42 protein-coding genes (1 of these 42 running past the window's edge) are annotated in these 57,671 nt (G+C 40.2%); 29 read left to right on the top strand and 13 right to left on the bottom strand.

Features of this window, described 5'->3' with window-relative positions; all coding sequences use genetic code 11:
* From H5159_RS17135 to H5159_RS17120, 4 genes are all read left to right on the top strand, one after another.
* Window positions 1-825, top strand: partial view of an AraC family transcriptional regulator gene (locus tag H5159_RS17135; RefSeq protein WP_182780722.1) — the 3' portion only. Its footprint begins 186 nt before the window's first position; only the last 825 of its 1,011 coding nucleotides appear in the window; its start codon lies beyond the left edge, outside the window; it ends in the stop codon at window positions 823-825.
* Window positions 826-862: 37 nt separating this feature from the next.
* Window positions 863-1,849: a Gfo/Idh/MocA family protein gene (locus H5159_RS17130; RefSeq protein ID WP_182780721.1), complete on the top strand. Its 987-nt coding sequence runs from the start codon at window positions 863-865 to the stop codon at window positions 1,847-1,849.
* A gap of 427 nt (window positions 1,850-2,276) precedes the next feature.
* Window positions 2,277-3,020 carry a FadR/GntR family transcriptional regulator gene (locus tag H5159_RS17125; protein ID WP_002960591.1) on the top strand — a complete coding sequence of 248 codons (744 nt, stop codon included), beginning with the start codon at window positions 2,277-2,279 and terminating at the stop codon, window positions 3,018-3,020.
* Window positions 3,021-3,252: 232 nt separating this feature from the next.
* Window positions 3,253-4,116, top strand: coding sequence for a DMT family transporter (locus tag H5159_RS17120; RefSeq protein ID WP_182694245.1), 864 nt, complete (start codon window positions 3,253-3,255; stop codon window positions 4,114-4,116).
* A gap of 82 nt (window positions 4,117-4,198) precedes the next feature.
* Here the strand turns inward: H5159_RS17120 and H5159_RS17115 are convergent, their stop codons facing one another.
* Together H5159_RS17115 and H5159_RS17110 are read right to left on the bottom strand one after the other, a co-directional pair.
* Window positions 4,199-5,395: an MFS transporter gene (locus H5159_RS17115; RefSeq protein ID WP_182780720.1), complete on the bottom strand. Its 1,197-nt coding sequence runs from the start codon at window positions 5,393-5,395 to the stop codon at window positions 4,199-4,201.
* A gap of 75 nt (window positions 5,396-5,470) precedes the next feature.
* Window positions 5,471-6,565: an NADH:flavin oxidoreductase/NADH oxidase gene (locus H5159_RS17110; RefSeq protein WP_182733328.1), complete on the bottom strand. Its 1,095-nt coding sequence runs from the start codon at window positions 6,563-6,565 to the stop codon at window positions 5,471-5,473.
* A gap of 478 nt (window positions 6,566-7,043) precedes the next feature.
* On the opposite strand from H5159_RS17110, the gene H5159_RS17105 reads away from it, so the two are divergent.
* The 4 genes from H5159_RS17105 (at window position 7,044) to H5159_RS17090 (ending at window position 13,190) form a co-directional block, all read left to right on the top strand.
* On the top strand, window positions 7,044-9,461 hold the full coding sequence (locus H5159_RS17105) for a TonB-dependent receptor (protein ID WP_182780719.1): 2,418 nt from the start codon (window positions 7,044-7,046) through the stop codon (window positions 9,459-9,461).
* An 85-nt stretch (window positions 9,462-9,546) separates the two neighbouring features.
* Window positions 9,547-11,130, top strand: a complete 1,584-nt coding sequence (locus H5159_RS17100) for a sulfotransferase (RefSeq protein WP_182780718.1) — start codon at window positions 9,547-9,549, stop codon at window positions 11,128-11,130.
* Window positions 11,131-11,454: 324 nt separating this feature from the next.
* Window positions 11,455-12,162 carry an AraC family transcriptional regulator gene (locus H5159_RS17095; protein ID WP_024597340.1) on the top strand — a complete coding sequence of 236 codons (708 nt, stop codon included), beginning with the start codon at window positions 11,455-11,457 and terminating at the stop codon, window positions 12,160-12,162.
* A gap of 101 nt (window positions 12,163-12,263) precedes the next feature.
* Window positions 12,264-13,190 (top strand): DMT family transporter, encoded by a 927-nt coding sequence (locus H5159_RS17090; protein WP_182724055.1) that lies wholly within the window; start codon window positions 12,264-12,266, stop codon window positions 13,188-13,190.
* A 419-nt stretch (window positions 13,191-13,609) separates the two neighbouring features.
* On the opposite strand, the gene H5159_RS17085 is transcribed toward H5159_RS17090, so the two are convergent.
* The gene (locus H5159_RS17085) at window positions 13,610-14,587 is read right to left on the bottom strand and encodes a helix-turn-helix domain-containing protein (protein WP_182711697.1); all 978 of its coding nucleotides are present in this window, start codon (window positions 14,585-14,587) and stop codon (window positions 13,610-13,612) included.
* 1,051 nt (window positions 14,588-15,638) lie between these two features.
* Between H5159_RS17085 and H5159_RS17080 the strand changes: the two genes are divergently transcribed.
* The 3 genes from H5159_RS17080 to H5159_RS17070 are packed head-to-tail and all read left to right on the top strand — an operon-like array spanning window position 15,639 to window position 19,346.
* Window positions 15,639-17,492, top strand: coding sequence for a CIA30 family protein (locus tag H5159_RS17080; protein ID WP_182780717.1), 1,854 nt, complete (start codon window positions 15,639-15,641; stop codon window positions 17,490-17,492).
* A 28-nt stretch (window positions 17,493-17,520) separates the two neighbouring features.
* Window positions 17,521-18,561, top strand: coding sequence for a sensor histidine kinase (locus tag H5159_RS17075; protein ID WP_182780716.1), 1,041 nt, complete (start codon window positions 17,521-17,523; stop codon window positions 18,559-18,561).
* Window positions 18,558-19,346: a LytTR family DNA-binding domain-containing protein gene (locus H5159_RS17070; protein WP_182780715.1), complete on the top strand. Its 789-nt coding sequence runs from the start codon at window positions 18,558-18,560 to the stop codon at window positions 19,344-19,346. Before H5159_RS17075 ends, H5159_RS17070 begins: the two co-directional genes overlap by 4 nt.
* 13 nt (window positions 19,347-19,359) lie before the next feature.
* On the opposite strand, the gene H5159_RS17065 is transcribed toward H5159_RS17070, so the two are convergent.
* Window positions 19,360-19,764 (bottom strand): hypothetical protein, encoded by a 405-nt coding sequence (locus H5159_RS17065; protein ID WP_182681542.1) that lies wholly within the window; start codon window positions 19,762-19,764, stop codon window positions 19,360-19,362.
* A 268-nt stretch (window positions 19,765-20,032) separates the two neighbouring features.
* Between H5159_RS17065 and uvrA the strand changes: the two genes are divergently transcribed.
* A complete protein-coding gene (uvrA, locus tag H5159_RS17060) occupies window positions 20,033-22,591 on the top strand; it encodes an excinuclease ABC subunit UvrA (protein ID WP_182780714.1) in 2,559 nt (852 codons plus the stop codon).
* A gap of 52 nt (window positions 22,592-22,643) precedes the next feature.
* On the opposite strand, the gene H5159_RS17055 is transcribed toward uvrA, so the two are convergent.
* The 3 genes from H5159_RS17055 to H5159_RS17045 form a co-directional block, all read right to left on the bottom strand.
* Window positions 22,644-23,135 carry a DUF2798 domain-containing protein gene (locus H5159_RS17055; RefSeq protein WP_182692473.1) on the bottom strand — a complete coding sequence of 164 codons (492 nt, stop codon included), beginning with the start codon at window positions 23,133-23,135 and terminating at the stop codon, window positions 22,644-22,646.
* Window positions 23,136-23,215: 80 nt separating this feature from the next.
* Complete coding sequence (locus tag H5159_RS17050) at window positions 23,216-23,833, bottom strand: LysE family translocator (protein ID WP_182780713.1); 618 nt, start codon at window positions 23,831-23,833, stop codon at window positions 23,216-23,218.
* Window positions 23,834-23,904: 71 nt separating this feature from the next.
* On the bottom strand, window positions 23,905-26,367 hold the full coding sequence (locus tag H5159_RS17045) for a prolyl oligopeptidase family serine peptidase (protein WP_182780712.1): 2,463 nt from the start codon (window positions 26,365-26,367) through the stop codon (window positions 23,905-23,907).
* Between the two features lie 166 nt (window positions 26,368-26,533).
* On the opposite strand from H5159_RS17045, the gene H5159_RS17040 reads away from it, so the two are divergent.
* The 3 genes from H5159_RS17040 (at window position 26,534) to H5159_RS17030 (ending at window position 30,098) form a co-directional block, all read left to right on the top strand.
* Window positions 26,534-27,529, top strand: a complete 996-nt coding sequence (locus H5159_RS17040; RefSeq protein WP_182780711.1) for a LacI family DNA-binding transcriptional regulator — start codon at window positions 26,534-26,536, stop codon at window positions 27,527-27,529.
* The gene (locus H5159_RS17035) at window positions 27,526-28,755 is read left to right on the top strand and encodes a glycosyltransferase (RefSeq protein ID WP_182720920.1); all 1,230 of its coding nucleotides are present in this window, start codon (window positions 27,526-27,528) and stop codon (window positions 28,753-28,755) included. Before H5159_RS17040 ends, H5159_RS17035 begins: the two co-directional genes overlap by 4 nt.
* Window positions 28,756-28,871: 116 nt before the next feature.
* Window positions 28,872-30,098, top strand: coding sequence for a threonine/serine exporter ThrE family protein (locus H5159_RS17030; protein ID WP_002960134.1), 1,227 nt, complete (start codon window positions 28,872-28,874; stop codon window positions 30,096-30,098).
* A gap of 244 nt (window positions 30,099-30,342) precedes the next feature.
* Here H5159_RS17030 and poxB read toward each other — a convergent pair whose 3' ends face one another.
* Window positions 30,343-32,067: a ubiquinone-dependent pyruvate dehydrogenase gene (poxB, locus tag H5159_RS17025; protein ID WP_182780710.1), complete on the bottom strand. Its 1,725-nt coding sequence runs from the start codon at window positions 32,065-32,067 to the stop codon at window positions 30,343-30,345.
* A gap of 321 nt (window positions 32,068-32,388) precedes the next feature.
* Here poxB and H5159_RS17020 point away from each other — a divergent pair, with 321 nt between their 5' ends.
* A complete protein-coding gene (locus H5159_RS17020) occupies window positions 32,389-34,044 on the top strand; it encodes a pseudouridine synthase (protein ID WP_182780709.1) in 1,656 nt (551 codons plus the stop codon).
* Window positions 34,045-34,223: 179 nt separating this feature from the next.
* Window positions 34,224-36,143, top strand: coding sequence for a GGDEF domain-containing protein (locus H5159_RS17015; RefSeq protein WP_182780708.1), 1,920 nt, complete (start codon window positions 34,224-34,226; stop codon window positions 36,141-36,143).
* 36 nt (window positions 36,144-36,179) lie between these two features.
* Here H5159_RS17015 and H5159_RS17010 read toward each other — a convergent pair whose 3' ends face one another.
* Genes H5159_RS17010 through H5159_RS17000 form a run of 3 tightly spaced genes read right to left on the bottom strand, consistent with a single transcriptional unit; the run spans window position 36,180 to window position 36,996 of the window.
* A complete protein-coding gene (locus H5159_RS17010; RefSeq protein WP_182780707.1) occupies window positions 36,180-36,398 on the bottom strand; it encodes a DUF6500 family protein in 219 nt (72 codons plus the stop codon).
* A 29-nt stretch (window positions 36,399-36,427) separates the two neighbouring features.
* Window positions 36,428-36,682 carry a hypothetical protein gene (locus H5159_RS17005; protein WP_182780706.1) on the bottom strand — a complete coding sequence of 85 codons (255 nt, stop codon included), beginning with the start codon at window positions 36,680-36,682 and terminating at the stop codon, window positions 36,428-36,430.
* Between the two features lie 59 nt (window positions 36,683-36,741).
* Window positions 36,742-36,996 (bottom strand): hypothetical protein, encoded by a 255-nt coding sequence (locus tag H5159_RS17000; RefSeq protein WP_076924239.1) that lies wholly within the window; start codon window positions 36,994-36,996, stop codon window positions 36,742-36,744.
* A gap of 331 nt (window positions 36,997-37,327) precedes the next feature.
* Here H5159_RS17000 and H5159_RS16995 point away from each other — a divergent pair, with 331 nt between their 5' ends.
* Window positions 37,328-37,753 (top strand): hemerythrin domain-containing protein, encoded by a 426-nt coding sequence (locus tag H5159_RS16995; protein ID WP_008134499.1) that lies wholly within the window; start codon window positions 37,328-37,330, stop codon window positions 37,751-37,753.
* Between the two features lie 93 nt (window positions 37,754-37,846).
* Here the strand turns inward: H5159_RS16995 and H5159_RS16990 are convergent, their stop codons facing one another.
* Window positions 37,847-38,260, bottom strand: a complete 414-nt coding sequence (locus tag H5159_RS16990) for a hypothetical protein (protein WP_002960120.1) — start codon at window positions 38,258-38,260, stop codon at window positions 37,847-37,849.
* Window positions 38,261-38,676: 416 nt separating this feature from the next.
* Here H5159_RS16990 and H5159_RS16985 point away from each other — a divergent pair, with 416 nt between their 5' ends.
* From H5159_RS16985 to H5159_RS16940, 10 genes are all read left to right on the top strand, one after another.
* Window positions 38,677-41,037, top strand: a complete 2,361-nt coding sequence (locus H5159_RS16985) for a TonB-dependent siderophore receptor (protein WP_182692658.1) — start codon at window positions 38,677-38,679, stop codon at window positions 41,035-41,037.
* Window positions 41,038-41,047: 10 nt separating this feature from the next.
* The gene (locus H5159_RS16980) at window positions 41,048-43,201 is read left to right on the top strand and encodes an FAD-dependent oxidoreductase (RefSeq protein ID WP_182780705.1); all 2,154 of its coding nucleotides are present in this window, start codon (window positions 41,048-41,050) and stop codon (window positions 43,199-43,201) included.
* 2 nt (window positions 43,202-43,203) lie between these two features.
* Window positions 43,204-44,022 (top strand): DUF547 domain-containing protein, encoded by an 819-nt coding sequence (locus H5159_RS16975; RefSeq protein ID WP_182780704.1) that lies wholly within the window; start codon window positions 43,204-43,206, stop codon window positions 44,020-44,022.
* Window positions 44,009-45,343 carry an ABC transporter substrate-binding protein gene (locus tag H5159_RS16970; protein ID WP_182780703.1) on the top strand — a complete coding sequence of 445 codons (1,335 nt, stop codon included), beginning with the start codon at window positions 44,009-44,011 and terminating at the stop codon, window positions 45,341-45,343. The genes H5159_RS16975 and H5159_RS16970 overlap by 14 nt, the downstream gene beginning before the upstream one ends.
* Window positions 45,340-47,094 carry an ABC transporter permease gene (locus tag H5159_RS16965; RefSeq protein ID WP_182780702.1) on the top strand — a complete coding sequence of 585 codons (1,755 nt, stop codon included), beginning with the start codon at window positions 45,340-45,342 and terminating at the stop codon, window positions 47,092-47,094. Before H5159_RS16970 ends, H5159_RS16965 begins: the two co-directional genes overlap by 4 nt.
* A gap of 55 nt (window positions 47,095-47,149) precedes the next feature.
* On the top strand, window positions 47,150-47,788 hold the full coding sequence (locus H5159_RS16960) for an ATP-binding cassette domain-containing protein (protein ID WP_008165767.1): 639 nt from the start codon (window positions 47,150-47,152) through the stop codon (window positions 47,786-47,788).
* A gap of 32 nt (window positions 47,789-47,820) precedes the next feature.
* On the top strand, window positions 47,821-48,501 hold the full coding sequence (locus H5159_RS16955) for a CDP-alcohol phosphatidyltransferase family protein (protein WP_182695379.1): 681 nt from the start codon (window positions 47,821-47,823) through the stop codon (window positions 48,499-48,501).
* Window positions 48,494-49,285, top strand: coding sequence for a sterol desaturase family protein (locus H5159_RS16950; RefSeq protein ID WP_182695378.1), 792 nt, complete (start codon window positions 48,494-48,496; stop codon window positions 49,283-49,285). Before H5159_RS16955 ends, H5159_RS16950 begins: the two co-directional genes overlap by 8 nt.
* A gap of 261 nt (window positions 49,286-49,546) precedes the next feature.
* Complete coding sequence (locus H5159_RS16945) at window positions 49,547-52,207, top strand: glycoside hydrolase family 16 protein (protein WP_182780701.1); 2,661 nt, start codon at window positions 49,547-49,549, stop codon at window positions 52,205-52,207.
* A 65-nt stretch (window positions 52,208-52,272) separates the two neighbouring features.
* The gene (locus H5159_RS16940; protein ID WP_182780700.1) at window positions 52,273-55,206 is read left to right on the top strand and encodes a TonB-dependent receptor; all 2,934 of its coding nucleotides are present in this window, start codon (window positions 52,273-52,275) and stop codon (window positions 55,204-55,206) included.
* Window positions 55,207-55,714: 508 nt separating this feature from the next.
* Here the strand turns inward: H5159_RS16940 and H5159_RS16935 are convergent.
* Window positions 55,715-56,473: an SDR family NAD(P)-dependent oxidoreductase gene (locus tag H5159_RS16935; protein ID WP_182692359.1), complete on the bottom strand. Its 759-nt coding sequence runs from the start codon at window positions 56,471-56,473 to the stop codon at window positions 55,715-55,717.
* A gap of 130 nt (window positions 56,474-56,603) precedes the next feature.
* On the opposite strand from H5159_RS16935, the gene H5159_RS16930 reads away from it, so the two are divergent.
* Window positions 56,604-57,506, top strand: coding sequence for a LysR family transcriptional regulator (locus H5159_RS16930; protein ID WP_182733352.1), 903 nt, complete (start codon window positions 56,604-56,606; stop codon window positions 57,504-57,506).
* The last annotated feature ends 165 nt before the right edge of the window (window positions 57,507-57,671 follow it).

The following is a 57,671-nucleotide window of genomic DNA, read 5'->3' as shown; positions in this document are numbered from 1 at the left end:
AATTGCTCTAGTTTTGGCCTTAAGCTCGCAAGTAGACAAAACTTTGATATTTTAGGACATATTGCAATAGCTGCCAAAAGTAGTACTAATTTAGGTGATGCACTTAATTGGGTTATTAAATACCTTCACTTACACAGCCCTGCACTTAGCTTAAATTCGCACCCTTTAGAGAATGATAAAAGCTTGTTTTTATCATTCGAAATTAATTTAAAACCATTACCGCACATAAACCAAGTCATTGAGCTAACCATTGGTTTAGCATTAGCTGTTATTAAAAAGCTGAGTAATAACCGCTGCAAACCAATTAATATATTTTTGCCAAAAAAGTTAAGTACTAATACTCGTGCCTATAACACTTACTTTGGTTGTAACGTTATAGAGCATCGCAACAGCGCTGGCATTGTAATCTCAAAAAGTGATTTAACTCTTGAGCTTGATCACCCTAAACTAAATAAAGTACAAGCAGCGCTAAACTTCTTGGCAAAAAACAAAGAACAAACACAACCGTTGCCCAACCAAGTTAGTGCGCTAATTAGGCCTATGCTTCCTATTTATCAATGTAGTAACCAAACTATTTCAGCTGCGCTGGGTATGCACCCGCGTACTCTGCATCGAGAACTTATCAAACATAATACGAGTTTTGTAAAACTAAAAGATGCCACTCGCCGCGCTTTAGCTGCACACTATTTAGCGCAAAACCAATTTACAATCTCAACCATATCTGAGCTTTTAGGATATCAGGAACAAGCAACACTAAGTGTTAATGTTAAACGCTGGTTTGGATGTTCTCCTCGAGCATATAGAACTAAAAAAATGTTAAACTAAATACTCTTATTATTTTTATTTAAGCTAAGGAGTGAGCATGAACTTTGTTATTGTTGGCACCAATTTTATTAGCGACACATTGTTAGCCGCTGCAAATACGTTAAACGATTTTAATTTATATGGGGTGTGCTCGCGCGCAGTATCTAGCGGCGAAGCATTTTTAGCCAAACACCCACAAAATGCACAAGCAAAAATTTTCACCTCAATCGAGCAAGTTTGCCAAGATCAAAATGTCGATGCTGTCTACATAGCCGCCCCTAACAGCTTACACAAACAATATGCCGTTATGTGTCTAGAAGCGGGTAAACATGTCCTTGGCGAAAAACCATCAGCTGCCAATTCTAAAGAGCTTGCAAGCATTATAGCTACAGCAAAAAAGCATCAGCGCCTTTACATGGAAGCCATGATGACCACTCACTTGCCTAACTATGAACAGCTACAACAGGCAATGGTAAAAATTGGCACACCTCGTAAATATATTGGCCAGTACAGTCAATACTCATCGCGTTACGATAGGTATAAAAATGGTGAACGCCCAAATACATTTTTACCCGAGTTTGCAAATGGCGCTTTAGTTGATTTAGGGATTTACCCGCTGTATTTATTAATTGCACTTTGGGGGGCACCAAAAAGCGTGAGTGCCAGTGGCGTATTGCTCGATACTGGTGTAGATGGTGCGGGGGATGTATTACTAAACTATGCAGATAAACAAGCCGTTATTAGTTACTCCAAAATATCGCAAGGCGACAACATAACCGAAATACAAGGCGAGCTTGGGCGCATACGTATAGAAGCCGTATCGCAACTTAAAAAAGTGGAATTTATTGCTAATAATGGTGATGTAGAGATTATATCCCAGCCGTTTGATGAGCACTTTATGAAATACGAAGTTGAGCATTTCATGTCATTAGTGAAGCAAAATATCCTTGAGTCACCTGTTAATACGCACATTTTAGCCAGTAACGTAATGAGCGTTCTTGATGAAGCGCGCAAACAGCTTGGGGTTGTGTACCCTAACGACTAATTAAATAAAATATGGGCGTTAACCAACGACAGCTAACGCCCAGAAGAAAGCTTAAATAGCTCTCGTACAACGACACATTTTACAAAACACTTTAAAATAGCGATCCCCATCCATGGGCAATCAAATACTTCTACAACAAACTTAACACTGACAACCCAACTCGGTTTATTACCAATATTTATTACTCAATAACCTTAAATCTAACCTAACACATAAAAACATTACCAATCAAGCTGGCCAATTACATTATTTTAAACTAAATTGGTAATACAAGAATGCAACCGTTGGTGTATAGTGGTTTTTAACCCTAACATCGCGTTAGAATTTTGACATAATAGTGAATTTTAAGGTAACCTCTGATATTAACAGTTGGTTTTGACTTATAGGCCCCAGAGGCCATTATTCCTTAAGGTAATGAAGGTAAAGTATGGGTAATCGTCGCTTATTTTGGCGCATAGTTGATAAAATTGAGTCTTTAATAAATCAAGGCGAATTTTCTGCTGGGAGTCGTTTACCACCTGAACGTGAACTTGCAGAAATGTTTGATGTAAGCCGCCCTACCATTAGAGAAGCTATTATCGCATTAGAAGTACGTGGCCGAGTTGAAGTTAAAACTGGCTCTGGTGTTTACGTAGTAGAACAAAAAAATGCATCTATAAAATCAAAAGAGATCAGTGCATTTGAACTTACTCAAGCTCGCGCATTAATTGAAGGCGAAATTGCCGCTCTAGCTGCTCAAAGCATTACAGAAGAAGAACTAGAGCAACTAAATAAAACATTAATTGCTATGGAAAAAGGCCTATATGTTGAGCAAGCCGATCGTGAGTTCCACGAAATTATAGCTAGAGCAACGCGTAATAAAGCACTTGAATTTGCAGTGTCTAACTTGTGGGATTTACGTTTAACAAATCCACAAATTGTTGCTGACTATGGCAGTGTGTGTAAAAACAATAACGAGTGCGTTATGGATGAACACACCGCTATTTATACAGCCCTAAAGTCGCATGATGCAAATGCAGCGCGCAGTGCAATGCACAAACATTTTAACCGCTTAATTAACGCTTTATTTGACGCTGTAGAATCGCGTGCACTTGAAGAAATTAAACGCAAAAATGATGAAAAACGAGGCCTCTACTCGCTCGATGGCTTAGTTAATAAAAGTGCCCACTAAGGCCTTTTAACCAACTGATTAAAGTTAGCAAACGCCTGTTTGCTAACTTTACCTCTTACTTTATTTACCTTCCCTATTTAATATACTTTTTATTGCGTTATTTTTGGTCGCAAACACTTACCTATAAATTTAAAAAAAGATACTATGCCGCCATTAATATCGGGTGGGTTTAGCTTTTATACTCCCTGCATTACATAACTAATTGATAGAGTTACTCAACTCAAGGATAAAAATGCAAGCATCTTCAAAAAGTTATTTACTGGCTATCGTGTGTGTATTGCTTGCCATGATGACCATTCAAACGGGCGCGTCGTTTGCAAAACAGCTTTTTCCAATTGTTGGCCCTGAGGGTACGACGGCCCTTAGGCTTGGTTTTTCTGCCTTTATACTTTGCTTAGTGTTTAAACCTTGGAAACACTTACCCACTACGGGTAATCGTATTCCTATAATTGTGTATGGTTTAAGTTTAGGCGGCATGAACATTTTGTTTTATTACGCTATTGAACGCATTCCACTAGGCATTGGTGTAGCACTTGAATTTACAGGCCCGCTTACTGTTGCCTTATTTTCATCACGCCGCAAACGTGATTTATTTTGGGTTGCCTGTGCTATTGCTGGTATTTTGCTTCTGCTTCCAGATATGAGCGGGCAAGATAGCCTTGATCCATTAGGTGTAGCGCTTGCTCTTGGTGCCGGTGCATGTTGGGCAGGTTATATATTATTTGGTAAAAAAACCGGCACACAAAGCTCTGGTGGTGCCACTGTCGCACTGGGCATGACTGTTGCCGCTATAGTGCTAGTGCCTTACGGTGGCATTATGCAAAGCGCCGCGTTTACGTGGGAAATTATCCCACTGGGTATTGGCATTGCTATTTTATCAAGCGCATTGCCTTACACACTTGAAATGGTTGCACTTCGTAACATGCCTTCACAAGGGTTTAGCGTAATGATGAGCTTAGAGCCTGCAATTGCCTCGCTCGCAGGGTTTATTATACTGGGGGAATTACTTACTTTATGGCAGTGGCTCGCTATTTTGCTTGTAATTATTGCATCTGTTGGTAGCTCTTTTTCAAACGCAAAAAAACAGGCTACTTAGTTAACTACCAAACTAACCTAAACAAGCTAAATAAAGTCACCACACAACATGGTGACTTTATTGTGTTTTATCCGGTAATTTTTTAACTCACAGCCTTACTTCGCTTTTTAGTTGTAACCAAATAGCCAATCAACGAAATAAGCGGCATGCCGGTAGCCACCAGTGCAATACCAGTCCAACCGCCTGCTTCATATAGTGGGCTGGCAATAAGCGAGCCTACTGCGCCACCTACAAATATACTAGTCATGTAAATAGCGTTTAAACGCGCACGGCTTTGTGGCTCTAGTGCGTACACTGCACGTTGACCCAATACCATATTGGCCTGCACAGAAAAATCAATAAACACACCGGTTAATGCCAATACTATAATGCCGTAAGGTAACTCAAATAAGCTTGGTAAAAAGCACACTGCTGCAATTACTTTGGCCAGTAACGATACCTGATGTGTATAGCCTTTATCTGCCAAACGCCCAACAATGGGGGCTGCTACAGCACCTGCCGCACCCACTAGTGCAAACAGTGCTATTTCTGATTGAGATAAACCATACTCACGGGCAAGCACAACCGGTACGCTCGTCCAAAATAAGCTGAACGATGCAAACATTAACGCTTGAAAAAGTGAACGTTGGCGCAGCACTGGCTGGCTTATCATTAATTGTTTAAGCGATTTTAATAACTTAAAATACGTTGTTTTATGGGTTGGTTGCCTACTTGGAATAGCAAAATAAATTACGCCAGCAATAAACACCATACACCCTGCTGCAAAGTAAAATACGGCGCGCCAACCAAAGTGATCGGCTATTAAGCTCGATATAGGTCTTGCTAGCAAAATACCTAACAACAAACCCGCCATAATATTACCAAGAACTTGTCCGCGTTTTTCGTCAGACGATAAATGCGCAGCAAGTGGAATAAGCACCTGAACAGAAACCGAACTTATACCTATCATCAAACACAAAATAAGCATTACATTAGGTGAATCAGCAAGTGCCGTACCCACTAAACTCAAAAACGACACACCAAGAGTGACCAACATAAGCTTTTTATTTTCAACTAAATCAGCTAGTGGTACTAAAAAAAACAACCCCAAAGCGTAGCCTATTTGTGTAAGCGATACGATAAGGCTAGCACTGTGCGCACTTAATCCAACTTCTGGGGCAAGTAACTCAATAATAGGTTGAGCGTAATAAATATTGGCAACAATAAGACCGCAACACAAAGCAATAATAGTAACGAGTGTATTGCTAAGGGGTTGCGCTGAAACGCCTGTTTGGGTCATGTGTGTCTCTACTTTATAAAAATAATAAAACCCAACCCGCAAACGCGGGTTGGGTTTCTACAAAAAAACTAAACTTTATTTTATTGGTGATGGCTGCCCATGTGGGCTTGAGCGTAAATACTGTTTAGGTGCAGTTACTGTAGCGCCAAGCTCTGCAGCTGCATGCCACGGCCAGTGCGGGTTATATAAAATACCACGCGCTAGTGCTACGCCATCGGCTTGCTGCTCACTAATAATATCTTCGGCTTGTTGCGCCTGTGTAATTAAACCCACCGCTATAACAGGCATTTTAACTGCTTCTTTTATGGCTGTTGCAAACGGTACCTGGAAATTAGGTTTAACTGGTATTTGTTGCTCTGGGCTTAGGCCCGCCGTACTTACATGAATAAAATCACAACCTAGTTCATCAAGCGCTTTACTAAGCACTATCGATTGATCTAAATCCCAGCCACTTTCAACCCAATCGGTTGCCGAAATACGCACACCCACTGCTTTATTACTGGGGAATACCGCTCTTACCGCTTTAAACACATCAAGTAATAAGCGCATTCTGTTTTCTAGGCTGCCACCGTAGTTGTCATCTCGCTTGTTTGAAAGTGGCGACAAAAATTGATGTAACAGGTAACCATGCGCACCATGAAGCTCGATTAAATCAAGGCCGAGTTCATCAGCGCGTTTAGCTGCACTTACAAAATCTTTAATTAGTGAATCTATGTCAGATTGGCTCATTGCTTTTGGCACTGGGCTGTTAGCGTCGTACGCAATTGCCGAAGGTGCGAGCGTTTGCCAGCCATTTACATCATCAGGTGCAATGGCATCGCCACCGTCCCATGGTTTTTCAGTCGATGCTTTGCGTCCAGCATGCGCTAACTGAATACCAATAGGCATAGGGCTGTATTGCCTTACTGCTTTTAGGCTTTTGCCTAGTGCTTGCTGGGTTTCGTTATTCCAAAGCCCTAAATCGCCGTAGCTAATACGCCCTTCTGGGTTTACTGCTGTTGCTTCTAAAATAAGTAACCCTGCACCACTTAAACTCAATTGGCCTAAATGAATAGTATGCCAATCACTAGCAGCGCCATTATTGGCTGAATACTGGCACATAGGGGCAATAATAATACGGTTATCTAACGATACTTGCCCAAGTGATAAAGGCGAAAATAGTTGGCTCATTGTTAATCCTTAAAAACACGCACAAAAAAGTGCGGACAAAATAAAAAAGAGAATACGAAGCGGCAATCAAACACGCTCACTCAATAACTTAAACTGTCACTAGTAATGGCGACTTAACACTCTTAATGGGGATCAAAATACACTTTAATAGTGCTAATAAAAGTATAAGTAATGACATTATGAAATATTAATTTTAATGTAATAATCTGTTTAACGAGCACGTCATAACACCAGCTTTAAAACATGAATGACTATTTACCTTTAAACAAGGGTGTAATTTTTAACCTAACTGTACCTAATTCCACTAAGCTATTGCTTGTATTGCCTATTAACCAAATAAAAACCCTGAAAATAAGCCATATTTATTCTATAAAAGTGAATTAAAATTCAATTTAAATATTCCCAGCTACTTCACTCCCTGATAAACTACTTAACTTAATTTACTAATGTAAAACATTTGAACTGGGGATCACTTTTTATGTTTAAACCAAGCTTGTTAACCTTGGCTATTTCGAGCGCTGTTTCTAGCGTATTTTTATTACCAAATGCCGCTCTTGCTCAAGAAGAAGTTGCCGCTAAAAACAAATCACTCGAAGTAATTGAAGTTACAGCAACAAGGCGCAGCGGCTCTGTGCAAAATGCACCGCTAAATATTACCGCTCTTGATGCAGATATTATGAAAGATCAAAATATCAATGAGCTTGCGGATGTAGCACGCTGGGTACCTGGTTTAACAATTACTGATCAAGGTGGCCGCTCAGGCTCGCCTATTATTGTTCGTGGTTTAAATACAAATTCTTCTGGTCCATCGTCAGATGGCGGCACAGTATCTACTTATATAAACGAAATTCCAGTTTCGGTAGATATGCGCCTAGTAGATATTGAGCGCGTTGAAGTATTAATTGGGCCACAAGGCACCCTTTATGGTGCAGGCACATTAGGCGGTGCAATTCGCTACATGCTTAAACAGCCTGAGCTTGATTTTACATCGCTTGAAGTATACGGCGACCTATTTCAAACAAAAGAAAGTGACTCTTTAGGTGGCGAAGGCGGCTTTATATTTAACCTTCCTATTATTGAAGATAAATTAGCAGTACGCGCAAGCTTAAACGTATATGAAGATCCTGGTTTTATCGATTACGGTTATGTAGTACGTGAGCCTGGCGTCTCGTTGCCAGATCCAGATTGGAGCGATAGCTCAGCAGTTAACAACAACCTTAAAAATGTAAAAGACGCCAACGGCGAAACCACCACTACTGGTCGTATTTCTGTTCGCTTTAAACCAAATGAATCGTTTGAAGGTACGCTTAACTACTTTTACCAAAACCAAGACAGCGAAGGCCGCTCGATTGTTCATTACAACAGCCTTAATGCAAACAACGGTTTAAGCGACGTAATAGGTAAATACGAGTCGGCTTATCGCTTTGAAGAACCTCGCGAGAAAAAAGATCAATTACTAAGCCTTGAGCTAAAAGCCGACCTAGGTTTTGCAGAGCTGGTATCGGCTACTGGTATTTCGAGCTTTGATGCCGACGGCCAACGCGACCAAACAGACTTACTTATTCGTCTTGATTACGGCTATGAAGAGTTTCCTTCGTTTTCATCTTTCACGCGTGAGATTGAAGAAGAAGACACCTTCACCCAAGAGCTGCGTTTAGTATCGCAAGGCGATAGTGACATAAACTGGATTGTTGGTGCGTTTTACAACAAAATAGAAACCGAAGCATCAAGCAGAGAGTTTACGCCTGGGTTTGACCAATTCGCTATCGATAACTTTGGTGGCGAGCAGCTAAGACCAGACTCATTAGAATACTTAGAGCTTACAAAAAGTAAAGTCACTGAGTCTGCACTATTTGGTGAAGTTGGCTACCAAGTAACCGACAAATTAGATATTACCATTGGTGCCCGTTTTTACGAATACGATGTAGAGTCGCAAGCAGCTTTTGACTTCCCACTAGCCAATACATTGTACGGTGGTGCGGGTCCTGACGACATCACAGTTGCATATGAAAAAGATGACGCTGGCGATAACGGTAACTTATTTAAATTTAATGCTAAATATCAATTTACTGATTCAGTAATGGGCTATGTAACAGTAAGTGAAGGCTTTAGAATTGGCGGTTCAAACGGTTTAGTGTCATGTGAGGAACCTATTTCTGAGGATCAACAAACAGGTTGTGGTCAACCTGACGAATTATTATTTGAAGCCGACACCACAACAAACTACGAGTTAGGCTTTAAGAGTACATGGTTTAGAAGCCAACTACACTTTAACGCCGCGTTATTTAACATCGATTGGGATGATGCACAAATTACGGGCGCTACAGATATAGGTCAATTAACGTACCTTTCAAACGCAGGCAGCGCAAATGCAAAAGGGATTGAAATTTCAACCCGTGCGATTTTATCTGACTCGTTTTCAGTTTATGCAACTTATGCCTACACAAAAGCAGAGCTAACATCAGACGCACCATTTTTGTTTAATGCCGATGGTACCGATGGCGCAGAAGACGGCGACCGTTTACCTGGCTCTCCAGAGCATCAGTTCTCAATGGGTGTAAACTATCAAACAGATGTATTTAGCGATAAAACCCTTGATATTAACTACGGTTTAACCGCGCAAAGCGACGTGCTTTCAAGAGTTGGGCTTCGTGATAACGGCGAAACACTACCAGGTTACAGCTTAAGTAATATATCAGCTAAATTAACAGCTGATGCATGGTCAACTACCCTATATGTTGATAACCTATTCAACAAATACGCGGTTACATCCGTTCGTCGTTCAGATGCCGATATAACATCAGCAAATGGTGCCGACATACAACGTAACTACGGCCATTACATTAATCGCCCGCTTACGGTAGGTGTTAAATTTAACTACAAATTTGAAATATAATTTATAGTAATTTTTAAACAATGTTTTAAGGCTCAAATTTATTTGAGCCTTTTTATTTTCTTTCACAAAATAATTACCAAAAACCATGCAGCCAAATTTAAAGCAACTTCATCAAAGCGCAATACACTCCCTAAACCAAGGTAAAATAGAGCAAGCACACAAAGCCCTAGTGGAGTTAGTTACACTCAAACCAGACTTTGCTGATGGGTATTTTTTGCTGGCAATGGTTAATTTAACTGTTGGGCAAATACACAAAGCAATAAAGCTCATCGAAAAAGCCCTCACCCTTGGCAAAAGTATTGAATATACCGCGCAACTTGCTAAATGTTACGCACTTACTGGCGAATTACAAAAAGCAAAAAACACCGCACTATCGGTGCCATTAAAGCAAATAACTAAAGCACTTGATGCCGACACACTCGGCGTTGCACTTACTCAAGCAGGTATTCACGAGCAAGCACTTAACTACTTTGAGCGCGCTATTACACTGTCTACAGCAGCTAACAAAGCTCAACCTCAGTTTTATTATAACTACGGTGTAAGTGCTAAGTTTTTAGGGCTATTTGATAAAGCCCAACACGCTTTTGAAAATGCCATAGCGCTTAACCAGCTGCACCATCAAAGTCATTTTGCATTAAGTGATTTAACTAAAGTAAGTACACAAAACAATCATATTGAACGCTTAAAAAACGTGTTTGAGCAAGTAACACACCCCGATGCAAAACTGCATATTGGCCATGCTTTAGCTAAAGAGTATCAAGATATTGGTGAGTTTTCAGACGCTTTTAACGCGTTAGAGCAAGGTAAAGTAGTAAAACGTGCTGTACAGCCGTTTGATCATAAAAGCTCAACTGAGTTATTTGAACATATTAAACGCTTAAGTGAGCAGCACACACAAGTGCTAACACAAGCTAACCCAACGGCCGAACCTATTTTTGTATTAGGCATGCCCCGCTCTGGAACCACATTGGTTGAGCGTATTTTATCGAGCCACAGCGACGTGCAATCAGCCGGTGAATTACAAGACTTTGGCCTAAGTGTTAAAAAGCTGAGCCAAGCACAAACACCCCATGTGCTCGACACTCAAACGCTCAGTAAAGCCTACGAGCTTGATTTTAATCAGCTTGGGTCAACCTATTTAAACGCAACACGCGTAATAACAGGCAGCCATAAACACTTTATTGATAAGCTCCCGTTTAACTTTTTTTATATCGATTTAATAACCAAAGCACTGCCAAACGCCAAAATAATTTGTATGCTGCGCGATCCAATGGACACCTGTATTGGCAACTATCGCCAATTATTTACCATTAATAACCCCTACTACGCGTACTCGCTCGATTTACTCGACACAGCAAAATTTTACAGCCGTTTTTACAAACTAATGCAGCACTTTAGTACCCTGCACAGCAATATAAAATTAGTAAAATACGAAGAATTAGTCGCACAGCCCGAGCAACAAATTAAAGAGTTAGTCAGCTTTTGTAACTTAGAGTGGCAGGAGCAATGTATAGATTTTCACTTAAACACCGCACCGGTCTCTACCGCCAGTAAAGTACAAGTACGCCAACCACTTAACAATAAAGCAATCGGCCGTTGGAAAGCATTTAAGCCACATACTGATAAAGCAGTGGAGTACCTTTTAAAACAAGGTATTAGTATTGAGTAAACGCTTTATTTTACCGGTGAGAGACGCCAAATAAGCGGCTTTGTGTACGTGTAGGTCGGATAAGCGAAGCGCCATCCGACACAGTAAAATACCTTGCCAATTATTATCTACATTTTATGTTGTGGAGTGGCGGAGAATGCCAACAGCAGATATTACCTTTCAAAGCCTTTAGTGGGACTGCTAAGCCATGTGAACTCACACACCATTGCAGTCATTGAGGTTTAAGTTAAAGAGCCAATAAAACTAACACTTCACTTTGTCATCCATTGCTCTACTATGTATAACCAAAATCAGGATGAAATAAGGCCATACATTTCTGTTATTATGAAAAATCTATTATCCATTCGTTCTTATAGCACAAAACCAACCCGTCACTCACATCACTTTAATCAATTGGTTTTACCTTTACGTGGTGTCATAAATATATGCGTTGGTGATTTCAATGGTAAAGTTGCGCCAAGTGAATGTGTTGTAGTTAAAGCCAATGAAGAGCACTTGTTCACTGCAGATACTGAAGCTAGATTTGTAGTTGTGGACATGAAAAACCTACCCCTAAATATTTCATCTTCTCACTGTATTGTTTTTGCAATTAACTCATCCCTTAAAAGTTACTTAACCTTTATCGAAAACCAATTAGAAAATAAAGTTAATGCTCAATTAGAACAGGCGATGTTTGAAATGTTCAGTTTACTGCTTGCAGAGCAACCTTTATTGCCAAAAGTAGATAACCGTATTGGTACAGCAATATCCTTCATAGAGCAAAATATTGCAGAGCAACTTCACATTAAACGCCTGGCTGAATCTGCTTTTCTAAGCGAAACGCAGTTTAAGAAACTATTTAAGCAACAAACAAATATGACTGTGATGAAATACGTAACCAAACTTCGTATGGAAAAAGCGCAAGCTTTACTAACACACACAGATTATCCACTATCAATCATTGGTGAAAAAGTAGGCTACAAAGAGCCGTCAGCCTTTAGCCGAAAGTTTTCACAATTCTTTGGCCTACCACCTAATAAATTCAAAAAGTAAACTTAGTCTTTATTGTCAACGATAGCGTCTTAATTGTTAAAAACTCCTTTCATCATTAGCATACAATTTCTGTATTGAAATAATAAAAAACAGGTATCACTATGCAAAGTCATCACGGAAGTTTTAAAGGTGTAATTGCTATCATTATTGCTAGTTTTTTGTGGGGAACAACAGGCACCGCAGCAAGCTATTCCCCTGATGTGAGTTCGTTTGCAATTGGTGCATTCTCTATGGGAATAGGGGGAGTGCTACTTGTTATTACAGCACGAAAAACGTTATTTATAGATTATAAGCTCATGATTTCACAGCCTAAGGTATTACTTTTAGGTGCCGCTTCTGTCGCTATCTATCCATTAGCATTTTATACTTCAATGCGTTTATCAGGTGTTGCAATTGGCACTGTAGTTTCAATTGCTACGGCACCTTTTTTTGCTGCAATCCTTGAAAGCCTAATTAGTAAAAAAAATATATCACTGGAATGGGTACTGAGTTTTGTTATTGGAGCTATAGGTATTACTTTATTAACGTTAGGTAGAGATCAGAGTAATGATCCTTCATACAGTATTAATCAACAGAGCCTGGGTATTCTTTTGGGGTGTATTGCTGGATTAACCTATGCAGGTTATTCATGGGCAGCAAGGAGTTTAATTGAAAGTGGAGTTCATTCGAAATCGTCAATGTCAGGACTGTTTGGTTGTGCTGCTTTATTGTTACTCCCTTCATTATGGTTTACAGGTGATAACTTATTTTCAAGCGCAACCAATGCATTGGTATCTTTGTATATGGCAGTAATTCCAATGTTTTTAGGATACTTATTATTTGGTTTTGGCTTGAATTATATAAATGCAAGTAAAGCGACATTAATTACCTTAATAGAACCATTAGTTGCAACTGTTTTAGCCGTTTTCGTTATTGGTGAAAGGTTTAAGATAATTGGTTGGATAGGTGTGGCTTTGGTATCACTATGCCTATTAATGCAAACCATCAAACCTCAAAAGCAATTAAGAGTACCTATTAAATCTATGTAGCTTAAGAGCATTGACAATGCTTTTAAAAGCTTACCATAGGGTATAATTCATTTATATAAAGTAAAAAACATGAACGCTCGTAACGAACGTTCATAAAATGTAATAACCAAGGAGACGAGTATTGACTTCATACATCATAATTTCTCACAGTCTGCCTCACGCTCACAGCCGAACTTCGCTAAAGTGCCATTTATAGTATTTGAATTTAGGTCTAGATTGATGATCGTAAATGCCAGCATAGCGGTTGTTCAAGTATTTATATTTAGGTCTAGATTGATGATCGTAAATGCCAGCATAGCGGTTGTTCAAGTATTTATATTTAGATGACTTATTTGTATCCCCCTAATCTCTGCCATATTAGAAAGTTACTGGTTAAGATTAGGTTTTTGTATCGCTGATAAAGATGCATATCATGTTCATCACTCTTCTTTATCCAGCAACTCCATTAATCCAACCAGTGCAGCGAAAAGTACAGCCCCTACAGGCCAAATTATCCAAGTTACGCCCCAATCCATAGTCCATAAGCTCCAACCAAGAAAGATAGCGATTAGCAAAGGCCAGTAGAATGCAGCGAGTTTTTCAGCACGTTTTACACGTCTACTCTTTACAGTATCTAGAGGCCCATCTTTTAGAATATTGTTATAAGCCTCGTATTTAGCCGCAACAGGAGACACAATGTATATCCCAGCGGCTATGATGAGCATAAGTACAATTAGCATCATTAGAGTTATACTTGGGCCTCTGAAAAGCATACTAGCAAACATAAGAGGTGCAAAACTGATAATGAACATAAATATACCCAACGATAATCTTCGATTATAGGTAGGTCTGAACTTTGTTAATTTTTCATTGAAAACACCATGTACACCATAGGCTAATTCAAATGCTTCATTATCTATTACCGCTATATCGCTTTCATATTGGTTGGCTCTGAGAAAAAAATTTATTCCCATAGAGACCATAACTACAATACACACAACTCCTATCGCTGCTGCGATATTGCCTGTCAGGTTCAATCGATTGGTTTCAGCCATTGCCAAGAAGAAAAACAAAGGTACTACTGAGCATAAACAAAGTATAACTCCTTTAGTGATTAAGGCTGACACTTCCATCTTATTTTCAATATATTTTGCTGCTTGTTCTAAACTAATTTGAATGATATCAGGCTTTTTATTTTCATCATGAGAATCAAAAGCTTCATTCTCATCTCTTAGTAGAAAGTCAGTAGATACGTCAAAAAGCTCCGCCAACATAATTATCCTATTTAAATCAGGTATGCTATTAGTGCTTTCCCACTTAGACACTGACTGCCTAGAAACATTCATCTTTTCAGCCAATTCTTCCTGCGACCAACCAACTTGTTTTCTTAATCTGACAATCTTTTCTGCTAAAATCATAAAGTTCATTCCTTCATTTGTTGTTGAGCGGTAAGCATAGAAAGTCAGGTAGTTGCAGACCAGCAAGTCAAGTTGTTAATTTGTCAACCAGCGGTTGCAATTAGGCTAAACAGCTAAATTTAAACATTTTATTTGGTGCTAGCAAGTTAGTTTTTCATTTTGAGAGACGAACCAAATTAGACATCCTAAATATAACTAAGCTGTCAATCTATGGCAAAATTTCCCCATCAGGCAGGTCTTCCAGCCCAAAAGCTTTAAAGGTGCCCGTTTGATCCAATTTTGTCACTCGCTTAGGGAAGAGTTTAGTGTTTAATTGCTAAAATCACCCATAGCATAACTAGGGCATCCATAGTTAAACCACCTCAAAAAAAGAATGTTAGTAATGGGTCAATTTTGTTGACTAACGGTTGCTCGATTTAAGTTGTTAATTTACATTATTATTAATAATTTTCAGTAATTTGACATGATTAATTCATTAGAAATCTGTGTAAAAATTAAATGCTAGCGTCTTCTATACTCACAAAGTGATCTTGAAACCGAATTCATTACTGACTGCTTTAGGCTCAAATGAGCATCAAGTGATGGAAGTTCAAAGGCAGCAACGAGCTTACACTAGCCCTCAAACATGCAGTATATATTGGTTTGAATTACCAATAATCTGTTTATTCTTTTACAAAAACTAATGTCAGCTTTCGGCTAATAGTTAGCATTAGTAAAGCAGGTTCGAACGTCAGCTATAGAGAAAAATGGATTCCAATTACAAGATGCTTGAGCGGCTGTTAATCGCTCCTAGCCGCCTTTAAAAGTCATTCAAACAAGATTAAATTTTAAAACCCTGTCTTAAAATAGGCATACCCGCCGAAGGGATCTATCGCTAATTCATAATATTTAGTTCAGTTAGTCTGAGCGCACCACTACGTTTACTTACTTTAGTGTCGGTTCAACGGCAAAAAATGTCGATTCAGATAAACATTAATGAAGCAGGTTAAAAAACTCGCTAAATTCCTTATCAACAAAACGCCAAATACCTATTTTGATAAGGAATATAGTCATGAACATTATTACAAAAACAGTTATAGCACTGAGTTTAACAAGCCACTTTAGTGCGCATGCCATTGACCTGCGAGTCGACAACATTCGTGTATACCAAAGTAATTCGCAAAGCTTTTCTGCGCCGAGTTCGCTTTATATTGACGATGGTAAAATTGTAAACGTTGCCAAAGCGACCGACCCACTACAAAACGCCGATAAAACTATTGATGCCAACAACCAATATGCAATACCTGGTTTAATTGATTTACATGTACATTTGGGTTCATCAGGCAGTAACTTTACTGAGTTTCAGTATTTGCCGGTTAAATCGCACTTTAATTCTAATTTGTATTTAGGCGTAACTAACATTGTTGATTTGTTTTCGTTTGAGCAAACTCTAAACGAAGCCGCTCAATTAGAAGAAGCCCAACTAACCCCTAACCTTTTTTATGCAGGTACATTGTTTACCAACCCTGGCGGGCATGGCACGCAGTTTGGTGGCAACGCTTACGAAATTGCCAAAAATGAAGACATAGCAGCGCTATGGAAAAAACATATAAGCACCCAACCCCATGTAACTAAAGCGGTTATTGAAACCTTTGGCGGTGTGGGTAAATCGTTGACTGATAGCCAATTAAGCGATCTTGGTAAGCGCTCTAAAGCGGCTAATTTACCGTATTTTGTGCATGTTTCTACACTAGATGATGGCAAACGCGCTATTAAGGCCGGTGCAACGGCTTTAGCCCACGGTATTAATAGCGAAGCGATAGATGATGAGTTTATTACGCTAATGAAACAGCATAATGTAACCTACATTCCTACCCTTGCGGTGTACCACAACCATAGCGATGAAAAGCATAACCATACTATTAGCTCACAAAACGAGTTACTAAAAACCATTCCCGAAAAGCTTCAAGAGTGCTTGTTTGAAAATGTGCCTGCGCCTTCAAAATGGAAAGAACACGCATGGAGTGAACGTAAAACCGCTTATGCAAATATTCAAAAGTTACATAAAGCTAATATCACTATAGGCACCGGCTCTGATGCCGGAAACCCATACACAATCCATGGAACAGGGTTACATAACGAGTTAGATGCACTTAAAAAAGCGGGCCTAACTAATGGTGAAATAATTAATGCGGCAACGGTTAACGGCGCACAAGCGATCAATAAAGCAGATAGTATTGGTAAGCTTGCTAAAGGCTTTGAGGCAAGCTTTATACTGCTTAAGCAAAACCCACTTGATGATATAAACCATATTCACACAATCTCAGAGGTTTATAAAGCAGGTATACAAGTAGACCGCCCAGCGCTTATTGCTCAAAACAAAGCCATAAAGCCACAAGGCCCCACTTGTAATGAAGTAATTAAAAGCAGCCAAGCGCAGCATGTTATTGATGATTTCACCGGTGATACACCATGGCAAGCCTTAAGCGACTCGGTAATGGGTGGTCAGTCTGTGGCAACGCTTACCACGCATAAAAATAGCTTAACTATAGATACAACTATTACAAAGCCAACAAGCTTTGGCGCGTGGGCAGGCGCTGAAATAAAATTTACATCACCGGCTGATGCTTCAGCATTTAAAGGTGTGCGCTTAACGTATAAAGGGTCTACCACGCCTTTTGCTTTGTCTGTTTATCATAGTGATGTAAAAGATTGGGATCACTTTAGTGTACTTTTAAAGCCGCGCGATGAATGGACCACGCTTGATATTCCCTTCACTACACTTAAACAATTTGGTTTTGGTAGCCCAGTTACGTGGTCGGCAACAGAATTAACTGGGGTTAACTTAATGTGGCGTAAAATGCCAGGCGCAAGCATTGAGTCATTAAAAAACACACTACAAATCAGAGAGCTAACTTACTTTTAAATGAGTAGCAGTCAAAACACAAAATCATTTGGGTTTTGACTGTTTTTTGTTATGGTTTAATCACTTACAAAAAGAAGCACCTATTATGCTCAAACATCCTTTTTATAAATACAGCTTTTTTATTCTACTTATTGTAGATATTGCTTATGCCCTTGGGCTAATAATCGCGAACTCCGCCCCCTTTACTACTGGTAGTGCACTCGCTGCAACTGTGTGGTTCGTAACTTTTTACTGGCTTCCTGTTTGGAGTGCGGCAGCAGTTATTTTTTACCTTCGCAATAAACACATTAACAAAATAGCATTTGAATGGTTAATTGCAGTTGTATTTATGGCACTTGGTAATGTGCTTACCGATATATTACTCACACAGCTTTTTGATGGGCATAAATCGATGGGAGTATTTGTTGTATTTAACGGCTTACTTTGGGGATCGTGTATTTACTTTACCAGTATTTTTATTGAAAATAAAAAACGCGCAACAGCCGAAAAACACGCACTTAAACAAGCCCAACTTGCTACATTACGATATCAACTAAACCCTCACTTTATGTTTAATAGCTTAAATACAATTTCGGCCTATATTCATACAAACCCTGATTTAGCCGATGAAGTACTGCATGAGCTTGCTGATATTTTGAGGTACTCCCTTGATACCGCCGAGCAACAGCAAATACCTTTACAGCAAGAGCTTACAATAATAGAAAAATACTTAAATATTGAAAAAGCACGCTTTGGCGATAAACTTCAGGTTAATTACCATATTCCCAATAGGCTTAAAGACATATCGCTACCACCGCTACTGATTCAGCCAATTATTGAAAACGCCATTAAACACAACGCCAACCAAACTTCGCTAATACTTAATATATCCCTGAGTGAGCTTCCAAACGGCGTTAAAATACAAATTAGCGATAATGGTAAGGGTTTTTCGAGCGATGTAATAAAGCACGGGCATGGCAATGGTGTAGGGATGAAAAACATACTCAAGCGCGTCAAACAACTTGGTAAAAGTAAGGTACTACTGAGCAATAATAATGGTGCAGTGGTTACGTTGGAGCTAGCACTATGAACAGCAAAAAACAGCAACATACTATTACTAAAATGCGCGTATTATTTGCCGATGACGAGCTTCCCGCTCGCGAAAAATTAAGCCATCAATTAAGTTTAATGGAGCATGTTGAAGTGGTGGCTATGGCTACAAATGGCAAAGAGGCTATTACATTAATCAATGAGCTGACCCCTGATGTGGTATTACTTGATATTCAAATGCCTGAAATTAACGGCCTTGAGCTTATTGATTTACTTAACTACCAGCCCATTATTATTTACACAACCGCGTATGACCAATTTGCTATTGAAGCTTTTGAGCACGCCTCAACTGACTACTTACTCAAACCTTTTCCTATTGCTAGGCTAAAAAAAGCTCTCGCCAAAGCGCAGCAGCAAATAGAGCAACAACGTGCACATACCCTAGTCAATCACGAACCCAACGAGCAAACGTTTACATTAACCAAAAACACTATAAATAAGCTCATTAGTAAAAACGGTGAGCGGATATTTTTACTCTCCCCTAGTAATATTAAATTTATTAAATCGGAGCAGGGCAATAGTTTGGCGTGGAATGGCGATACATTTCATCATTTAAGCGATACACTTGATCAGCTTGAGCATGCTTTAGCAGCACATAACTTTGTACGAATCCACCGCAGTTATTTGGTTAATATTGACCACATTAAAGAAATACAGCGCTGGTTTAATGGCAAACTTATGGTGATTGTAAATGACGATATTAAATCTGAACTAAGCACCAGCAGAGCCGGCGCAGATAAGTTAAAGCAATTGCTGCATATTTAACTTATCCTATATGCTACTGGTCGTTACTCGAATACACACTTAAAATAGGGAATTTATAATCGGCAAACGATACAGTTACCGATTGTGTTTCGTTGCCTTTAAAACCGAGTTTAAATTCCATTGGCATAAATCGGCTGCCGTCAGCAAAAAGTGCAAGTAAGTGCTCCTCGCCTAATTCTCGATTGCCTGACGATAAGTTAGTAAGTGTTATAACAGCCCAGCGTTCGCCCTCTTCATTGCTCATTAATACATAATTAACGATTTTAAAATCCCCTTTTTTAGGGGTTATGTTGCTATCGTTTGCAAACGATAAGTGCATGCTATTTGGTACTGCACGGTCAACATTTAGCGCGTTGATCGAGTCGGCTTGGGTTGCCCACGAAAGCACCAATAAAATGATCACTAAGGCTTTATTCACTGTGAGTTCCTTTTTATTACCTAGTAAAATACCTAGTAAATTACCTAATAAATTACATAACAATAACTGTTTAAATTATATTCGCATTCCATACCTATTATGTAAACAAACAATCATCGTAATTTTATCCAGCGCTTTGGCTGCGCCACTACAGACTAAGCGCTCATTCAGTGTGCTTGCGCTACTTTAAGGTAATAACGAGTGATAAGAGTAAATAATTCAAAGCTAACTTAAAGTAAAAAGCGCGATTAAACAGGAGTATAAACGTATGGCAAGCACACATAAAAACTCAACAATGGATTTATCTGATCCCAGTAATAGCATTCAAGTAAGAGGGGCACGCGTTCACAACTTAAAAAATGTAGACGTTGATTTACCTCGTAACGCATTGGTTGTTTTTACAGGAATATCGGGCTCTGGAAAGTCGTCGCTTGCGTTTGGAACGCTGTTTGCTGAGTCGCAGCACCGTTATCTTGATTCAGTATCGCCTTACGCCCGAAGGTTGATAGATCAAGTTGATGAGCCCGATGTTGATTCTATTGAAGGGCTACCGCCTGCCGTTGCTTTGCAGCAGCAACGCGGCGCACCGTCGGTTCGCTCATCCGTTGGCAGCATAACAACTATTTCTAACGCGCTACGTATGCTTTACTCACGCGCAGGTGAATACCCAAAAGACCAAGGTATACTTTATGCTGATGCGTTTTCGCCGAATACGCCACAAGGTGCGTGCCCAGAATGCTCAGGAATAGGCCGAGTGTTTGAAGTAACCGAAAAGCTACTTGTGCCAGACGATACAAAAACTATTCGCCAGCGCGCCATTGAAGCGTGGCCACCAGCATGGCAAGGTAAAAACCTAAGCCGTATTCTTACTTCCCTTGGTTATGACATAGACACACCTTGGAACAAACTTTCTAAAAAAGCACGGGATTGGATTTTATTTACCGACGAAACACCTACTGTGCCGGTATACCCAGATTACACCTATGAGCAAACACAGAATGCGATAAAAAATAACGAAGATCCAAGCTACATGGGAACTTTTTCAAGCGCTAAACGCTTTGTTTTACAGTCTTTTGCTACTACCCAAAGCCCGCGTACTAAAAAGCGCGTATCGCAGTTTATGCAAATATCGCAGTGCCCTACTTGCCAAGGTAAAAAATTAAAACAAGCATCGTTAAGTGTTAAATTTGCAGGGCTCGATATTGGCGAGCTATCTCAACTTACATTAAACGAGCTTGCTAAAAAACTAAGTAACGCCGCCAATACCAAAGTAAATAAAAATACAAAAAATCCAGAGCAAGCCATTGTTACGCAGCGCATTGCCAGCGATATACTCACCCGTATTGAAGCACTAACCATGCTTGGTTTAGGGTACTTGTCGCTTGAGCGTACAACGCCAACGCTCTCACCCGGAGAACTACAACGATTGCGACTTGCCACACAAATTCGCTCTAAATTATTTGGGGTGGTTTACGTGCTAGATGAACCTTCAGCGGGTTTACACCCTGCCGACACACAAGCACTTTTAAAAGCGCTCGACGAGTTAATAGCGGCTGGCAATTCTGTATTTGTTGTTGAGCACGATGTTAGCGTTGTTAAACATGCCGATTGGATTGTTGATGTAGGCCCTGATGCAGGTGTGCATGGTGGCAACATTATTTACAGCGGCCCTGTTGAAGGGTTAAGTAAAGTAAAAAATTCGCACACTGCCCGCCACCTTTTTGCTAAAAACGCCAGTCAAGAGTCTACTCAAAACAGCGCGCAAAAAAAGGAGCAAAGGCAGCCAAAAGCGTGGTTAAAATTAGCTGATATTGAGCGTAACAATCTTAAAAAACTCAATGCAGAATTTCCACTGGGTGTTATGACAACCGTTACTGGGGTTTCGGGCTCGGGTAAATCAAGCCTAGTAAGCCAAGCGTTAGTAGAACTTGTTTACGAAGCACTTGGGCAAAAAGTAATACCGGAAGCCCCCACCGACGAAGCCGACTTACTCGAACAAGAACTGCAAACACACACCAGCGGAAAAATCATTGAAGGAATAAATAATATAAGCCGCCTGATTACCGTAAATCAAAAAGCGATTGGCCGTACCCCTCGTTCAAACTTAGCTACCTATACGGGCTTGTTTGATCACGTGCGTAAACTATTTGCTTCAACCCAAAAAGCAAAAGAACGCCGTTATGATGCTGGTCGCTTTTCATTTAATGTTGCTAAGGGTCGCTGTAAAAACTGTGAAGGCGTTGGCTTTGTAAGTATAGAACTACTGTTTTTACCTAGCGTTTATTCACCTTGCCAAGTATGTCATGGTAAACGTTATAACGAGCAAACACTTGAGGTTACATATCGTGATAAAAACATCAGCGATATCCTCAATTTAACGGTTGAATCGGCGTATACCTTTTTTGAAAATGAACCTGCGATACTGCGAGCACTCGATGCACTTATGCAAGTAGGTCTTGGGTATTTACGTTTAGGGCAACCTGCCACTGAGCTTTCGGGCGGTGAAGCGCAGCGTATTAAATTAGCAACTGAACTACAACGTGCGCAGCGCGGTAACACCCTTTATATTCTTGATGAGCCAACGACAGGCCTGCATCCATCGGATGTATCAATGTTAATGGCGCAGTTAAATAAATTAGTTGATGCTGGCAATACCGTCATTATGGTTGAACACGATATGCAAGTAGCCCGCAATAGTGACTGGGTAATTGATGTAGGACCCGGTGCTGGTGAAGAAGGCGGCTTAATTGTAGCGCAAGGGAAACCTACAGAGGTAGCCCAATCTAAAATAAGCCTAACAGCACCTTTTTTGAATGGCGCAATTTAAAGAACAGGTAAACACTAAATAACAAAAAAGAGCCAATGGCTCTTTTTTGTTTTTAGCTTTTTAAAAAGCGTTCTATTTTAGGTTTTACCGTAACCGACATTATCAGCATTATAGTTAAACCTATTGGTAATGCGGCTAATAACCCTTCAGCCCATCCAGTTACAAATACACGCATATCTGCATAGCCAATATTATTAGTAGCGGTAACAAACGCCATAACCGACTCCATGATCAGCGCCATAAAAACACTAATCACTAAATTACGTTTTAGCTCGCTACTACTAGGCAATAACTTATTAACTAGCTTATGCATTAAGGTCATCATTACAAAACCAACAGGCGCCATAACCAATACTGCACTTATAAATGAGGTAAACCAATCTGCATAAAAATGCTCTGTAACACCCACATTCACATAAGTCATAATGCCAGTTAGAGTACCGCCAATTAAGGTAATAATACTTACCATAACCAGTATTTTATAAATTACAGGTGTTTTTTTAGGCTCAACCATTACTGGGTTTGCTGATACGGGTGTACTCATTTTTGGGCATGCCTTAAGCGTAAAATAGATGACAAAATCAACTATAACAAATTAATTGACAATATCAACCACTTTTTGAGCTAACCAAAAATAAGCCAAATTCCAACTAACCCCATTAAGCTACCAGCAATACGGTTCATCCATTTAATATTATCACCACGGCTTAAAAATAAACGTAAGCTTTTACCGCCTGTTGCGTAAGCTAACATACTTAAAAACTCGGTGGTCATTATAACGCCAAGCAATACTAAAAGCTGAGGGGCTACAGCATGCTCAACACTTATAAAGGGTGGCAGTAGTGAAATCATAAACGCCCACCCTTTAGGGTTAGCAATTGCGGTTACAAAACCTTGCGTAAATAACGATTGGCGACTTACGTCACTTGGTTTTGAGGTATCGACCGACATTTTTCCTTTGGCTCGCCACATGTTAACGCCAATATAAATTAAGTACGCACCGCCTACCCACTTTAAAATAGCGAACGCATCTGGGTAATTTAGCATTACGCTTGCAACACCTAATACCGCAGCTATGGCAACACTTGCGACACCTAACAGCTCGCCTATCATCATCCATAATGTGCGGCGCACGCCAATGCTCATACCGAGTGTCATGGCAAGGGTCATACACATACCAGGCGTTATCGACACAAAAAAGAACGTAGGAATAAAAACCGCAAGTGCTGCTACATCAATCATTAATTTACTCTCATATTAAAAGCAAAAACGCGGCTATAAGTAGCCGCGCTGTTGCTTACTCATTTTTATTACTATTGACCAGCACTTACCACGGGGTCAGTAATAACCTCTACTGGCTCTGCTGTATCATTTAACAAATACTTATCTAACCACTGTTCTTGTTCCCACAACACATGTAATAAGCTTTTACGCGCACGGTAACCATGTGCTTCATAAGGGAGCATTACTAAGCGAGCATCTTTACCTAAACCTTTAAGGGCTGCGTACATGCGCTCACTTTGCATTGGGAAGGTGCCCGAATTAGGGTCTTCTTGGCCGTGGATCATTAGCATTGGCTCGTTAATTTTTTCAGCATGGAAAAACGGCGACATATCAGCGTACACACTTTGTGCTTGCCAAAAATCACGCTCTTCTCCTTGAAAACCAAACGGTGTTAATGTGCGGTTATACGCGCCACTGCGGGCAATACCTGTTTTAAATAAATCGCTATGAGCCAATAAGTTAGCAACCATAAATGCACCATACGAGTGCCCTGCTATGGCAATTTTGTTTTTATCGGCAATGCCTTTTTTAACTAATACATCAACAGCTGCTTGCGCACTTGATGCTAACTGCTTTCTAAAGTTATCGTTTGGCTCGCTGCCATCAATACCCACTATTGGCATTTTAGGGTCGTCAAACACGGCAATCCCTTTAGCAAGGTAAGGCATTGGGCCCCAATAACCAATGTAGGTAAACGCATAAGGCGATTCGCGTACTTGCGATGCAACGGCTTTATCTTTGTATTCAAGTGGATAAGCCCACATAAGTACCGGTAACGGGCCTTGTGTTTTATCGTACCCTGGTGGTAAATAAAGCGTGCCCGAAAGCTCAACACCGTCGTCGCGTTTATAACGTAATTGCTCTTTAGTTACGCCTTTAAATGCAGGGTACGGGTGCTCAAATGTCGTTAATTGCGTTAACGTGTCGTTATCTAAATCACGTATAAAAAAGTTAGGTTGCTCAGTTTTAGATTCACGAATAGTAATAAAGCGCTCACCTTCGTCATCAAGTAGTGAACGAACACGCTCATAGTATGGCGCTTGTGATTGCCATAAACGCTTGCTGCTATTTGTTTTAACATCGTACCTATCTAAAAACGGCACATTACCTTGCTCTGAAGCACCATTACCGCGCAGGTAAATATAACGCCCGCCTACAATTTTAATTACGTTTGCGCCTAAATCATTGCGCTCGTAAATTGCATTACCTGGGTCTTTGTACGCATCGTTGTAACTACGCTCTGAAAATAGCACGCGGTTTCTGTCGGCATTTCGTGGTTGCACTATGTAAGTACGTACTTGGCGATCGCTAAAGCGCCAGTCTGTCAGCATTGCTACGTTTTCGTTGCCCCACTCCATTCCCGCATAACGGCGCTCTACTTTGGCAAATAATTTAGGCTCGCGTTTAAATGGTGCACGTAAGCTGTAAACATAATCATGATGCTCAACGTCGGTTTTCATGTCGCCGCCATCTTGCGCCTCGGCCCAAATAACTTCAGCACCTTGATCGGCTCGCCATTCAAAATTACGGCGGCCAGTGCGTACACTGTCGTAACCTTGTGGAATATTATCGGCAAGTGGCTGTTTTGCCAGCTCTGCTAATGCATAGCCGCGCATGCCCCATATTTGCCACGTGCTTGCAAAGCGGCTGTAAGGCACTTGATACGAAAACGGCTCATTAATACCGGCAACTAAAATATTGGTAGAATCAGGTGATACTGAAAACGATTTAAATAAAGAAGGGCTACCTATTGCTTGAGTATTGCCATCAAGCGTTATGTAAGCCAATTGCCCTTGGCCGTAAAACTTAAACTGTGATTCATCAAACGGGCTGGTTAATAAATTTTGGTAAGTACGTGCTGGCGCTTTTTCGCCAGTACTTTGTTGAATAACAGGCACTACATTTTGGCTGTTATTTTCAAGCCTTGGTTTACCAAAATTAACAGCAAGATTTGCAACAATGGCGCTGCTATCTGGCAGCCATTTATATGGCGATGCAGTTAGTACCGAATTTAACGCAGCACTAGTTAACTCTTTTGCTTGTTTGGTTTCAACGCTGTAAAGCCATAAGTTGGCTTGGGTTGGTTGCTCAACAACAAAGGCTAAATATTTACTATTAGATGACCATTTAGGTGAGCGGATAATGCCATTAGGTAAGTTATTAATACTAATAACCGACCCGCTTTGAACATGCTTTAGCTCCACAGCACTAAATTTGGCACTCACACGAGAGCGCGAAAAATTAGCGGGGTTTAGCTTAATACCAGCAAGCTTAAGCTCTTCTTTTGCAAGTTCATCAAGGGTTACTACACGTTTGCGCTCAAAAAGCGCTAGCCACTGGCCATCGCTCGATAAGTAACTAGTGGGTGCTAACTTAGCGTCAACCAATGCTGCAAGTTCGGGTGATGGGGTTTGATAGCCCTGCTCGGCGTAACTTGTTGGCACCAATGCCGCACAACAAATAAAGGCAACTAACAGCCTAAAAGCGCTCATGTTTTTATCCTTTTGTTATTTTTTACTCTTATAGGCGTATATAAACACGTTTTGCTTTGTTCATAAAGTATTAAGGTAAGTTAAACACCTCTAAAAGATGACTTAATAGTGCTGATTAAGCTAAACTACAGCGCTATTTATTCACCACTGCGGTACTTAAAATACAATGCATAACAAAGCCAAATCAGTCACCATTTTTGATGTTGCAGAGCGTGCTGGTGTATCAAAATCAACCGTATCGTTGGTGCTTACCCAAAGCGATAAAGTGGGCAATAAAAGTAAACAAAAAATACTCAAAGCGATAGATGAGCTAGGGTACGTTTATAATCGTGATGCCGCTGCTATGCGCTCAAAACGATCTAACTTAGTGGCCATAGTAATAAATGATTTAACTAACCCAGCTATGGCACACCTTGCTACCAGCTTAGAACTTTTGTTAAACGACAATGGCTTACAAGCCATGATTGTAAGCAGTAATAATAGCCTTGAGCTACAAGCAAACGCAGTTAAAAACTTAAAAGAATACAACGCGGCTGCATTTATTATTTGCCCCGTTGCTAATACTTGCCCCAAATGGCTTGATGCGCTCAGCGCGCAACACAAAGTAATTACCTTAATGAGTGAAGTGCCCTTTAGCGCAGCTCCGTGTGTATTACCCGACTATAAAAAAGCCAGCCACGTAGCCAGTATGCATTTACTCGCACAAGGCGTGACAAACATAGCATTTATAGGCAGTGAACTTACTTTAAGTGATTCACAAGCACTGCAAAGTGGCTTTAATACCGCATGCGCGCAGCACAGCATTACACCATTAGCATCCATTGACTGCGCAGTAAACACAGCCCTTAGCGCTAAAAATGCATTTATGGAAGCATATAAACACAAACCCACATTAAACGCAGTGGTGTGTGCAAACGATATTATTGCTCAAGGTGTTATTGCCGCTATTAACTCATTAACTCATCACTCTATTAAAGTAGTGAGTTGCCACCACATTCCTAATAGCGCGGTTATAAATAATCACTTAACCACCGTGGCTATTAGTACAACTGATATAGCTAAGCGGTGCCTTTTAATACTCCAAGAGCTACTACAAAATACAGTCCCGCCAGTAAAAACACTGGTAAATGTAAACTTACAAATTAGAGATTCTAGCCAATGAAAAAAGTGCTGGTAATTGGCTACGTATGGCCAGAGCCAAATTCGTCTGCTGCGGGAACGCACATGATGTCGTTATTAAATGCATTTAGAGCGCAAAACTGGGACGTTGAATTTGCAACGCCCGCGCAGCGCACCGACCACATGGTAAACCTTGACGACTTTGGTATAACCAGCCAAAGCATTGCACTAAACTGCGATAGCTTTGACGAATACGTTAAAGCTTATAACCCAGACATAGTCATGTTTGACCGTTTTATGATGGAAGAACAATTTGGCTGGCGCGTCGATAAACATTGCCCAAATGCCATTAAAATTCTCGATACCGAAGATTTACAATGCCTACGTAATGCACGTCACGAAGCGTTTAAAGGTGAGCGCGAGTTTACAACCAGCGATTTACACTCAGACATAGCAAAACGAGAAATTGCCGCTATTTTACGCTGCGACCTAAGCTTAATTATTTCAAGTTATGAAATGAGCCTGCTAAACAGCGTATTTAAAATAGAGCCAAGCTTATTACACCATTTACCATTTATGGTCGATTTAAGCTCACTGCCTACAAGTACAAAAACGTTTGAGCAGCGCCAGCACTTTATGACCATAGGTAACTTTAGACACGCACCAAACTGGGATGCTGTACTTTATTTGCAAAAAATATGGCCACTTATTCGCAAGCAACTCCCAAAAGCAGAACTACATATTTATGGCTCTTACCCACCACCAAAAGCCACGGCACTAAATAACCCTAAAACAGGGTTTTTAATAAAAGGCTGGGCCGATAATGCGTTTGATGTAATGCAAAGCGCACGCGTATGTTTAGCACCACTTCGTTTTGGTGCAGGCATTAAAGGTAAATTACTTGAAGCCATGATTATGCAAACACCCAGCGTTACCACCTATATTGGTGCAGAGGGCATGCATAACGATTTACCATGGCCTGGTAAAATAGCCAACACCGCCGACGATTTTGCCAATGCTGCTGTTGAAATGTACACCAATCAAAGTGACTTTGAACAAGCACAGCAAGATGGCAACACGCTCCTTAATACGCTTTACGATAAAGCACAATTGAGTACGGTGTTAATTAAAAAAATCGATTCAATAAGTAGCGATTTAGAGGCTCATCGCGAAAAAAACTTTACAGGCCAAATGCTCAAACATCATACAATGCGCAGCACTCAATACATGTCGCAATGGATAGCTGAAAAAAATAAAAAATTAGATTAAAAATGACTAGACACACACCAATTAGTGTTTAAAATCGCGCCCATCAAACGTGGGCAGTTTTAGCTGTATTGTCTATATTTTTAGCTTAGTTATCGCAATATTTGGTCCAAAAAGATTTGAAAACTGCAACCTTTACAGAAAAACGCAAATTTATCGTTAAATTGGGTAAAATGCTTCACAAGTATGGTACGCCTGCTTACCGCCTAGAAGCCCACCTAATGGAAGTGGCTACATATTTAGGACTTAAATCGTCGTTTGTTATGTCGCCAACTTCGGTAACGTTTGTTATTTGGACTGATGGCCACGAAGACGAGTACACCCATGTTGCGCGTGTAGACCCTGGCGATCACGATTTAGGCTCACTTGCCGACACCGACGACCTTGTAAACCAAATGCTTGACGACAAGCTAACTTTACAAGAAGTTGACGCCCAGCTAGATGCTATCTACGACATGCCAAACCCATACAATAAACTTGTTACGGGCGTTGCGTTTGCAACTTCTGGTGGTGCGTTTGCAATGTTAATGGGTACTAGCTGGACTGATGTTATTTGGTCATCGCTTCTTACTTTAGTTGTTTATTTGTTTGTGCTTTGGTCGGGACGCTCAAAACGCGTAGCCCATATGCTTGAGCCATTGGTAGCCATAATATCGGCAATACTTGCCTGTGCAGTAAGCGTGTATATAACACCTGAAATAAACATACGCTTGGTGGTACTTTCGGCCATTATTGTATTTATACCAGGTTTAGCACTTGCGCTTGGCTTAGCAGAGCTTGCAGCGCGGCATTTAGTGTCGGGTACAGCAAGAGTCATGGACTCGTTTATGCTGTTATTTAAACTCTATTTTGGCGGTTTTATTGGCATAGGCATTGGCTTTGCACTCTTTGGGCAAGCTGACTTTGTACAACCTGAACCATTACCAAAGTGGACCGCATGGCTGGCTATATTTTTACTTTGTAGCAGCTTAATCGTTATTTTTAGAACCAAACTTAAGCACGCTGTTTGGTCTATTGCATCAGGCTTTATAGCGTATGGCACCAGTATTGGCTCGGCTATGTACCTTGATTACACGTTAGGTACGTTTGTGGGTGCTTTATCGGTAGGTATATTTAGTAACTTGTTTAACCGTGTTGCTAATGCGCCGGCTTCTATTGTGGCCATGCAAGGCTTAATTGTATTAGTACCAGGTAGCAAAACCTATATTGGCTTAAACTCACTAATTGAAGGCCAAGACTTTATATACGCAGAACACATAGGCCAACAAACGTTTTTAATATTTATGTCGCTTGTTGCAGGACTAATATTTGCAAACGTCGCCCTACCGCCTAAAAAGAGTTTGTAAGTGATACTGAGCGCTCGCTTTACTTTGATTGAGTAAAGCGAGTGAAACGTTAAACTAAAACAACGACCAAGTAGCAATTGATGCCAATGCTAAGTGTTTTAGCTCTTTACATCGCACTTGGGTGAGCTCAAAAGCATCGTAGTGATTCCAACACTATACTAAAAAACCTTCCATTTTAATCATATCCTACTTCTAATTTACACTTCCCTATTGAGCAAAAATACTCAACAGGAAAGTAACTTAACTAGCGTGACCAGTTCGTTTTGGCAAGCTCTACAATCTCATTACCTTTGCCGTTTATCAGCGCTTTCATCATGTAAACACTAAAGCCTTTTGCTTGCTCTAATTTGATTTGCGGCGGCATTGAAAGCTCTTGTTTTGCAGTATCGACTTCTAAAACAACAGGTCCTGAGTGGTTCATCATCTCGTTCATTGCCGATGGTAATTTTTCAGGGTCATCCACATGAATCCCTTTTAAGCCACAGGCCTCTGCAATTTTAGCAAAACTTGGGTTTTCTAAATCGGTATCGCTTGATAAAAACCCACTGGCTTTCATTTCCATAGCCACAAAACTGAGTGAGCGATTATTATAAACAACAATCTTTATTGGTAAATTAAGCTGCTTAAGTGAGATTAAATCCCCCATTAACATCGAAAAGCCACCATCACCACACATTGCAATGACTTGGCGGTCTCTATCTACAGATTGAACCCCCATTGCCTGCGACATCGCATTTGCCATAGAGCCATGATTAAACGAGCCAATTAAGCGACGCTTACCATTCATTGATAAATAACGCGCAGCCCACACTGTTGGCGTACCTACATCACAAGTAAAAACAGCATCGTCAGCTGCTTGCTCGTTGAGTAAACGCGTTAGGTATTGCGGGTGAATTAAGTTTTGCGAGGTTTTGCCACTGGCAAGTTCATCAAGATCTTGTCGAGACTCTTTGTAATTTTTAACACATTTTTGTATGTGCGAACTGCTCCGTTCACCTTTAATATAATCAAGCAGTGTGGCCACTGAGTTTTTAGTATCCCCTAACACGCCACAGTCAATTTGCACGTGTCGCCCGAGTGACGCAGCCTGATTATCAATTTGCAATATGGTGGTATTTTCGGGATAAAAAGCACGATAAGGAAAACTAGTACCAATCATTAATAACGTATCGGCTTCTTGCATTGCATGATAGCCCGATGCAAAGCCAATAAATCCGGTCATACCAACATCGTAAGGATTATCGTATTCAATAAATTCTTTACCGCGCATGGCATGCACTATCGGTGCTTGTAATTTTTCGGCTAGCGCAACAATTTCGTCGTGGGCATCCTTACAACCAGCACCACACAATAAGGTTACTTTTTTACTTTTATTAAGATGAGTCGCCATTGCTTCAATATCAGATAAAGCGGGGGTATAAGTTGCTGGCTTTGGCACATTCCATTTTGGCTTAATAGCTTTAGGCATATCTTTTAATGCAATATCGCCAGGTAGCACAAGTACACTCACGCCTTTGTTTAGTATTGCTTGTCGCATTGCTGTTTCTAGCAGGTACGGCATTTGCTCAGGGCTCGACACCATTTCACAATACACACTGCATTCTTTAAATAATTCTTGCGGATGGGTTTCTTGAAAATAACTACTGCCAATTTCAGATGAAGGAATATGTGCGGCAATTGCTAATACTGGTACATTATTGCGCTGACAATCAAATAAGCCATTAATTAAATGAAGGTTACCTGGCCCGCAAGAACCCGCACACACCGCAAGCTCGCCTGATAAATGTGCTTCGCCACCAGCTGCAAATGCGGCAACTTCTTCATGTCGCGTACCTAGCCATTCAATTGTTCCCATTTTTCGCAGACTTTCACTAATGCCGTTAAGTGAATCGCCAGTTACTCCCCAAATACGTTTTACGCCAGCTTGTTCAAGGGTTTTAGTAATAAAACTTGCGATATTTTGACTCATAATATAGAACTCCTAAATATTCAGTTATTCTGTAAATTGATTTTTCGTCTCTGATCTATCAGGTAAGTCATCGTTTAGAAATGCGCTCAATTATTGAGAATCGATAAGCTTAAATATTTTGATAATGATAGATATTTTACTACTGAGACTTTACTAACAAACGATACTCCTAGGTTTGCTGCGCCCCCATACTGATACATAAAACATGAATGTCCGCTTTAAAGTGTTTATGAATATGCGGATGCGAGATTTTTAGTGGCTTAACTATGAATATGTTATTATGCGCTCAATTATTTTACTGAATGCTTTTCTCATACTTCTATGTCAAATTCTGCTTCTTGCTTTACATTATTTTCTCAAAATATTGATGCTCTCGCGCTTCCTGAAAAGTTTACTTTCCCTTTTTATTACGAGCCGCAACCATTAGCTGTAGCAGCCACTAAACAATTACAGCAACAACTTGAAACGTTAGCGCATTTAAAAGCAGAAAATACAGGTAAAATGTTTGGGGTTTTAGTGGTGCAAAATGCTAAGCAACAATTAGGCTTTTTAAGTGCTTATTCGGGACAAATTGAAGGTGATAAAGGTAATATTAGCTTTGTGCCGCCTGTTTCTAGCATGCAACTTCAAGATGATAACTATTTGGCTCAAAGTAAAATAATTAACGATATTAATGCTCAAATTGAGCAATTAGAAAATAGTGAACAACTGCTTGAAGTTAATAGCAAACTTGATGATGCAACACAAAGCTACCAGCAAGCGCTATTAGCTCAACAGGCAGTAATGCAAGCCGGTCGTCAGCAACGAAAAATACAACGTACCGAAGGTGAATTAGAACTTAGCGAAAGTGATTTTGAGCAGTTAAAAAATAAGCTTGCAGTGCAAAGCATCATAGAAAAAAAGCAACTGCTGGCACTTAAAGCCTATTGGCAAAATATAATCGAGTCACTGCAGCAAACACACATCAATATTTCTGATGAAATTGCTCATTTAAAAAAGCGCCGTAAAACGCTTTCTAAAAGCTTACAAAAAAAGCTATTTGCACAGTACCAATTTTTAAATGCAAATGGTGAAACTACAGATTTAAATGCTATTTTTGCAGCACTACCTGAGCACACTCCTCCTTCGGGTGCTGGCGATTGTGCAGCGCCTAAATTATTACAATACGCCTATAAACATGACTTAAAGCCACTTGCTATGGCAGAGTTTTGGTGGGGAGTAGCACCTAAATCAGCAATTAGGCAGCATAAAAACTACTACCCTTCTTGTTACAGTAAATGCCAACCAATACTTGGGCACATGCTAAAGGGTTTAGATGTTGAAGATAACCCGCTACTTATCAACCCAGCTCAGGGTAAAGATTTAAGTATTGTTTATAAAGATGACGACTTACTTGTGGTAAATAAGCCCGCTGAGTTTTTATCAGTGCCTGGCGTTAATATTGATGACTCAGTTTATATGCGAATCAAAACGCAGTTTCCAGAGGCATCAGGGCCACTAATTGTACACAGATTAGATATGTCGACTTCTGGGTTATTGATGATTGCGCTTAATAAACGCGTGCACAAAGCACTGCAAAAGCAGTTTATTGAACGCACCATAGATAAACGTTATGTCGCATTAGTTAATGGTAACGTAGCTGAGGATAGCGGAGTAATTGATTTACCCTTAGTGCTCGACTTTGATGATAAACCGCGCCAAATGGTATGTTATAAACACGGTAAGCCATCACTTACTACCTGGCACGTTTTAGAGCGTAACAACAATATTACCCGATTACAGTTATATCCTAAAACAGGGCGAACTCATCAACTAAGAGTGCATTGTGCGCACAGTTCAGGTTTAAACATGCCAATTATAGGCGACACACATTATGGGAAAAAAGCCGAACGATTACATTTACATGCAGAATACTTAGCATTTACTCACCCAATTACACTTAAACGATTAGAATTTGAAGTAGCCGCAGATTTTTAACAAAAGCACATAAACCGCTACCACTAAAACGTACAAATATTGGCTTTTATTAATTAAATTGATATTGTTTATGGTCTTATTTTTTTCAATGATGAGTATAAGAAACAGTTCAAACCCAAGTTTATTAAGCAATGCGAAAAAGTATTTCAATAATAAAAATAAATCAGCAAAGGATTAACATGGCTAACAATACACAAATAAAGATTTTAGGTAATACTTTATGGGCAAAGTATATTGTTCTCCTTTTATTTTTACTTTTTAGTAAACTTGCCTCTGCTAACGGCGATTCATTAAATGCAACTTCACATGCGCTAGACTTTGACACGACTCAAACTCTCATCAATAACATAAAACTAAATGAATTAGACTATCTTCAAAATGGAGACAAACTCACTCAAGCGTTTAAAATAAGCAAAGATCAAAATTGGGAAAAGCTTCATCTAGAAGCGGCCGCTTTGTATGCGGAGTTACTTTTTAGACAAGAAAAATACGAAGCGTTAAACACACACTTATCCTATTACTTAAAGAACAAAGAGTTACCAAACCAAAAAAGTGTGTATTTATTATTTCTCGAATCACAACTCAAGTCTCTAGCGAGGGATGCAAACCCAGCTCCAGCACACACGCTAGCCACAAAATTAGAAGAGAGCTTGCAACAGCATTCATCTAAAGAAAAAATTATTATTTTACGAGCACTTGCTTACTATTACACCGATACTGATGCATTGAAAAAGACCCTAAATGTTGCACTAGAAGGGCTAGAATTAGCATTAAAAGATGACGATTCAGCATCTCAAGGATACTTTTTTAGAAAAATAGCCGATGCATATAATTATCTAAACGAAAAAGACAAAGCCGTATATTATGCAAAAAAAGCGGTTGCGGCATATGAGCAAACGCAAGATGGGCTTTTTACCTCAAAAGCATATTGGAGTTTAGGCAATGTATTGCTGGAGATTAAGAAACCTAAAGATGCCTTAATATACCTAGACAAAGCATTGCTCTATTTCAAAAAAGTTAATATGCAAAAAGGCTTAACCTTTGCCCAATACTCAATTGCCAGTATTGAGTACTTACAAGCAAACTACGATAAAGCTTTAACTTTAACTAAAGAAAACATTGAGCTTGCTCGTTCTGCAGGTGTTTATGATATGCAACTCGCATCGCTCATTTTGTTAGCTGACATATATATAAAACTAGATTTAATTGATCAAGCAAATGAAGCAAACGATGAGGTGTTTTTAAAATTAGATAAATTCAGCCGCAGTATTTATAAAGCCGATTTTTTAAGTAAACGCTATGAGCTAAAGCGACGCCTTAACTACACTGACGAGGCTTTTGAAGCAATTGAACAAAAGCTCCTTTATACAAAAAAACACTACGAAGCTACCAGTGAAAGTAATATAAAAACACTACAGGTACAGTTTGAAGTAAAAGAAAAAGAAGAAAAAATACAGCAACTAGAGTACGCAAAAGACATTAGTGAACTACAAGCTAAAGAAGAGTACCAACAAAAAATAATTTGGCGGCTTAGCGCTGCTATAGCGTTTATTTTAGTGATTGCTTCATTATTTTTATTTTATCGGCAAGCTCGACAACGTCAAAAATATCACGATATTTCATTAACAGATTATCTAACAAATAGCCCTAATCGCAGAGGAATAATGCGCGCCGCAGAAGCAAAGCTTGATGAAGGTAAAATGACGATAGCAATTGTTGACTTAGACTACTTTAAAAAAGTTAACGACCAATTTGGTCACGATGTTGGAGATTTAGTTCTTATTGCCTTTGTAAAGGCTGCAAAAGAAACACTAAGTGGTGATCATCAGTTTGGCCGCTACGGCGGCGAAGAATGGTTGTTTGCACTAAATTCGGTTGACGAACTAGCTATTCGAGATATCTTTGACCAGCTCGCCACTAGGTTTACCGAGCATTGTAGTAATATAAAAGACCTTCCTAGTGATACAAAAATCACTTTTAGTGTGGGAGCCTCTGTAAGTAACCCTTTAAAAAGCACACTAGATGTTCTTATTAAGCATGCAGATAAATTACTTTATAAAGCAAAAGAAAACGGAAGAAACCAAGTCGTTGTTGATTAAATAAACACAGCTAGAAGTACTTGCTCAGTTAATTGACTAAAGTCCATCTAAAACCATCAGTTTAATTTTATGTGCTTTTACAAAATGATCTAATTTATGGGTGTGTATCCACCAAGTAGCGGCCTCCATAAGTAGCTCTGGGTCGTCGTTTTTATTGGCAAAAAATGCATAAAAAGAAAGCCCTACATTTTCGCCTTTAACTGCTATTTTTTTATCGCACACGGTAATTATTTTTGCTCTTAGTTCTTCCCTCATACATACCTTATTTAATTATATTTTTACTATTAAAATACGCCATTTAAAAAGCTAACGATTAGCTGTGAAAGGCTTCTATCAACCAAGCCATGATTCTCAAGCTCTTTATTAGGCGTATTTACTTTTGCAGCTTTGCATTCATTATCTAATGTCTCATTTTTACGTGTACCGGTTTCGTATGCAATATCTGCTTGTTCCATACATTTTGCCGAGCCTGCGTAAGGCTTTGCCGCACAAGCGCTTAGTAATAAAAAAAGTGAAATTGCTATCAACAATTGCTTCATAACTAATCCTATTTTTACGCAACTTATTTACTTTAAATTACAGCTGCAAGTTAGCCTATTTACTTTTCTACCACCATTACAAAAAATTCAAAAAAGAACGTACCGATGGCATCAAAAAAAGTGTTATTTTTTTCATCCTTTTTAATTTGTGCGCTAATGCATTGATTGTAAACCTGTGAGCTTGTTTGAGCGCCATTTCGATCAACCATTTCAGCCTCTTCAATGCATAAGTTAGGGTCGGAACGCGGGGCTGTACTACATGCACTCAGTAAAGCGCACAGCAATAATGCGGCGACGGGGCTTTTTATGTTCATCCTTAAACTATCCTATTAAGTTAACGTGCTACCTGCATTTATGTGTGAGAGTAATATATAGGTTGTACCCAAATAACACTGACACTTTATCACTGCAATAAAATAAACAACCAGTAAATATTTGTAAGGTTCTGTAGGGATTTATACTCACTTTTATAATTGAACTACGCAAAAGCCTGAAATTATTGCATTCATATCACTGTAAAATTTACAGTGATCGCAGCCAAAGAATAAAAGATTAAATTAAATTTATTAAAATACAATAACTTAATATTTGGCATTTAGTTTGCTAGTTAATGATATAAGCAAATAAATTGTAAAAGGACTAGTTATGAATATTTTTGAAGCACTACGTCATGACCATGACAAACAACGAGAATTGGTAGATGCGCTTATTCAAACACACGGCGACACAGAGCAGCGCCACACGCTAATGGATGAGCTAAAAACAGAATTAGAAAATCACGCAAAATTTGAAGAACGTTACTTTTATAACCCACTTATGTTTGATGACTTAACTCATGAAAAAGCGCGCCACAGCGTAGCTGAACATCACGAAATTGATGAATTAATTGAACAACTTGAAGATACCGAAATGAGCTCGTCTGCATGGTTAGTTGCAGCTAAAAAGCTACACCATTTGGTACATCATCATTTAAGTGAAGAAGAACACGAAGTGTTTCAATTAGCGGGTAAAGCACTTACCGAAGGGCAAAAAGAGAGCCTTGCTGAGCAATACAACGACGCTATGCATTAGTTGTAAACACGCAAACCGACTTCCACACACTCCCTGTGTACTTATTGGTTATAAGCCTTATGGCTTATAACCAATTTTTTTGTATGTACTTTATTACTTTACAGTAAATTTCACGTCTTGGTCGCGTAATAAGTAAAGTGCAAAACACGCAGCCCACATTGGCCATGCAGTAAAGAATAATAAGTTATTAAAGCCATCTATGTACTGGTTGTAAGAAGAAAGCGTAGATAAGCCATGCATTACAAAAATGATACCGTACGTTATACGCTTTTTAATACCTGCTAAAAATGCTAAAACAAGCACTAACTGCACCGCACCAATAATGTAAGCCACTATATCTGTAGAGCCACTAATACCGTAAAAATGTTCAAAAATACGTGCGCTATGCCCAGGATTAACAAACTTATCGAATGTCCACATAACCATTACAATAAACACGCCTAAACGCAAAGATAAAAGTGACCACTGCAAACGGTTTTGCACATCAGAATTCATTGAACCTGTCATAAAATTTCCTTAAATGAATATTAATAAACGTAGAAGTAACCTAGACCGTATAAGTTATTTTTTATTTCAAAAATTTTTAATTAAATTCATTAGTTAAGCCATGCAGTACTAAAAGTGAAGCTTATTTAAGTAATTTAAAAATGCTGCATAAAAGTTAACTCTTTTAAAATGTTAGCAGGTTGAAAGTAGTCTATAATTAAAAATTCTATTAAAAGCATATATTTACATTCACTCTAGTACAATCGCTGTATTAATATTTTATCAACTAATAAAACAATACTATTAATTACCATCTTTATAATGCATCTGTTTTGTTATGTTCTAAAAAACAAAAAGAATCAAAATTTTACTGAAAGTTATTTTTAATCCTTTCGGTCTTTATCGCCAACAACATTTTAACCGTAGAGAGAAAACGTTTGAAACACGCATATTTAGCACTTTCCCTAGCCACCATATTAAATACACCACTTAATGCTTTTGCAGCCGAAGAATCAAAAACAGCAAAAGAAGGCGCAATTGAGCGTATTGAGGTGGCAGGCCAAGTTATTAAATCTCAAGGTCTTTCGGTTAAAAATGCCACTGTAGACGGCCCTTTTGGCGACAACTTAGCTCTACGAGATATAGCCCGTTCAGTAACACCAATTTCAAGCGAGTTAATAGAACAACTCAATATTACGACTTTACAAGACGTACTTGCAGTCAGCCCTAATACCTATTCAGCCAGTGGTTTTGGGGCACCAAGTTTACCTACTATTCGTGGGCAACTAGGTGAGCTTTTCCAAGATGGTACACGCCGCCAAGCAGGTAATAATGGCTTTGGTGTGCCGTTATCGTTCAACTCTATAGAACAAATAGATGTAGTAAAAGGCGCGCCACCGGTATTATTTGGTTCAAGCCAACGCAACGGTGGTTTTGTAAACTTACATTCTAAAAAAGCATCAACTGACGACAGTAAAGGCAAAGCAACGGTATCTGCAGGACGATGGGATCAGTACAGTGTTTTAGTTGATTACAGTGCACCTATAGTAAAAGACAAAGTAGGTTTTAGAGTAAGCGCTGAACACATTGATAACGGCAGTTACTACGACTTTTCGGGCACGAAAAGCGACAGCCTATTTGCAGCACTTAGGGTGTTACCTGATGACAAGAGCAGCTGGGATATTAACTTTGAGTTATACCAAGTTGAATTTACCGATAACGCAGGTATTAACCGCCCTACTCAAGCGCTAATAGATAATGGCCTTTATATTACCGGCCAAGGCGTGCAAGTAAATGGCAGTACAGTTCCAGCGGCAGGTTCTATTGTTTCACCTACTGGGCAAGTAAAAATAGACCGTAGTACAGTACTTACCGACCCTGACAATCAAAACGAAGCCACTACTTATTTACTACACAGTATTTATAAGCGTGAACTTTCAAACAACGCATCAATAAAAAACATTACGTATTTTCAGCACTTACAACGCGAAGAAATTGCACAAAATAGCTTTGTTGAAATTATAGATGGTGCCGATACCGCGCAGAACCGTACCGAACTGACTTACCAATGGAGCAACGAACAGCAAACAATTTTTGCTTTTGATGTGCGTTACAACCGCGTGCTAGGCTACAGCCAATTTACAACAGAAGCCGACCTACCTATTGATTTAACTGGCCCAATTTCAAATCGCCGCATTCCTTTAGCTGATGCACAACAAGCGCGTTTAATTGAAATTAGTCCAGGTGTATTTGTATCCCCTGGTGGTCAGTACGATATTAATAACGATGGCAGCGGCGACTTTAACTTATCAGACACTACCGATTCGCGCTCATGGCAAACGGGTTTTGCTATTCAGCAAGATTCAGATTGGACAGATAAGTTTCATACAAGTGTTGGCTACCGCATTGATTTTTATGACGTAGACGCGCACGACCCAATAGCACCAGAGGGTGAAATTGCAGCGAGCGATAGCATTAACGATAAGCTACATTCGGGGCAAGTAAGCTTTAATTACCGATTAAATGGTGATTACACCACTTATGGTGCAGCAAGTTACAACGAAGCCACATCAAATAGCATGGCTGGCGGCACGTCTCTTGGTGGTGACAACACGATTAGCGCGCAAAACTTTTCAACCGAAAATACCTTAGTTGAATTCGGTTTAAAATACGCACCAACCGACAGTGATTGGTACGCCGATGGTGCAGTGTTTAGCCAACGTCGTAGTTTACGTAATCGCGATGGTAGTAATACCGGCATTCGTACTACCGGCTTTGAAAGCCAAGTATTCTATGATGCTTACCCTTATTGGTTAAGTGCCGGCTACAGCTATATTGATGCTCGCTACGATAATTCTGCAAGTAGCCAAGATTCAGCGCAAGTAGCAGATGCATTTGACAACTCACGTCCAGATATTATTGCAGGTACCAGTGTTGGCGCACCTAGCTTTACCGCGTTTGCACCTTCAAACCGCCAAGTTCAGGGCATCCCTGAGCAATCTTTCAGCTTTAACGGAAATTATTCAATTAATTCGAAATGGCAAACGGGTTTTTCAGGTCTATATACAAAGAGTTACCCATTAGACTTTTTGGCGACAGTAAAAATTCGTGATCAGTACACCCTAAACGTAAATACTAGCTATGCTTTTACGCCTAATACTAAGTTACGATTAGATGTGAACAACGTGACGAATCAAAAAAACTGGCGCCCAGTATTTGAAGGCGGTTACTTTGGTGCAACTTTAGCTTTTCCTGAGTTGCCAATTAACGCCAAGTTAACCCTTACGCATAGTTTTTAAGAGAGAGAACATGATTAAAAAAATATTTCTATTATTGATTGCAGCGGCCGCCGTCGGCCTGTTCTTTCATTTTGACTTACACCAACTACTTACGCTTGATGGCTTAAAAGGATCGATGGATCAGTTTAACCAATACAAAGAGCAGTCACCGTTACTCGTTATTGGTGGGTTCTTTTTACTATACGTAGTAGTAACTGCTCTCTCTTTACCAGGCGCCGCTATTTTAACACTTGCCGCAGGTGCATTGTTTGGCTTAGTTGAAGGCTTATTGGTTGCATCTTTTGCCTCAACTATTGGCGCAACACTTGCCTTTTTAGTATCGCGTTACTTACTACGTGACACTATTAAACAACGTTTTCCTGAGCGATTAGCCGCCATTGATGCAGGCGTTGAAAGAGAAGGTGGATTTTACTTATTTACGCTTAGATTAGTGCCGGTGTTTCCGTTCTTTTTAATCAACTTACTAATGGGTGTTACTTCAATAAAGTCTTGGACTTACTACTGGGTAAGCCAAGCAGGTATGCTCGCCGGTACATTTGTATTTGTTAACGCAGGTACACAACTGGCGCAAATAGAAAGCTTATCTGGAATTTTATCATTCAACTTAATCTTATCATTCGCTTTATTGGGTATATTCCCATTCATTGCAAAAGGAATCTTAAACGTGTTTAAAAAGCGTCGCGTATACAAAAACTACACTAAGCCTAAAAAATTCGACCGTAACATGATTGTTATTGGCGCAGGCGCAGGTGGTTTGGTAACAAGTTATATAGCCGCTGCTGTTAAAGCAAAAGTAACCCTTATTGAAGCGGGCGAAATGGGCGGTGACTGTTTAAACTATGGTTGTGTTCCAAGTAAAGCAGTCATTAAAAGCGCTAAAATTGCAGAACAAATTCGCCATGGTGAAAACTACGGCCTAGAAAATGCGACACCGCAGTTTTCGTTCAAAAAAGTAATGGCACGTGTACACAAAGTAATTGCAGATGTAGCACCACACGACAGTGTTGAGCGTTACACTGACTTAGGCGTAGATGTTGTAAAAGGCTACGGTAAATTAATAGACCCGTGGACTGTAGAAATTAAACTTAACGATGGCGGCACGCAAACACTTACCGCTCGTACTATTGTGATTGCCACTGGCGCGCGCCCATTTGTACCGCCACTACCTGGTATTGAAGAAACTGGCTATGTAACAAGCGATACGTTGTGGAATAAATTTGCAGAGCTAGATGAGGCACCTAAAAAACTTGTAGTACTAGGTGGCGGTCCAATTGGTAGCGAATTAGCACAAAGCTTTGCACGTTTAGGTTCAAGCGTTACGCAAATTGAAATGAGCGAACGCATCATGATCAAAGAAGACCTTGAAGTGTCTACTTTTGCTCACGAAGCGTTAACCGAAAGTGGCGTTAATATTTTAACATCGCACCAAGCACTTCGCTGTGAAGCTCGCGATGGCAAAAAATATATCGTTGTTAAACATAACGACAAAGAAATAGATATTGAATACGACGAGCTATTATGTGCCGTTGGTAGAAGTGCGCGCCTTAAAGGTTACGGTCTTGAAGAGCTAGGCATTGAAACAAACCGCACAGTAGTAACTAACGAATACCTAGAAACACTGTACCCTAATATTTTTGCAGCAGGCGATATTGTAGGTCCATACCAGTTTACACATGTGGCAGCTCATCAGGGTTGGTACGCAGCGGTAAATGGCTTATTTGGTCATCTTAAAAAGTTTAAAGTAGATTACCGTGTTATTCCGTGGACTACGTTTATTGACCCAGAAGTAGCACGTGTTGGCTTAAACGAGCAAGACGCAAAAGACAAAGGCATAGATTACGAAATCACTCGTTTTGAATTTGAAGAGCTAGACCGTGCAATTACCGACAGCGCCACTAAAGGCTTTATTAAAGTGATTACACCCAAAGGCAAAGACAAAATATTGGGTGTTACCGTAGTATCTGAACACGCTGGCGATTTAATTGCTGAGTTTGTACTGGCAATGAAACACGGTTTAGGCCTTAACAAAATACTCGGTACTATACACAGCTACCCTACTTGGGCTGAAGGTAACAAATACGCAGCAGGTGAGTGGAAACGCGCTCATGCACCTGAAAAAGTGCTTAACTTGCTTGAAAAATACCACACTTGGCGCAGAGGTTAATTATGTTTAAAACACCTCTAAAAGCATTGCTACTTGGTTCGGCTTTAGTTGTAACATCGTTTGCAACGTCATTTTCGGCCCAAGCCCAAAACATGCACGACAGCTGGAATGCATTGTTAAATAAGCATGTTGTCGCTATTAATCATAATCACAGTACTGAGGTTGATTACGCTGCTATAAAACGTGAGCATGCACAGCTAAAAACGTATTTAGATTCGTTAACGGCTGTAACGCAAAGCGAATTTGACGCGTGGGAAAAGCCTAAGCAACTCGCTTTTTTAATCAATGCTTATAATGCGTGGACTGTTGAACTTATATTGACTAAGTACCCTGATATTAAGTCAATTAAAGACTTAGGGAGCTTTTTTAGCTCACCATGGAGTAAAGAGTTTGTGCCATTACTTGGCAAAACTCGCAGCCTTGATGATATAGAGCATGGTTTAATACGTGGTAGCGGTAAATACAACGACCCACGTATTCACTTTGCAGTAAATTGCGCGAGTATTGGTTGCCCAGCGCTTCGAGAAGAAGCCTATACAGCCACTGATTTAGAGAGCCAATTGCAAGAGCAAACAGTGCGCTTTTTATCAGATATGACACGCAATATGGCTCAAGAAAATACGCTAAGCGTGTCTTCAATATTTAAATGGTACGGCGATGACTTTGAAAAAGGCTTTAGAGGTGCAAACACGCTACAGCAGTTTTTCTTGCAGTACAGCGATGCGCTTAAACTGATACCCGCTCAGCAAAAAGCAGTTGAAAATGATGACATGAAAGTTAAATTTTTAGACTACAACTGGGATTTAAATGTTCGCCATTAAGTTTTGGCAAACACAGGCGCGATACAGCTTTTGCTGTGTCGCGTTTTGCGTTTGTGCAATCGCAAATTTAGCTGCTTTTTCAAGCACTGCGTTTGCTAATACCGTTATTAACTCAAATAATAAAAGTAATTTAGTAATAAACATACAACAGGGATCTCGCTGGCAACAAGTTCAAGCACTTGGTAGCAATCAAGATGTATACTTTTATGCATGGGGCGGCGACGCGCAAATAAATGCTTATATTCAATGGGCAGCGCAGCAAGTTAAAACTAAGTACAACATTAACCTAGTGCATGTAAAATTAAGCGACACCAGCGAAGCAGTAAGCCGTGTACTTGCCGAAAAATCAGCAAACAATAACAGCCAAGGCAGCGTAGATTTAATGTGGATCAACGGGGCTAACTTTGCCACCATGAGTGAGCATTCTCTTCTTTTAAAGCAATGGGCAAATAAACTCCCCTACTTTGCATTAACCGATCCGGCTAATAACCCTGCTGTAACATTTGATTTTGGTTTACCTACCAATGGGATGGAAGCGCCATGGGGGCAAGCGTCACTTACGTTTTATTACGACAGCATTGCAATAAATGGTAAGGCAAACAATAAATTGCCGACGACATTAAACGAATTATTAAACTGGAGCGCACAAAACCCTGGTCGCTTTAGTTACCCAAAGCCGCCTGACTTTTTAGGTATGAGCTTTTTAAAATACGCCTTAGTTGTACTGCACCAGCAAAGCAGCGAAAACATTAAAGCGCAGCTAAACCAACCAGCTACAACTAAAAATACGGCGCAAGTGTTAAATCCACTGTGGGAATTTTTAGATAAACTACACCCAACTCTTTGGCGTGGTGGCACTCATTTTATGCAAAGTGGTGCTCAAATGCGCCGCTTAGTAGACGATACAGAGCTGAGTTTAGCCTTTACTTTTTCAGCACCTGAAGTACCGGCAGCTGTAAAACGCTATGATTTACCAAACAGCATTCGCAGTTACGCAATGAGTGATGGCAGTTTAAGTAATACCCATTTTGTGGCAATCCCATACAATGCAAGCCACCAGCAAAGTGCGCAATTAGTGGCTAATTTTTTACTCAGCCCTGAGGCGCAAGCCCAAAAACAAAAAGCGCATATATGGGGCGATAAAAGCGTACTTATTCAATCAACGTTAACGCCCGATCAGCAAACCTTATTTAAAACAGCTAAACCACATCCAAGTGCACTGCCTTTAAACTGTATTAAACGCACATTGAGCGAACCTCATCCAAGCTGGGTAAACGCCATTATGCAAGGTTGGCAAACCCGTTATGGAGTAAGCCAATGAGCGTTATTTCAAAAAGTGTACCGATTAATACCAAAGCAACAACGCAGTGCAGCACCGATATGTTTACGCGCATTGTAAAATTTAGTCCGCGATTTTTACTCGCTTTACTTATACTACCCGTACTTGGTGGCTTAATTAGCGTCTTGCTGCCTGCCTTTGGTTATGCGCCCGTACTTGAGCAAACAACGTTTAGCTTGCAAGGTTTTAATGCCCTTTGGCAAACACCAGGCCTTACTCAAATGGTTACCTTAAGCGTTGCAACGGGCTTAATAAGTACTCTGCTTGCATTTATCATTACCTTAATGATTTTAGCTGCGTTTTTTAATAGCCCGTGGCTCAACCGAATTCAGCGTTTATTGAGCCCTATATTAGTTATACCTCATGCCGCCGCGGCTATTGCGGTGGGGTTTTTAATTGCCCCTTCAGGTATGATTTCACGCTTAGCGTCGCCTTGGTTAAGCGGCTGGGAACTTGCGCCAAACGGCATGTTTCCGCATGATTCATTCGGTATTAGTATTATTTTAGGCTTAACACTAAAAGAGCTTCCCTTTTTATTATTAATGGCACTGGGCGTACTTGCTCAACCTGAGCTTGGCAAAAAATTACGCCAACAACAAAAGGTTGCGCTTAACTTGAGTTATTGTCCAATGACCGCCTTTTTTAAAGTAATACTGCCAAGTCTTTATCCGCTGTTGCGTTTGCCGCTTTTAGCCGTGCTTGCTTATGCAAGTGCCAGTGTAGAAATGCCTCTTATATTAGGCCCAAATACACCACCCACGTTGGCCGTTGCAATAATGCATTGGTTTAACGATGTTGATTTAAACCTGCGCATTAAAGCCTCAGCGGGTGCTTTATTACAACTGGCTGTTACAGGCGGGTTGTTAGCGCTTTGGCTTGGCGCAGAAAAGGCCGTAAAAGTGCTATTTAGCGACTCTCTCACTAATGGAGTGCGCGAATACGGCGGATTTTATTGGCAAAAAATAACGGTCGTACTCACCGCATTAGTAATTAGCTTTATAATGTTGTCGCTTATTGGTTTAGTTATGTGGTCGGTTGCAGGTTTTTGGCGTTTTCCAGATGCAATGCCTGAGCAATTTACACTACTGCATTTTAAAAGTGCGCTAATGCAAATGGGCAGCCCGCTTTTTAATACGCTAGCAATCGGTTTAGTAACCACACTATTTGCCATTATTCTTACTTTACTGTGTTTAGAATCAGAGCAGTTGAATGACAAACCTATTTCTCGTTTTACCAGTTTAATTATTTACTTACCGTTATTAGTACCCAGTATTGCCTTTTTGTTTGGGCTAGTATGGATACAACAATTGGTAAATAACCAAGCCGCATTTTTTAATGTGGTACTTACGCATTTACTGTTTGTGTTGCCTTATGTGTTTTTGTCACTGGCGAGCAGTTATAGGCGCTTAGATCCTCGTTTTGCTCATGTTGCAGCAAGCTTAGGCGCAGCGCCGTGTAAGGTGTTTTTTAAAGTAAAACTACCTCAGTTGTTTGCCCCTATTTTAATTGCAGCCGCACTGGGCTTAGCTATTAGTTTTGGACAATACCTCCCCACGCTTTTAGCTGGCGGCGGGCGCATAGCCACAATAACAACCGAAGCCGTTACGCTTGCCAATGGCGCAAGCAGACGCACCAGTGCCGTGTACGCTATTATGCAAATGGTGTTACCGCTTATTGGATTTATACTGGCATGGGGTTTACCTAAATATTTTTTCAAAAGTGCACGTGTTTAAACGTGCACATATTTAAAGCTCCCATGTTTAACACTATCAGGGTTAAGGTTTTTTAATGCAGTCATCGTTACAGATTAAAAATTGTCAGCTTTATCGCCAAAATGAGCTGTTACTTAGCTTAAACGAGCAAGTTAATGGCGGTGAAATTCTGACTATTATGGGCCCATCAGGCAGTGGTAAATCAAGCTTATTAAATTGGCTTACGGGTACTTTACCAAGTAGCTTTAAGGCCAATGGAGAGGTGTGGCTTAATGGTCAAAATATCGATAACACCCCTCCACACTTGCGCCATATTGGAGTGCTTTATCAAGACGCTTTATTGTTTTCGCATTTAACTGTTGCTGGTAACATTGCCTTTGCAATGCCCAAAGGCAATAAAAAACAACGCCTTGAAAAAATAGAACACGCACTTGAACAAGTTGGCCTTAAAGACATGGGCAATCGCCACCCCGATAACCTCTCGGGCGGGCAACAAGCCCGTGTTGCATTATTACGTATGCTGCTGAGCGAACCTAAAGCCATTTTACTCGACGAACCCTTTAGCAAACTCGACACCCAACTGCGTGTTGATACACGCGAACTCGTGTTTAGCCAAATACGCGATCATAAGCTACCTGCAATTATGGTAACTCATGACCATAGCGATGCCGACGCTGCAAATGGCAAACTCATTACTTTAAGTAGCGCACTTTAAATACATAGCTTTAAACGCATAAGGCAATAAACATGCTAGACAAATTTATCACCCCTGTCATTAAGCCTCTTTTAACACCTGTGGTTATGCTTATGCATAAACGCGGCATAACCGCCGATCAGCTAACCGTAGTTGGCTTTTTAGTTGGCTTATTAGCCGTGCCATTACTGGCGTTTGAAATGTGGTACGGCGCATTAGTGGCCATTGCTTTAAATCGAATTTTAGATGGACTTGATGGCGCATTAGCACGTTATGCAAACCAAAGTTCAAGCGCGGGTGGCTTTTTAGATATCACACTCGACTTTTTATTTTACGCGGCTATTCCGCTTGGCTTTATTTTGGCAAACCCTGAGCAAAACGCGATAGCGGGCTCGTTATTACTTGCTACTTTTATTGGTACGGGCTCAAGCTTTTTAGCTTTTGCGATTGCCGCCGAAAAATTTAAACTCGAAAAACCGCAATTTAAATACAAAAGCTTTTACTACTTAAATGGCTTAACCGAAGGCACTGAAACAATAGCGCTATTTATTGCATTTTGTATTTGGCCGCAGCACTTTGCTGTTATGGCGAGCATTTTTGCTATTGCGTGTGGCATAACTATTTTTACCCGTATACATGGCGGTTATCACACGCTTAAGCAACAAGAAGCCGATGCTAACAAAGCAGCTGAAAACGTGCCTAACAGTGCAAATTCTGAGGTAATAGATGACTAATGAAGTATGGTGGCGACTCGGCTGCTTTTTTAGCATTTTAATTATAATGATGCTGCTTGAATGGCAAAAACCTGCTCGCCAAGCACCTATTAAAAGCAGTACACGTTGGTTTGCTAATTTTGGATTAGTGTTTGCTTCATCAGTTATTGCGCGCTTAGTGGTCCCTATTGGGTTAACCGCTGTTGCACTTTACAATCAAGAGCACGGCATTGGCTTATTTAATCAAATAGCCCTACCAAGCAGTTTAATTATTATATTGAGCATACTTTTACTCGATATATTAATTTATTGGCAGCATAGATTATTTCATCAAGTGCCTATATTATGGCGTTTGCACCGCGTTCACCATGCCGATGCACATGTTGATACAAGTACGGGCTTGCGCTTTCACCCTATCGAAATTGTACTGAGCATACTTATAAAGCTCATTGCAGTAACAGCTCTTGGCGTACCTGCCATTGCGGTACTTATTTTTGAAATAGCACTTAATGGTTTAGCACTATTTAATCATGCAAATATACGCCTACCTAATGCCATTGAAAAACCGCTGCGTTTAATACTAATGACGCAAATATTGCATCGAATTCACCATAGCCAAGTGGTTAGTGAAACCAACTCAAACTATGGCTTTAGTGTAATTTGGTGGGATAAATTATTTGGTAGCTATAAAGATAAAGCAAAAAAAGCCGACGCAGATATAAATATTGGCTTAAAAGAATACCCAAGCCAAAAGCAAAATGCCTCATTGTGGGGTTTATTGATCATGCCATTTAAAAATAAGTAAACCGCGTACATTCTCGGATTAGTCCTATATTTAATAGGCTCTTATTAAAGAGCCTATTATGAATTAAGTAACACTAAAACGCCTCTTACCGTAAACTAATTGTAAATAAAATAAACAAATATGTTGACCATTTGCGTACTCCACAATATCATTTGTAAGCGCTTACAAAACACAATCCAAAATGTAAGCGCTTACAGCATGAAAAACAAAGCTCAAAAAACAATTAATCTGACAATAATCTGTTGAAACCGGGGTTCAGTTATGAACATTGAAACAACGCACATTACACGTTTACTTGCCGCTATCTCTTTAGTTACGTTAGCTGGCTGTGGTGGTGACTCTGCCACTAAATCAAATTTTGAAAATGTAGATGCCTCTGAGCCAGTATCAGATTGGCAAATGGTTTGGAGCGACGAGTTTGAAGGCTCAGCCATTGATACAAACAAATGGAACTATGAATTAAACTGCGATGGCGGTGGTAACAACGAGAAACAGTGTTACACCGACAGCGAGCAAAATGCATTTATTGCAGACGGTGTGTTAAACATTGTTGCCCTACCCGCTGAAGAAGGTGCAGAAAAACCTTACACTTCAGCGCGATTAAATACGCGTTACAACGCCGACTTTACATATGGTCGCTTTGAAGTGCGCGCCAAACTTCCATCAGGACAAGGTAGCTGGCCAGCATTTTGGATGCTGCCAACTGATGAAGTTTACGGCACTTGGCCTCGATCTGGCGAAATAGATGTTTTAGAATCAGTAAACCTTAAAACACCAGATGAAGATGGCGGTATAGAGTCCAGTATCCACGGCACCCTTCATTACGGACGTGCGTGGCCAGATAACAGCTACACAGGGCAAGAATACAAATTCCCTGAAGATACTAATCCAGCAGATGATTTCCACACGTATGCTGTTGAATGGCAAGAAGGTGAAATTCGCTGGTACGTAGACGGTTACCTTTATGCAACTCAGCGTCAATCAGAAGTGCGTACTAATGCAAGTGGTGAGGCTGTAGGCCTAAAACATCGTGGTTGGTTTGCAGAATACTTTGAACAAGGTTCTGGCGAACTTACAACGCATTGGGATAGCGCACCATTTGATAAAGACTTTCACTTATTGCTAAACCTAGCAGTAGGCGGTGACTGGCCTGAAAACGTAAATGATTTAGGTGTAGACGCTAGCGCATTTGAAAACGGCCAAACCTTTGCTATTGATTACGTACGTGTTTATCAATGTGCATCAAACCCTGAAACAGGTAAAGGCTGTGAAACTATTCGCCCAGGTTACAATAGCTTAGACGATGCGTTGCTTGAAGGCGATGCACCAATTCCTAGTCCACCTTCGACAGGCATTGCAACACCACTAACTATTTTTGGTGAATCATTTAATCCAAATTGGCCTGCATGGGATTGTTGTGGTGGTTCTACTCCCGCTATTGTTGCAGATGAAACCCAAGGTGATGTAGTTGAATTTGTAGTAGGTGCAGAACCCACCGTAATGGGCTTTATTAGCCGTGAGATTTTTATTACTGACGAAGCAGGAAAAGCCAGCCCGTTTGATGCTTCTCCAATGCTGGATGAAGGTTACGTTCGTTTTAAAATGAAAGTAACAAATGCACCAGGCACAGCTGATGCAGCTTGGCTTGTAAAACTTGAAAGTAATGAAGGTTCTAGCGCAGTAGAAATGCCGATTACAGACAGTGTTGAAGGCGTAAGCCCTGTTGTTGGCCAATGGCAAACTTATACATTTTTACTAAAAGATTTAGATGCTGCAGATTTAGATATTAGTGCAATTGATGTGATCATGGTGTTTCCAGCATGGGGCGCAGGTGAAGGCGCTGTTTATTTAATTGACGATGTTGAGATTACTCAAGATAACTTAGGCGTATCACCTGAGCTTACTATTTTTACTGATGAGCAAAATCTAGCATGGCCAATGTGGGATTGTTGTGGTGGCTCAACCCCTGTTGAAGCTATGGATGATGAAGAACATGGTCTAACTGCAGAGTTTAGCATTGGTGCAGAGCCTACTGTGATGGGCTTTAATAGCCGCACATCGTCAGGAGGCGCAGGCGAATCGTTTGACGCTAGTAGCATTTTAGATGAAGGCGTTATTCAATTTGATTTAAAAGTAACCTCTACTCCTAGCGATCCAGCTACACCGTGGTTGTTTAAAGTTGAGTCAAATGGCGGAGACTCTGCAGTAGAGCTTGAATTAACGGCAAGTGTTGAAGGCGTAGCGCCAGTTACTGGCGAGTGGCAAACATATACATTTAAATTGTCTGATCTTGCAGCTGCTGGCTTAGATGTAAGTACTATAGATGTATTAATGATTTTCCCAGCGTGGGGGGCAGGTGAAGGCTCTGTTTACCGTTTAGATAACGTTAAGATTTATAATCCAAATGCAGCGCCAGCTGCAACGGGTGAGCTTACTGTATTTAAAGATGCAGCTGCCGATCAGTGGAGTATTTGGGATTGTTGTGGTGGCTCTACACCAACAACAGAAACCGATGATGACGCGCATGGCGCAGTAGCGCAATTTAGCATTGGTTCTACTGCAACAGTAATGGGCTTTATTGCTGATGAAGACGTATCGTTTGATGCCTCTGCAATACTTGAAAATGGTGTAGTTCAATTTGATATGAAAGTTGTATCAGCCCCTTCAGATATTGACGCACAATGGCTATTTAAAATTGAATCAATTGGTACATCGAGTGCCGTAGAGCTTGCTTTATCTAGCAGTGTTGAAGGCCAAGTACCTGTAACGGGCGAATGGCAAACATACACCTTCCCTCTTCAGCAATTATTTGATGCCGGCCTAGACATTAGCGCATTAAACGTAATTATGGTTTTTCCTAGCTGGGACATGGGCGATGGCGCGCTTTACCGTATAGATAACGTGATTATTGCAAATCCATAAAACACACACCAATAGGCGCTTAGCGCCTATTGCTACACAACAACATTTTATAAAGCAGAGCTATTATGAACACATTCAATTTTAAAAAGAGCCAACTTGCGGCTTCTGTGTCTCTCATCATTGCTGCGAGCACATTAAACACAGCTATTGCGGCAGAAGCAGAAACAAGCGTTTCATCTGATGTAGAAGTTATTGAAGTAAAAGGTATTCGTGGTTCACTTATTCGTTCTATGGATATGAAACGCGACTCTTCTGGTATTGTAGATGCCATTTCATCTGAAGAAATGGGTAAATTCCCAGATACCAACTTAGCCGAATCATTACAACGTATTACCGGCGTATCGGTGAGCCGTGCAAACGGTGAAGGTAGCCAAATTACAGTACGTGGTTTTGGCCCTGAGTTTAACTTAATAACCTTAAATGGCCGCCAAATGCCGGGCACAGGTTATACACGCTCGTATAATCTTGAAAACGTTGCCTCTGAGGGCGTAAGTGCCCTTGAAGTTTTTAAAACAGCACGTGCAGACGTGCCAAGCGGTGGCTTAGGTGCAACAGTTAATATTTCTACTGCGCGCCCTTTTCAAAAGCCGGGTCAAAACTTTTCAGCAACCGTTAAAGCAAATCACGACTCGTCAAACGAAGCTGGTGATGACGTAACACCAGAGTTTTCTACTGTTTACAGCAATACTTTTGTAGATGACACTTTTGGCTTTGGTTTTTCGTTTTCGCACCAAGAGCGTGACTTTCAAAAACAAAGTGCCAATATTCAAGGCTGGCAGGCAAACGTAGACTTACCTGAATTAGATAGCAGCAACGTCGTTGATAACCGCACAGACCCTGCAGGTAACTACTACTTCCCTAAAGACATGAATTACTCTATTGAAGATGTAGAACGTGAACGTACAAACGGACAAGTTACCTTTCAATATGCACCGGTAGATGGCTTTGTAGCAACACTTGATTACACCGCAAGTAAAGCTGTAACAGGTTCTCAAAGTATTGGTTGGGGTATTTGGAACGACTTTGGTAGCAATATTAATGGCTACGAGCTTGATGAAAATGGTACGGCTGTTTATGCTGATATTAGCGGTAACGATGCCTCGTTTACAGCCAACAAAGGCACTACAGAAGTAAAAGCGCGCTCACTTGGTTTAAACCTAGATTGGGAAATTAGCGACACGTGGCACGTAGAGCTTGATTACCACGACTCTAAAAACGAAACCGATAACGGCGCCGACAATGGGCTGGGAAGTGCCGGCCAAGTAATTTTAGGTTCTGATCAGCTAGCTAATAAAATTTATGATTACCGCACAGGCGAAGTACCCAGTGCACAAGTTAATTGGTTAAATGGCACAAGTGAATTAACGCCTGGCGAAATTGATTCAAACTTTAGTCAATTTACTCACTCACCGGGTGAGTCAAACATTGAACAATTACAGCTACATACAACATGGTATAACGAAAGTTATGACATTGGTTTAGTTAAAGTTAAATTTGGCGCATCACGTACAGAACAAAACACCGGTGGTTACACCGCGTGGAGTGGTTTAGTAGGTGGTCCAGGCTTTAACCCATCATATACAGAAATATTCCCAGACGGCATGTTTACCCGTCACGATACATCGGGCCTTTTAGATCAATTTGAAGGGGGCGGCAGTGACTTACAACCTGGTTACTACTATACCTACGATTTTGACGAAGCTGTAGCACGCCAAATAGCTTATTTAACAGCTGATGTGACAGGCGGCGATGCATACGCCGCAAATGCATATATGGATGGTATTGACAGCGAAAGCTACGTAGAAGAAATCACTAATAGCTTTTATGTTCAATCAAGCTGGGAATTTGACGTAAGTAACTACTACGTAAAAGTAAATGCAGGCCTACGCTATGAGCAAACAGATGTAACCAGTACTGTGCGCCAACGCGTTGAAGATCAAGTTAATTGGATCAGCGCTTCCGAGTGGATCATGCAATACGCTGCTGGCGGCGATGATAACTTCTTAGAGCAACAAGGTGATTACGATGTTTTACTGCCTTCAATCGACGTAAGTGTTGATTTAACTGAAGACGTAGTAGCCCGCGTATCTTGGGGTAAAACAATGTCGCGTGCACCACTGGGTAATTTAGCCGGTGGCCGCAGCTTAACAGGCAGCCCAAAACCGGGTTCTCGTACAGGTAGCCAAGGTAATACAAACTTATTGCCGTTTGAATCAACAAACCTTGATTTATCACTTGAGTATTACTACGCAGAAGGCAGCTACGCATCTGTTGGTTACTTTAAAAAAGACGTTGATAACTTTATTCAAACCACCATTACGCAAACTACTATTGATGGCTTGCACGATATTTTAAACGGCCCTCGTTACTTACAAGCCGTAAGCGATATTGAATCACGTGGTGAGCAAGCAACAACCGACGCTATTTTTGCACAAATGATTGCCAGCGGTTACGGCAATGCAAATGGCGTTATTGAACCAAACAGCGACGATCCGCTAATTACATGGAATATTAGCCAACCGCAAAACACCGACAGTAAATCGGTAGATGGTTTTGAAGTTGCAGTACAGCACTTAATTGGTGAAACCGGTTTTGGTGTTGGTGTTAACGCAACATTTGTAGATGGCGACGTTGAATTTGATAGCGAAAGCCTTGATCAACAAGCACCGCTTACAGGCTTAAGTGACTCAGCTAACTTCCAAGGCTTTTACGAAAAAGACGGCCTATCAGTTAAAATTACTTATGCATGGCGCGACTCGTACCTAATTGGTGTTGGCCAAGCGCAAGGTTCAGCTGATGCGCCTCCGCAATATGCTAAAGCGTATGGCCAATGGGATATGAGCGTTAACTACGATGTAAACGAAAACGTAACGGTATTTTTTGATGGCATAAACTTAAATAATGCCACCGAAGAAGGCTACGGACGTTACGAAGAGCAGTTCTTATTTGCTAATCAGTACGGTCCACGTTACTCAATTGGTGCCCGTTACACGTTCTAACTAAATTTCCTTTAGTAAAAAATGCAAAAAACCGCTCACTGAGCGGTTTTTTATTGTCTAAAGTTATAATTTTTTAATAAATGGTACCAATCTGTTTATATAGGATCTATTTAACGTTAAGAAAATTACGCTATAACTAGGCAAAAATTTTTGTACCTAGGGTCTGTTGATCTTTGCGGATTAAAATTTGTTCAAACTAGGGGCTATTTAATCGCGGCGCGAGGTTTGTAACCTAGTGGGCTAAGTAAAAACCGAGCAACAAAGAGTAAATAGCCCCTAGAAAGAACCCTTTGGGCAGCGCCTGTTTGGCATTAATGCTACGTTATCGCCCATTTATGGGGAATAACCACACTACATAGGCTCTGCCTTGCCAAAATACCAAACAGACTGCTGCAAATTTAACCTTGATAGATCAACAGACCCTAGTTGTTCTAAAGAAAAATTTAGACGACGCTATAGTGAAATTTAATTCACTAAATTGCTCAAAGATTCATGCCGGTTGGTATGATTACATATACATACCGCCCGATACCTCAAGTCGTTGGCCTGTCATCCAGCGGTTTTCGTCCGCTAATAAGTTAGCAATCATAGGCCCTATATCGTCTGTTACACCGACTCTGCCCATTGCCGTTTGTGATGTAATAAACGCATTTACTTCATCGTTATCACGAACGGCGCCATTACCAAAGTCGGTTTCAATTGCACCAGGGGCTACAACATTTACCGTAATATTTTTAGGTGCAAGTTCTTGAGCTAAATACCTTGTCATTACTTCTATTGCACCTTTGGTCATTGCATAAGTAATATGACCGGGTAATGAAAAACGCGTTAAACCACTTGATAAATTAATAATACGACCACCGTTTTTTATAAAGGGCAACAATGTTTGGGTAACAAAAAATACTCCCCTTAAGTTAATATTTATTAACGTATCAAAAGTTGATTCACTTGTGTCTGCAAAACTGCTAGTAAGCCCCACCCCTGCATTATTAATTAAGTAATCAAACTCACTTTGTTGCCAATGAGTCTGCAGGACATTTTGTAGTTGTTGTGCAAAATCCTCAAAGCCGAGCATATCACTTACATCTAATTGCAATGCAACCGCTTTAGAGCCTAGCTCCTGTACTTGCTTTACAACCTCTTTTGCTTCTTTTTCATGACGACGGTAAGTAAAGATGCAATCGATATTTTGCTTTGCAAGGCAAAGCACCGTGCTTTTACCAAGCCCACGATTACCACCGGTGATCACTGCAATTCGTTTGTTCATTGTTATATCCTGTTGAAAATAAAAGCGGGGAGTTAAATAACTTCCAAGCCAGTATATTTTTTCAAGCAACAAAGATAAACAGGCTGAAAAGAGTTACACTGTTCAAAATAAACGAACAATAAACAGTGTTATGAAAGACCTAAACGCAATACGTATTTTTATTAAAGTAGCGCAACTCAGTAGTTTTTCTAAAGCAGCAACAAGCTTAAATCTTCCTAAGTCAAGTGTATCGCAAGCAGTAACCATGCTTGAAAGTACATTAAATACGCGTTTATTACACCGTACTACACGCACTGTAAATATGACTTCAGACGGTGAGCTATTTTATCAACGTGCACTAGGAATTATCAGCGACGCTGACGATTTAAAAAATTTATTTGTAAGTGAGGATAAAGGTTTAACAGGCCGAATACGTGTAGATATGCCACAAGCTGTTAGTCGAGATACCATCATTCCAAACTTAAGTTCGTTTTTAAAAATGCACCCAAATCTTGAAATAGAACTTGGCAGCTCCGATAGACGAGTAGATGTCATTAAAGAAGGATTTGATTGCGTAGTAAGAGTGGGCGAACTTACCGACTCATCGTTAATTGCACGACGTTTGGGCAGCTTTAAAGTTTTAAATTGCGTAAGCCGTTATTATGTAAAAAATCATGGTTTACCTAAAACTCTTAACGATTTAAAAAATCATTACATTGTTCGCTACAGTCAAACACTTGGTATCCCTGATCCGGGTTTCGAATATTTAGATAGCAATAATCAATTGCAATCAATAACGATGAAAAGCCAGCTTACTGTTAACTCCTCAGAGGCATATTTAAGCGCAGTACTGAGTGGTTTCGGGCTTATTCAATCACCTATTCACGGTATAAGTAAATACCTTGAATCTGGCGAACTTATACAAGTTTTGCCTCAATACGCGATGCCCGACCTACCAATCAATATTTTGTACCCAAATAGGATCCACCTACCCAAGCGCGTAAGTGCATTTATGCTTTGGCTTGAAGAACAATTGAGCGTCTTTACAAAGTAATAATCTGTGCGTTATTCATTTTTCGCTAAAGCATCGTTATTGTAGTGGTCAATAAAATTTGGCCACAGTTTTAGAATCTTGATATCTAACCTCAGATTCATTTGGCGCTAAACCGGCATTATAATGATGCGGCCTAACGTTGTTGTAATATCCGTTGATATAATC

The sequence above is a fragment of the Pseudoalteromonas sp. SG43-1 genome, assembly GCF_014164415.1.
In the GTDB taxonomy this organism is placed as follows: domain Bacteria; phylum Pseudomonadota; class Gammaproteobacteria; order Enterobacterales; family Alteromonadaceae; genus Pseudoalteromonas; species Pseudoalteromonas distincta.
Note: the sequence above shows the minus strand (reverse complement) of the source record. Positions and strands in the feature narration are given on the sequence as shown.

What these genes read in the sequence shown, in the direction of transcription:
- H5159_RS16955 (WP_182695379.1), top strand. Translation starts at nt 47,821, where the DNA reads ATGCTAGACAAATTTATCACCCCTGTCATTAAGCCTCTTTTAACACCT.
- H5159_RS17000 (WP_076924239.1), bottom strand. Translation starts at nt 36,996, where the DNA reads ATGAACATAAAAAGCCCCGTCGCCGCATTATTGCTGTGCGCTTTACTG.
- H5159_RS17010 (WP_182780707.1), bottom strand. Translation starts at nt 36,398, where the DNA reads ATGAGGGAAGAACTAAGAGCAAAAATAATTACCGTGTGCGATAAAAAA.
- H5159_RS17115 (WP_182780720.1), bottom strand. Translation starts at nt 5,395, where the DNA reads ATGACCCAAACAGGCGTTTCAGCGCAACCCCTTAGCAATACACTCGTT.
- H5159_RS17120 (WP_182694245.1), top strand. Translation starts at nt 3,253, where the DNA reads ATGCAAGCATCTTCAAAAAGTTATTTACTGGCTATCGTGTGTGTATTG.
- H5159_RS17050 (WP_182780713.1), bottom strand. Translation starts at nt 23,833, where the DNA reads ATGATTGATGTAGCAGCACTTGCGGTTTTTATTCCTACGTTCTTTTTT.
- H5159_RS17035 (WP_182720920.1), top strand. Translation starts at nt 27,526, where the DNA reads ATGAAAAAAGTGCTGGTAATTGGCTACGTATGGCCAGAGCCAAATTCG.
- H5159_RS17005 (WP_182780706.1), bottom strand. Translation starts at nt 36,682, where the DNA reads ATGAAGCAATTGTTGATAGCAATTTCACTTTTTTTATTACTAAGCGCT.
- H5159_RS17020 (WP_182780709.1), top strand. Translation starts at nt 32,389, where the DNA reads ATGTCAAATTCTGCTTCTTGCTTTACATTATTTTCTCAAAATATTGAT.
- H5159_RS17125 (WP_002960591.1), top strand. Translation starts at nt 2,277, where the DNA reads ATGGGTAATCGTCGCTTATTTTGGCGCATAGTTGATAAAATTGAGTCT.
- H5159_RS17105 (WP_182780719.1), top strand. Translation starts at nt 7,044, where the DNA reads ATGTTTAAACCAAGCTTGTTAACCTTGGCTATTTCGAGCGCTGTTTCT.
- H5159_RS17130 (WP_182780721.1), top strand. Translation starts at nt 863, where the DNA reads ATGAACTTTGTTATTGTTGGCACCAATTTTATTAGCGACACATTGTTA.
- poxB (WP_182780710.1), bottom strand. Translation starts at nt 32,067, where the DNA reads ATGAGTCAAAATATCGCAAGTTTTATTACTAAAACCCTTGAACAAGCT.
- H5159_RS16990 (WP_002960120.1), bottom strand. Translation starts at nt 38,260, where the DNA reads ATGACAGGTTCAATGAATTCTGATGTGCAAAACCGTTTGCAGTGGTCA.
- H5159_RS16930 (WP_182733352.1), top strand. Translation starts at nt 56,604, where the DNA reads ATGAAAGACCTAAACGCAATACGTATTTTTATTAAAGTAGCGCAACTC.
- H5159_RS17055 (WP_182692473.1), bottom strand. Translation starts at nt 23,135, where the DNA reads ATGAGTACACCCGTATCAGCAAACCCAGTAATGGTTGAGCCTAAAAAA.
- H5159_RS17090 (WP_182724055.1), top strand. Translation starts at nt 12,264, where the DNA reads ATGCAAAGTCATCACGGAAGTTTTAAAGGTGTAATTGCTATCATTATT.
- H5159_RS16960 (WP_008165767.1), top strand. Translation starts at nt 47,150, where the DNA reads ATGCAGTCATCGTTACAGATTAAAAATTGTCAGCTTTATCGCCAAAAT.
- H5159_RS16975 (WP_182780704.1), top strand. Translation starts at nt 43,204, where the DNA reads ATGTTTAAAACACCTCTAAAAGCATTGCTACTTGGTTCGGCTTTAGTT.
- H5159_RS17100 (WP_182780718.1), top strand. Translation starts at nt 9,547, where the DNA reads ATGCAGCCAAATTTAAAGCAACTTCATCAAAGCGCAATACACTCCCTA.
- H5159_RS16945 (WP_182780701.1), top strand. Translation starts at nt 49,547, where the DNA reads ATGAACATTGAAACAACGCACATTACACGTTTACTTGCCGCTATCTCT.
- H5159_RS16940 (WP_182780700.1), top strand. Translation starts at nt 52,273, where the DNA reads ATGAACACATTCAATTTTAAAAAGAGCCAACTTGCGGCTTCTGTGTCT.
- H5159_RS17085 (WP_182711697.1), bottom strand. Translation starts at nt 14,587, where the DNA reads ATGATTTTAGCAGAAAAGATTGTCAGATTAAGAAAACAAGTTGGTTGG.
- H5159_RS17045 (WP_182780712.1), bottom strand. Translation starts at nt 26,367, where the DNA reads ATGAGCGCTTTTAGGCTGTTAGTTGCCTTTATTTGTTGTGCGGCATTG.
- H5159_RS17095 (WP_024597340.1), top strand. Translation starts at nt 11,455, where the DNA reads ATGAAAAATCTATTATCCATTCGTTCTTATAGCACAAAACCAACCCGT.
- H5159_RS16950 (WP_182695378.1), top strand. Translation starts at nt 48,494, where the DNA reads ATGACTAATGAAGTATGGTGGCGACTCGGCTGCTTTTTTAGCATTTTA.
- H5159_RS16995 (WP_008134499.1), top strand. Translation starts at nt 37,328, where the DNA reads ATGAATATTTTTGAAGCACTACGTCATGACCATGACAAACAACGAGAA.
- uvrA (WP_182780714.1), top strand. Translation starts at nt 20,033, where the DNA reads ATGGCAAGCACACATAAAAACTCAACAATGGATTTATCTGATCCCAGT.
- H5159_RS17015 (WP_182780708.1), top strand. Translation starts at nt 34,224, where the DNA reads ATGGCTAACAATACACAAATAAAGATTTTAGGTAATACTTTATGGGCA.
- H5159_RS16970 (WP_182780703.1), top strand. Translation starts at nt 44,009, where the DNA reads ATGTTCGCCATTAAGTTTTGGCAAACACAGGCGCGATACAGCTTTTGC.
- H5159_RS17070 (WP_182780715.1), top strand. Translation starts at nt 18,558, where the DNA reads ATGAACAGCAAAAAACAGCAACATACTATTACTAAAATGCGCGTATTA.
- H5159_RS17080 (WP_182780717.1), top strand. Translation starts at nt 15,639, where the DNA reads ATGAACATTATTACAAAAACAGTTATAGCACTGAGTTTAACAAGCCAC.
- H5159_RS16965 (WP_182780702.1), top strand. Translation starts at nt 45,340, where the DNA reads ATGAGCGTTATTTCAAAAAGTGTACCGATTAATACCAAAGCAACAACG.
- H5159_RS16980 (WP_182780705.1), top strand. Translation starts at nt 41,048, where the DNA reads ATGATTAAAAAAATATTTCTATTATTGATTGCAGCGGCCGCCGTCGGC.
- H5159_RS16935 (WP_182692359.1), bottom strand. Translation starts at nt 56,473, where the DNA reads ATGAACAAACGAATTGCAGTGATCACCGGTGGTAATCGTGGGCTTGGT.
- H5159_RS17110 (WP_182733328.1), bottom strand. Translation starts at nt 6,565, where the DNA reads ATGAGCCAACTATTTTCGCCTTTATCACTTGGGCAAGTATCGTTAGAT.
- H5159_RS17040 (WP_182780711.1), top strand. Translation starts at nt 26,534, where the DNA reads ATGCATAACAAAGCCAAATCAGTCACCATTTTTGATGTTGCAGAGCGT.